Raw genomic sequence first — 54,424 nt, forward strand, 5'->3', positions numbered from 1 at the left:
CGCAGGAGCCGGTCCACATCCTCGGGCGCGCGCACGCCGCCGCCGACCGTGAGCGGGATGAACACCTGCTCGGCGGTGCGTCGCACCACGTCGTACGTGGTCTCGCGATTCCCGGACGATGCCGTGACGTCGAGGAACGTGAGCTCGTCGGCGCCGCTGTCGCCGTAGAGTCGCGCGAGCTCGACGGGGTCTCCGGCGTCGCGCAGGTTCTCGAAGTTCACGCCCTTGACCACGCGACCCGCGTCGACGTCGAGGCAAGGGATCACGCGCACTGACACGGTCATTCGGACTCCTGCGGGGTGAAGGCGTCGAGGATGTCGACGACGAGGACGACGGGGCCGGCGTCGGGATACGCGTACGTGGCCGGGGCGAGGATGAGCAGCTGCGAGCCGACGGTCTGGTCGAGCAGCCCCTCCTCGATCGCGGTGATCGAGTCGCCCGAGCCGACCTCGACCTCGAGCGGCGCGATCTCGTCGGGCCAGGAAGAGTCGAGCTCCTCGCCGTCCCAGTCCACCATGGTGAAGTTGACCTTCACGAAGTCGCCGTCACGCACCTGCGTCCCGGTGCCCTGGATGGTCGTGACCACCTGCAGGTCCGTCGGCTCATCGAGGTCCTTCGGGATCTTGACCGTGGGCGTGCCGTCGGAGGCGAGGGTGACCTTGGGCAGGTCGTCGCCGATGTCGACCTTGGTGCCGACCGCGCGGGTCGGCAGCACGTCGACGACGATCGCGATCGGGGGCTCCCCGTCCGGGTTGTCCTCGGGCGCGGGCGAGACATGGAGGATGCGGGCGCCCACGCGCACGCCGAGGAGGGCGTTGTAGAGGTCATCCCCGAGGAGCTCGGGAGCGAGCAGATACGACTGCGCGAAGCCGTCGTAGGTGTCGATGACCTCGGTGCCGTCCTCGAGCGAGACCCCGTACATGTCGAGCAGGAGCGGCTGCCCTGCCTCGAGGTGGTCCCCGTCGCCGTCCCACACGACCGAGGTCTCGGCGGTGTCCCACGCGAGCCCCTGCCGGAAGTCGATCGTGGGCGACTTGTCCGTCTCGTCGATGCCGACGGTCAGCGCCTCGATCGAGCCGCTCGGCGAGGCCGACGCGGACGTGTCCGGCGGACCGCTGACGCAGCCGGTGAGGACAAGCGACCCGGCCAGCGCGAGGGCAGCGAGGCGACGCATCAATTCACTCCTGGGGGTTGGACGGCCTGACAAGTGTACGGGCGAGGCGTCAGGAGACGACCGTCCCGAGCAGCATGTCGACGCGCTCGTCCTCGTACCGGAACGGATCCTTGAGCAGGACCGTCCTGCTCTCCTGCCCGGTGAACTTGAGGTGGACCCAGTCCACCGTGAAGTCGCGGCCCGAGGCGAGCGCCTCGCGCACGAACCTGCCTCGCAGATGCGCCCGCGTGGTGGTCGGCGCGACCGTCTTCGCGCGCTCGATCGCCTCGTCCGACACGATCGTGCGGATCAGCCCGTCGCGTTCCATGCGGTTCGCGAGCCCGCGGGTGGGCGACACGTCGTGGAACGCGAGCTCGAGCCGCGCGAGACGCGGGTCGTCGAGCGCGCAGCCCAGCCGGTCCTGATAGCGCTTCACGAGCTTCAGCTTGATGGCCCAGTCGAGCTCGGTGTCGATGCCCGAGTAGTCCTGCGTGCGCACCGCGTCGATCCCGCGCTGCCACAGGTCGAGGATGCGCTCGACCTCCTCGGTGCGCTCGATCAGCCCGTCCACGTGGGACACGACGGAGTCGAGGAACGACTGCTGGATCTCCACGGCCGTGAGGCGGCGGCCGTCGGCGAGCTCCACGGTCGCGGTGCCGCTGAGGTCGTGCGCGATGTCGCGGATGGCCTGCATCTCCTTGGCGAGCGCGAGCTCCGGCATCGGCACGCGGGCCTCGAGCAGGCGCAGCACGAGGTCGGTCGAGCCGATCTTGAGCAGCGTCGTGGGCTGAGCCATCGTCGAGTCGCCGACGATCACGTGCATGCGGCGGTACAGCTCGGCGTTGGCGTGCGGCTCGTCACGCGTGTTGATCATGGGACGCGACCGCGTGGTCGCGGAGCTCATGCCCTCCCACATGTGGTCCGCGCGCGGCGAGAAGCTGAAGTGCGCGCCCTCGGGGGTGCGGGTGATGCAGCCCGCGCCGGTGACGATCTGGCGGGTGACGAGGAACGGCAGCAGCCCACGGGCGAAGCCGGCGAAGTCGGCGCGGCGACGCAGGAGGTAGTTCTCGTGGCAGCCGTAGCTGTTGCCCGCCGAGTCGGTGTTGTTCTTGTAGAGGTGGATCTCGCCCTCGACCCCGGCCTCGCGCAGCCGCTGCTCGCCTTCGGCGACCAGGTCCTGGACGATGCGTTCCCCCGCCTTGTCGAGCGCGATCAGGTCCTCGATCGTGTCGCATTCGGCGGTCGCGTACTCGGGGTGCGCGCCCACGTCGATGTAGAGGCGTGAGCCGTTGGTGAGGAACACGTTGGAGGAGCGCCCCCACTGCACGACGGAGTGGAACAGGTGGCCGGCGACCTCCTCGGGCGTCACCGGTCGCGAGCCGGGGGCGACGACGTGCAGCCCGAACTCGGTCTCGAGCCCGAAGATCCGTCGGGAGTCCTCGACCTCGAGCGGCGGGGGTACCTCGGCGATCTGCATCGCGCGCGGGCGGGCGAGCCGACCGCGGGGCGGCCTACTCGCCGCCCTTCTGGACGAACGAGCGCACGAACTGCTCGGCGTTGGTCTGCAGCGAGCCGTCGATCTCCTCGAGCAGGTCGTCGAGCGCGTCGGTGGACGCCATCGTGGCGGGTGCCGGCGCGGGCTCGGGCGCGTCGTCCTCGTAGGGCTGACCGGAAGCGTTGACCTGAGGCATGCCGCCAGTCTATCCGTCGAGCAGGGAGTCCAGCAGTGCGTTGGTGGCCTCATGCGGGTCGTCCAGGTGGACCACCTCGAGGTTCCCGTGCCTGGTGTCCCTGTCGATCACGACCGTGGACCAGCCCGCGGCGTCGACGATCTCCCCGAGCCCGACGACCGCGGCTCCGCGCAGTCGCGCCCGGGTGTCGGACGGCGCCTGCGCGACCGCCTGCGCGACCTCGGCATCGGTGGTCAGCCGCTCGACCGCGCCGGCCTGCGCGAGCCGCCACGCGAGCCCGTCACCAAGCCTCGACCATTGGAGGTCCATGGCCGCGAGCCGCGCGTCGTCCCACGCCATCGGGACGCCCTGAGCGGCCTCGTGCTTCGCGCGCAGCCGCCCCATGAGCTGGAGCTTGGCGACCCACTCGACCTCGCGCGCGGCCTCCATGACGTCGCGGCCCAGGCGATCGAGGACGCCCTCCCAGCGCGCGACGATCTCGGCATCGGCCGCATCGTCCGCGTAGCTGCGCGCGATCTCGAGGAGCGCTCGCTGGATCTCGAGCGCGGTCGCCCTCTCACCCGAGCGCAGCGTCAGGCGCGCCGACAGCGACAGGTCGCGGGAGACGGTGCGCACATCCTCGACAGGCGTCGCGAGCTCGAGCTCCTCGAGCCTCTCGTCGCCGGCCTCGATCGCGGCGAGCACGAGGGACGTCGTGCCGAGCTTGAGCAGGTTCGGGACCTCGAGGCAGTTCGCGTCGCCGATGATGAGGTGGAGGCGACGCCAGCGACCCCGGGTCGCGTGCGGCTCGTCGCGCGAGTTCACGATGGGCCGCCTGAGCGTCGTCTCGAGAGCGACCTCGGTCTCCATGTAGTCGGCGCGCTGGGACATCTGGAAGCCCGCGGCGTCGCCGAAGGCGCCGAGCCCGACGCGCCCGGCGCCCGTGTAGACCTGGCGCGTCACGAGGTGCGGCGTCAGCGCGACCGCGAGCGCGTCGAAGTCGACGTCGCGCGGGATCAGGTAGTTCTCGTGGGTGCCGTAGCTCGCGCCCTTGCCGTCGACGTTGTTCTTGTACAGCGAGACGCGCTCTCCCTCGATCTCCTCGTAGCGCCTCGTGGCGGCCAGGACGATCGCGTCGCCTGCCGCGTCCCACCGCACCGCGTCGCGCGCCGTGCGGACCTCGGGGCCCGAGTACTCGGGGTGCGCGTGGTCCACGTAGAAGCGCGCGCCGTTCGGGAGCACGGCGTTGAGGTGCGCGGGGTCCTCCCACGAGCCGCGCCGACGGCGCAGGGTCACGCCGCGCGCGGCCTCGTCGTACTCGGGTGAGTCCGTGAGGAGGTCACCTGTCGCGTAGCGCCGCTCCCTGCGCATGCCGCGCTGATCCTGGAGCGGGTCCTCTCCCCCGTAGTCCCATCGCGCGGTGAGGCCGCCGAGGGCGTCCCTGCACGCGCTGACGAGCCTCGATGACAGCAGGATCGGGTTCGCGCCGGGGCGATCGGGGTCGGTGATGCCGTACTCGGTCTCCAGTCCGACGATGCGCACGTCAGCCGAGCTCCCGCGCCGCGACCGCGCGGGCCTCCACGATCTCCTGGTCGGCCGCGGCCTCGAGATGCGAGGTGGCGATGCCCTTCTCCCCTCCCGAGATGACCGCCTTGATCGCGGACGTCTTCGCGCGGTCGACGATGTTGCGCACCATCGCGCCGGAGGCGTGCTGGTCGATGTCGCCGTGGCTGAACAGACGCGTCACCGCGGCGGCGATCATGTCCTGAAGCGTCGCGTGCACGTCCCCGCCGTGCGCCTCGAGCTCGCCGGGAGCGAGCGGCAGCGCGTCGGTGAGGTACTTGGAGAAGATGTCGGCCGCGGAGCGCTCGTCGGGGCGCGAGATCGAGATCTTCACGTCGAGACGTCCGGGGCGCAGGATCGCGGGGTCGATCATGTCCTCGCGGTTGGAGGCGCCGATCACGATGACGTTGCTGAGCGCCTCGACGCCGTCGAGCTCGGTGAGGAGCTGCGGCACGATCGTCGTCTCCATGTCCGAGCTCACGCCCGAGCCACGGGCGCGGAACAGCGCGTCCATCTCGTCGAAGAAGACGACGACGGGGGCGCCCGAGTGCGCCTTCGCGCGCGCCCGCTCGAAGATCGTGCGGATGTACCGCTCGGTCTCGCCCACGTACTTGTTGAGAAGCTCGGGGCCCTTGACGGACAGGAAGTAGCTGCGGTCGGCGCCCACCGCGTCGGCGAGCGAGTGCGCGACGGCCTTGGCGATGAGCGTCTTGCCGCATCCCGGAGGGCCGTAGAGCAGCATGCCGCGCGGCGGCTGCAGGTGGTGCTCGCGGTAGAGCTCGGGGTGGACGATCGGGAGCTCGATCGCGTCGCGGATGCGCTCGATCTGCCCGGTGAGGCCGCCGATCGACGCGTAGTCGACGTCGGGGACCTCCTCGAGCAGCAGCGCCTCGACGCCCGTGCGCTCGACGCGCTCGGACGCGAAGCCGGTGCGCGGGTCGATGATCACGGTGTCGCCCTCGTGGACGCGCGCCCTGGCGTCGCCGCCGATCAGGACCGCGACGCGCTCGTCCTCGCCGCGCTGGACCACGAGGATGCGCTCGTCGTCGATGACCTCGCGGACGATCGCCGCCTGGCCCGTGCGCTCGGGCTCGGCCTTGCCCACGACGACGCTCATGCCGTTGAGGAGCACCTCGTCACCCGCGACGAGGGTCAGGTCCGCGCTCGGCAGGACCGCGACGCGCATGCGTCGTCCCTGCGACACGATGTCGGCGTGGCCGTCCACCCACTGGACGAAGGTCGCGAACGTCTGCGGGGGCATCGAGGCCTCCGCGAGCTTCTCGCGCATCTCCCCGAGCTGCTCGCGGGCGAGCTCGAGCAGCCGCTGGAGCTCGGCGTTGCGGCGCTCGAGCGCCGCCATGCGGTCCTGCGCGTCCACGACCATCAGTCCTCCTCGGCTGTGTCGACCGGGGCGGCCACAGCATCGTCCATGGCTCCGTCGGCGTCGGTCGGCGCCGCCTTCACCGCGTCACGCCGCACCTTGCGGATCTTCTTGTCCGACACGGCGCGCTCGCCGAGGTCCTCGGGCGTCCACTCCTCGTCGACCGGGTACGAGCCCTTCGCGGGACGGCGGTGGCGCAGGGGCGCCTCGACGCCGGGCGCCATGCGGCGCGCGGTCAGGAGGAAACCCGTGTGCCCGATCATCCTGTGGTCCGGTCGCACCGACAGCCCCTCGAGGTGCCACGTGCGCACGAGCGTCTCCCACGCCTGCGGCTCGGTGTAGCCGCCGTGCTCGCGCAGGTCCTCGGCGAGCCGGGACAGCTGGGTCGTGGTCGCGACGTAGGCGAGGAACAGGCCGCCGGGGGCGAGCGCCTCGGCCGCGGCCTCGATGTTCTCCCACGGGGCGAGCATGTCCAGGATGATGCGGTCCACGGTGCCGGGCTCGGTCACCTCGGCGATGCGGTCGGCGAAGTCGCCGATCTCGAGCCGCCACGCCGGGTGGGGTGCGCCGAAGAAGGACTCGACGTTGGCGCGCGCGATGTCCGCGAAGTCCTCGCGGCGCTCGATCGAGGTGAGGGAGCCCTGGTCCCCGACAGCCCGCAGGAGGGACATCGTGAGGGCGCCCGAGCCGACGCCCGCCTCGACGACGCGCGCGCCAGGGTAGATGTCCGCGTACTGGATGATCTGGCCGGCGTCCTTCGGGTAGACGACTGCGGCGCCGCGGGGCATCGACAGGACGAAGTCGCTCAGCAGGGGGCGCAGCGCGAGATACGCGGTGCCCGCGCTCGTCGACACGACCGTCCCCTCGGGCTGGCCGATCAGCTCGTCGTGCTGGAAGTGGCCGCGGTGGGTGTGGAACACCTTGCCGGCGCCCAGCACGATCGTGTGGTGCCGTCCCTTGGGGTCGGTGAGCTGCACGCGGTCGCCGTCGCGCAGCGGTCCACGGCGCTGGGGCGCGCCGACGGGCTCGGTGGTGTCAGGGGTCATGCCGCCAATCCTAGGCGGCGCTACCGGAGCGCGTTCATGGCGTCGAGGAGCCTGAGCACGCCGACCGGCTCCCCTTCACGCAGGACGACCCACGCGTCGGTCCTCCCCCACCATTCGCGCAGGCGCTCGACGAGGCGCTCGGCATCGTCCGTCAGCTCCACCGACGCCCCACGCGGCAGCGGCATCGCGACAGCGTCGAGGCCGGTCGAGGCGCGCCGCTCCGCGGGGACGCTGCGCGCGATCTCCACGCCGAACCTGCCGGCGGGGGCGCCATCCGCGGCGAGGACCACGACCTCGGTCGCGCCGTAGGAGTCCGCGGTCGCGAGCGCGTCGGCCACCGTCACGTCGTACGGCACGGGGGCTGCGGGCGACATGAGCGTGGCCGCGGTGACGCCGACGCGCCTGCCGACCGTCTGCGACTGCTTGAGGGCCGCCGAGGCCGCGGGCCACAGGATGCTGAACAGCAGCATCGCCCACACGAGCGTGAACAGGTCGGGCTGGCTGCCCTGGAGCAGCGGCGTGCCGATCGCCCACACGACCATGCCGATCGCGACGATGCGCCCGCCCCATGCGGCCACGAGCATGCCGGTATGCCGCTTGCCGGTCATCGCCCACACGAGCGCCTCGAGAACGCGTCCGCCGTCCATCGGGATGCCGGGCAGCGCGTTGAACGCTGCGAGCAGGAGGTTCGCGTATCCCGCCCAGGCCAGGAGCTGGCCGGGCAGGCCGGTCAGGAGGCCCAGCCCGCTCGCGCCGATCACCGCGAGGCCGAGGACGAGGTTCGCGGCGGGACCCGCAAGGGCGGTCAGACCCGCGACGGCCGGCGTGAGGTTCCTCGCGTCGAACGACGTGTGCCCGCCCCACAGCGTGAGCACGATCTCGTCGACGCGCCTGCCGAAGGCGCGGGCCGCGAGCGCGTGCGATGCCTCGTGCAGGAACACGGACACGAACAGGATCACCGCGAGCGACAGCCCCAGGATGAAGGTCCGGCTCGAGAGCTCGCCCGATCCGGAGGCGAACACGAACGCGAGGATCACGAGCATGACGAGCGTCGACGGCTGCATCACGATCCTGGCACCGACGAGGGTGCCGAGGGTGAATCCCTTGGTGGGGCGAGGCTGCGGGGACATGGGACCACCGTAGGCGGTCGCGGGGTCGTGGGGATCCAGCGTCCGATGTCGGAGGCCGCGCGTAGGGTGTGCGCATGGCTCGACGACCCGCCCTCTCCCCCTCCCGCGCGAGCGACTTCCGGCAGTGCCCGCTGATGTTCCGGCTGCGCACGATCGACAGGATCCCCGAGCCGCCGTCGGCCGCGGCGACGCTCGGGACCCTGGTGCACTCGGTGCTCGAGGACCTGTTCGACCTCAAGGCGCCGGAGCGCACGGAGGAGGCGGCGGTCGCCGCGATCGCGCCCGGCTGGGAGCGGATGCTCGCCAAGAACCCGGACCTCGCGTCCCTGCATGAGGACGATGCGGCGCTCGCGTCATGGCTCGAGGACGCGCGCACGCGGGTGCGCACCTACTTCACGATGGAGAACCCCACGCGGCTCGAGCCCTCGGGCCGCGAGGAGTTCGTCGAGCTGCAGCTCCCGGACGGTCCCCTGCTGCGCGGCATCATCGACCGCGTGGAGACCGCGCCCGACGGCTCGATCCGGCTGTCCGACTACAAGACCGGCAAGACCCCGCACGCGCGCTTCGGGAACAAGGAGCGCTTCCAGATGAAGTTCTACGCGCTGCTCGTGGAGCGGCTCAAGGGCACCCGGCCCACGCTCCTGCAGCTGCTGTTCCTCAAGGACGGCGGGACGCTCATGCTCCGCCCGACCGCGGAGGACATCGCGAACGTCGAGGCGGAGATCCGCGACCTGTGGAACGAGATCGCCGCGTGCGCGCGCACCGCGGAGTTCAGGGCGACGCCCAGCAAGCTGTGCGACTGGTGCAGCTTCCAGTCGCTGTGCCCCCAGTTCGGAGGCACCCCGCCCGCGCTCGCGCCCGACCGGGCGATGGAGGCGCTGGGAGTCTCCTAGGCTCGCGACGAGGCCGAGCGCAGCCGGCTGGATGTCTCCGCGAGCGCCGTCGCCGCGGAGCTGACCTGACGGACGCCCTCCGACGTGCGCAGCGATGCGGCGCCGATCTGCTCGAGCGAGCCCGCGATCATGCGGCTGCTGTCGGCGATCCGCTCGGTGCTCGTGGCCATCTCCGCGGTGGTCGCGGTCTGCTCCTCGACCGCGCCCGCGATCGTCGCCTGGAAGTCCGAGATGTTGCGGATGATCTCGCCGATGCGGGTGATCTCCTCCGAGGCCCGCTCGACCGTGGTCTGGATGCTGAGGACGCGCTCGGAGATCCCGCCCGTGGCTCGCGCGGTCTCCTGAGCCAGGTCCTTGACCTCGCCCGCGACCACCGCGAAGCCCGAGCCGGCCTCGCCCGCGCGCGCCGCCTCGATGGTCGCGTTGAGCGCGAGCAGGTTGGTCTGCTCCGCGATCGCCGTGATGACGTTGACCACCGCGCCGATCTCCTCGCTCGAGGACCCGAGCTCCTCCACCGTGCGGCTCGTCGCCTCGGACGCCTCGACGGCCTCCGCCGCCATCCGAGCGACCGACTGCGCGTTCTCCGCTATCTCACGGATCGAGGCACCCATCTGCGTCGTGGCCGACGCGATCGTGTCGATGCCGACGCTCACCTCGGCCGCCGCGCCGACGACCGACGCGGTCCGCTCGCTCGCCTCGTCCACGTCGTTCGTCATCCCGTGCGAGCTCGAGGCGAGCGACGTGGCGGCCCCGTCGAGCTCGTCCACCGCGGCGTTCACGTCACGCGACACCGCGGCCGCGCGATCGAGCGTCTCGTTGAGCGCGACGGCGAGCTGCTCGAGCTCGCCTGGCTGACCCCCCTGTGGCAGCCGCGTGTCGAGGTCGCCCGACGCGAGGAGCGCGGAAGCGGAGGCGATGCCGCGGATGATCGTGCGTCCGATCAGGTACGCGACGCCGGCGACCACCACCAGGATGCCGAGGCCCCAGGCCGCCAGCCCGAGCGCCGCGCTCCACGCGGCCTGGCGCACGTCGTCGACGTAGATGCCGGAGCCGACGATCCAGCCCCACTCGTCGATCCCCTGCACGTACGAGACCTTCGGCGCCGCCTCCTCGGAGTCCGGCTTGGGCCACATGTAGGACACGAAGCCCGCGCCCTCCGCCTGCACGACGTCGACGAACTCGACGAAGATCGCGGTGCCGTCCGCGTCGGTGATCCCGCTGAGGTCGGTGCCGTCAAGCTCGGGCTTGACCGGGTGGACGATCATCGTCGGCGTCTGGTCGTTGATCCAGAAGTACTCGGTGTCGGAGTAGCGCAGCGCGCTGATCGCGTCGATCGCGGCGGCCTGCGCCTCCTCCGTCGTCATGGTTCCGGCGTCGGCCTGGGCGACGTAGCCCTCGATGGTCTGCGCCGCGATCTCGACCACCTGGCGGGTCGCGGACTGCCGCTCTCCCATGAGCTGGGACTCGAGCGTCATGGAGCTCACCAGGATGAGGGCGCCGATGCCGACCATGGTCAGCCCGGCGATCGTCAGGATCCTGGCCTGGATCGACGTCGTGCGGAAAGCTCGGATCATCGTGGTCTCCTTCGAGATGGCGCGTCGCCACCCCATCGGACCGGGACCTAGGTCCTTGAGACGAATCCCACTAGTCGACGACTGCCTATCTTTTCAGGGACTTCTCAGTCATCGATGTCATCGAGCTCGTCGATCACGCGCCCCGCGGCGATCTCGCGGATCGTGCCGAGATCCACTCCCTCGAACGAGCGCACGCGGCTCACGCCCTCGATCCGCTCGACCGGGGTCAGGCGGCGCACCGCGAGGGTGCGGGCCCCCGACGCCACGGCGGACCGGACCCCCGCTCGCGAGTCCTCGATAGCGACGCATCGGTCGATCTCGACCCCGAGGCGGCTCGCCGCGAGCAGGTACGCCTCGGGATCCGGCTTCCCTCGCTCCACCTCGTCGCCCGAGACGACCACTTGGAAGGCCTCGGGTGCTCGCGCCTGGAAAGCGGCTGCGAGACGGGCGTAGGACATGGTCACGAGCGCGCACGGGATGCCTGCGGAGACGACCTCGGTCAGCAGGGCCCGCGCGTCCTCCTGCCACGGGACCCGCTCGGTCACGTCCGCCGCGACGGACGACAGGAGGAACTCGATGATCTCGACCTCGGGCAGGTCCACCCCCCGCGACGCGAGCACCGCGGCGGAGTACGGCAGCGCCTGCCCCACCAGCTCAAGGCCGTCCTCGTCGGTCCAGTCGACCCCGAAGCGGGTCGCGAGGGCCTTCTCGGCGGCGATCCAGTAGGGCTCGGAGTCGATGAGGGTGCCGTCCATGTCCCACAGGACGGCTGCCGGGTCGGACGCGTGTGGATTCACGGCCGTCAGTCTAGGCTGGCCGGATGAACGAGGAGACCGAGTCCCCGCACCTCCCCGAGGACGAATCCGTGATGATCGCGGCCTTCGAGGGCTGGAACGACGCAGGCACCGCCGCGTCGGCCGCCCTCGATCACATGGCGGAGACCTGGGGCGCGCGCGAGCACGCGATCCTGGACCCCGAGGAGTACCACGACTTCCAGGTCAGCCGACCCTCCATCACTCGTCTCGCGTCCGGCGACAGGGTGCTGTCGTGGCCGGGCACGGTGATCTCGCTCGCGCAGGGCGAGTGGCGCGGCGGCCGGGACATCGCCCTCGTGCGCGGCATCGAGCCGTCGATGCGCTGGCGCACGTTCGCCGAGGAGATCCTGGATCACGCCGAGGACCTCGAGGTGTCGACGCTCATCACGTGCGGCGCGCTGCTCGTGGACGTCCCCCACACGCGGCCCCTGCCCACGTTCGTCACGTCGGAGAGCGCCGAGGCCAGAGCGCTGTTCGACCTCGAGCGCTCCGACTACGAGGGCCCGACGGGCATCCTCGGCGTGCTCGGCCACGAGGCCGAGCTGCGCGGCATCACCGTGCTGTCGATGTGGGTGGGGATCCCCCACTACGTCGCGCATCCGCCGAGCCCCAAGGGGACCGTGGCGCTCCTGAGCCAGATCGAGCGGTTCCTCGGCGTGCCGATGGACCTGGGCGACCTCCCCTACGAGGCCGAGGCCTGGACGCGCGGAGCCAACGAGCTCATGGAGGACGACGAGGAGATCGCCCAGCACGTCGAGCGGCTCGAGTCGATGATGGACGAGGCGAGCCTGCCCGAGGCCTCGGGCGACGCGATCGCCGCCGAGTTCGAGCGCTTCCTGCGCCGCCGCGACGGCGGCACCGGGAAGTAGCGCGCGCCCTCTCCTGCGCCGCGTGCGCCCGACCGAGCCGGTCGGACCGCGCGGCTGCCGCATCGTCCCTCCACCGCATCGTCCAGCTGCGGCGTCGTGCCGCTACAGCGCCGGGACCGCTCCCGTGACCAGGAGTCCGACGATCGCCGCCGCGAAGATGAAGCGGTAGATCACGAACGGCATGAACGAGTGCGTCGTGATCAGCCTCAGGAACCAGACGATGACGATGTAGCCGACCACGAAGGCGACGAGCGTCGCGATCGCCGTGGCCACGAGTCCCGGCCCCGACGGATCGGTGATCCCCTCGAACTCGGTCGCGAGCTCGAACAGCCCGGAACCGAGGACTGCGGGGATCGCGAGCAGGAACGAGTAGCGGGCCGCTGCCTCACGCGTCAGGCCCAGGAACAGGCCGATCGAGATCGTGCCGCCCGAGCGGGACACGCCGGGCACGAGAGCCATCGCCTGCGCGAAGCCGAGCACGATCGCGTCCTTCGCGGTGAGCTCCTTGATCTCGCGACGCTTGGCGCCGACCTTGTCGGCCCACGCGAGCACGACCGCGAACACCGCGAGCACCGTCGCCGTGATCCACAGGTTCCTGAGGGCCGACTCGATCGAATCCTTGAACAGCACGCCGAGGATGACGATCGGGAAGGTGCCGATGATGACCCACCAGCCGAGCCTCGCGTCAGGGCTGTGCGCGCCGAATCGAGCCGCACGGTCCTTGCCATCGTGCCCGAACAGCGCGCCGAACCACGCGCGCAGGATGGTCGCGATGTCCTTGCGGAAGTACACGAGCACCGCGGCCTCCGTGCCGATCTGGATGATCGCCGTGAACGCCGCTCCGGGGTCCGCCCCGTGCGGAAGGAGCTCGCCGATCACGCGGATGTGCGCGCTCGAGGAGATCGGAAGGAACTCGGTCAGGCCCTGGATCAGGCCGAGAAGTACAGACTCCCACCACGTCATGGTCGCAAGGCTAACGCCCGCGCGTCGCATCCCGTGCACCCTTGTGGAGACCGGTAGCGTCGTCCGCATGCAGCGCAGGAAGGTCGGGTCGAGCGGTCTCGAGGTGTCGCGCCTCGGTCTGGGCACCATGACCTGGAGCCGCGACACCTCTCCCGAGGAGGCCGCTGATCAGCTCGATCTCTTCCTCGACGCGGGCGGCACGCTGCTCGACACGGCCGCGACGTACGCCGACGGAGGCTCGGAGGCCCTCATCGGATCCCTGCTGTCGGGATCGGTCTCGCGCGGCGAGGTTCAGATCTGCACGAAGGCCGGCATCCGGCGCACCCCCTCGGGCGGCATGATCGACGCGTCGCGCGACACGATGCTCGACACCCTCGACGCCTCGTTGGGCAGGCTCGGCACGGACCACGTGGACCTGTGGCTCGTCCACGCGTTCGACGCGGTCACGCCCTCGGACGAGACCCTGCACGCGCTCGAGATCGCCGTGAGCTCGGGACGGGCCCGCTACGTGGGCGTGTCGAACTATCCCGGCTGGGCGACGGCGCGCATCGCGACGCAGGCGACGGGGCGTCCGTCGATCACCGCGACTCAGATGGAGTACTCGCTGCTCCAGCGCGGGATCGAGCGCGAGGTCGTCCCTGCGGCGCGCAGCCTGGGACTCGGGGTGATGGCCTGGTCGCCGCTCGGTCGCGGCGTGCTCACCGGAAAGTACCGCGCGGCCGTCCCCGCCGACTCGCGCGCCGCCTCCGAGCATCTCGCGGGATTCGTCGAGCCGTACCTGGGCGACCGCGAGCGGATCGTGGTCGACGCCCTCGCCACCGCGTCGGATGGCCTCGGGCTGGCCGCTCAGCAGGTCGCGCTCGCCTGGGTCCTGTCGCGCGAGTGGATCGCGTCGGCCATCGTGGGAGCTCGCACCGCGCGGCAGCTCGAGACCACGCTCGACGCCGCTGACCTCCAGCTGCCTCCCGCGATCCGCGAGGCCCTCGACGAGGTCACCGCCCCCGAGCTGGGCTACCCGGAGCGCAGGTAGGGAGCGTACGATGACGGACTCGATGGTTCAGCTGAGCTCGAACTCCTCGATGTCGTCGTCGAGCTCGTCCTCGTCCTCGGCGGCGTGGGAGTCCAGCTCATCCGTGTCGTCGAGGACCACAGGCAACGACTCGCCGAACTCGTCGTCCAGCGCCGACTCGTATCCTTCGAAGGCCTCGGCCAGGGCGTCGTACGCGTCGTCGACGGCGACGTCATCGTCGCCCCGGCGGCCGGTGACCGCTGCCAGGTGCTCCTCGAATGCAGCCTCCAGGCGCCGCAGCGCCTCACGCGACTCGTTCATGGAACTGACGGTACCCGTGACTTCACCGAAATGGGAGGGATCATGAAGAACAGCAGGACCACTCGCGCCGACGGACACGTCGTCACGCCCGCGCGTCCGAAGGAATCCACGCGCTCCCACGTCGAGTGGAGGGTCGTCGACATCCCCCGTGACGTGACCCGGTCGGAGGCGCGCGCCATGCTCACCGAGCAGGCCGAGTACGGGAAGTGGGAGCTCGCGAGAAGCCAGCGGTTCATCGGTGGCGCGAGGCGCGTGTGGCTGCGCCGCCGGACCATGCGAGTCGAGCGCTACGACGCGGCCTGATCCGCCTCTCGGCGCCGTCTGCTGAGGCCGACCTCGCCGATCCACGTGAGCGCCGCGCCGAGCGCGAGCATGCCCAGCTGCATGGGCGGCAGCGCGAGCCCGATGATCCCGATCTGGAGCGTCATCCACAGCACGAGCGCGAGGCCCACCGCGATGACGGCAGGCCATGCGCGTGGGTCGCCGCGCAGCACGAGCGCCGTCGCGAGCAGCGGCGCGAGACCGAAGGCGATCAGCAGGACGATGCCGGGGAGCAGATAGTCGCCCGGCAGCCACGATGGCAGCATCGAGGCGTCCGTGCCCATCCGCGAGCCATCCGGCGCGGCGACATACGAGAAGCCACCGTAGAGCCCGCCGCCTCCGAGGAGCACCAGCAGCACGACCGCGGCGGCCCTCATGTCAGCAGTCCAGGAGGAACTGCTCGACGACGTCGGCGCCGACCTCGAGCGAGCGGATCGGGATCCGCTCGTCGATCGCGTGGAACAGGCTCGAGAAGTCGAGCCCGTCGGGCAGCATGAGGGGCGCGAAGCCGTAGCCGTTGATCCCGAGCTGCGCGAGATGCTTGTTGTCGGTGCCGCCCATCATCATGTACGGCAGCGCGATCGCCTCCGGGTCAGCGCTGCGCAGGGCCGCGATCATCTTGTCCACGACGGGGGTGTCGAAGGGCGCCTCGACCGCGGGCTGCTCGATGTACTGCTCGACCTTCACGTGGCTGCCCGCGAGCTCCTCGAGCTGCCGCAGCACCTGCTCCTGCTGTCCGGGCAGGTACCGCACGTCGATGTAGCCGGTCGCGACGTCGGGGATGACGTTGGACTTGTAGCCCGCGTCCAGCATCGTCGGGTTCGAGGTGTTGCGCAGCGACGCCTCGATCATGCGGCTCACGGGCCCCATCCCCGCGACGATCTGCGCGACACGCTCCTCGGTGGGCTCGTACTCGAGCCCGAGCAGCTCCGCTGCGCCCTTCAGGAGCGCCTCGGAGGTCGGGGTGATGTCGAGCGGCCACGTGTGCGCGCCGATGCGGCTCATCGCGCCCGACAGGTGGGCGACGGCATTGTCGTGATGCACGAGGCTGCCGTGACCCTGCACTCCGGTGCCGACGAGTCGGAGCCACGAGATGCCCTTCTCGGCGGTCTGGATCAGGTAGGTGCGTCGGCCGCCCACGGAGACGGAGAACCCGCCGACCTCGGAGATCGCCTCGGTCGCGCCGCGGAAGTCCTCGGGGTGATTCTCGACCATCCACTGCGCACCGACACGCCCGCCGTGCTCCTCGTCGGCGAAGAACGCGATGACGATGTCCCGAGCGGGCCTGCGACCCGACTCGATGATCCGCTTCACCGCCTCGAGGTACATCGCGGCGATGCCCTTCATGTCGACGGCGCCGCGGCCCCAGATCATCTCGTCATGGATCTCGGCAGCGAACGGCGGATAGGTCCACTCCTCCGGGAAGGCCGGGACGACGTCGAGGTGCCCGTGGAGGACCAGCGGCGGCCGCGAACGATCGGCGCCCTCCCACAGCGCCGTGACCGTCGTGCGCCCTGGCGCGGCCTCGCGGATCACGGGCTCGAGGCCCAGGTTCGACAGGAACGTCGCGACGTACTCGGTCGCGACCCGCTCCCCCGGTCCAGGCTCGTCACCATAGTTCGAGGTGTCGATGCGGATGAGGTCCTGCGTGAGCTGGATGAGCGACTCCTGGGTCATGCTCGTCAGCCTAGTGACCTCCGACGGTGGAAATGACGAAGGCCCCTCCGAGGAGGGGCCTTCCGATGGTGTCCGAGGGGGGACTTGAACCCCCACGCCCTTAAACGGGCACTAGCACCTCAAGCTAGCGCGTCTGCCAATTCCGCCACCCGGACGAGGTGGACCGAGGACCCTTCCGGGCGCCTCAGCGCGGATAGAAGAATAGCACGCATTCGCGGGGTCCGAACGCCACTTCGCCAACCTCACCGTTCCCGGACCCGCATCGCCCCTCGTTCCACGCGACCTTCCGGCCGTGCACGTGCGCCCGCGACTGCTCGCCGCGACGTCGCCCACGGTGTGAACGCGCACATCGCCGCGTCCCGTGGCAGGCTGACGATGACGCTCGAGCGGCCCACGGATCGCCGAATCACCACCTCGACGGGACCAAGGGCCCAGGTAGCACCACCTGTCACGCCCCTAGCGTCGAAGGCGAGGCATTACTCCAGTCAATGAGGACAGGAACACTGATGACGACGAACTTCTACCTCTCGCTCATCCCCGAAGCACTCATCGCTTCCATGCTCACGCCGGAGGAGTTCGGCCTCTACTACGCGATCGGCAACGCGAAGCGCTCGCGTGGCCAGGCGGTCTTCTTCTCGATCGACACGGACCGGCTCCCGGAGGGGGCCTTCGACCTCTCGACCGTCGCCGAGCGGTGCGTGCCCCACGGCGACGGCGCGCCGAAGCGGTCCGTGTACATCGCGATCTACCGCGTGCTCGAGCGCATCCCGCGCGAGGCGATCACGGCGCTTCACCTCGCGACGGACGACGGTCGGGTCCTCACTCTGGAGCCGACCGAGTACGCGCCCGGGGCGACCGGCTGGTCGCACCTGTACCAGGAGTTCTGCCCCGTGAGCCCGCGCGTCGTCTCGACCCTCGATCCCGCCGGCTTCACGAGGTTCATCACGGACCAGGAGCAGCCCGTGCACGTGCCCCGGATCGTCTTCGCGGAGCTCACCCTCGGCGCGCTCGCGCAGAACCCCGCCGCGGGCGCGGCCGACGACCTTCCCTACCCCAACGTCGGCCACCTGCGCGACTGCCTCATCGAGCTCGCCGACGGCGGCGGCAAGCCCACCAAGACGGTGCTGCGCCAGATGACGCAGGAGGTCCTGTTCCGCACCGTGAGCGGCGGCTTCTACGTCGGCGACTCGACAGGGATCACGACGTTCGCGCTTCCCACGCTCGACGCGCTCGAACGCGAGCACTACGCGTGGTGGCGGTCCGCCCAGTCCACCTTCGGCCAGTAGCCGATCCCGCCCAACCCTTCGAGAGGAACCCATGCCTGTCTGGTTCTGGCTGGTGCCCATCGCCTCGGTGATGGCGCTCGGCGCCGCCTACTACTTCTTCTCCGTCATGATGAAAGAGTCCGAGGGCACGGAGACGATGGCGCGGATCGCGCTGCACGTCCGCAACGGCGCCCTCGCCTACCTCAAGCAGCAGTACAAGATCGTCGGCATCGTCCTGGGGTCGTTGACCGTCCTCTTCTGCTTCCTGGCCTACGGCCTGCACGTGCAGAACCCCTGGGTGCCGTTCGCGTTCCTCACGGGCGGCCTCTTCTCCGGCCTCGCGGGCTTCATCGGCATGCGCACCGCGACGTACGCGTCCGCGCGCACCGCCAACGCCGCGAGGGAGTCGCTCAACAAGGGTCTGGGCGTCGCGTTCCGCTCGGGAGCCGTCATGGGCCTCACGGTGGTCGGCCTGGGCCTGCTCGACATCTCGATCTGGTTCTTCGTGCTCACGCAGTTCTACGACATCGACGAGGCACAGCACGTCGTGGTCATCACGACGACGATGCTGACGTTCGGCATGGGCGCGGCGGTGCAGTCGCTGTTCGCCCGCGTCGGCGGTGGGATCTTCACCAAGGCCGCCGACGTCGGCGCGGATCTGGTGGGCAAGATCGAGGCGGGCATCCCCGAGGACGACCCGCGCAACCCCGCGACGATCGCCGACAACGTGGGAGACAACGTCGGCGACGTGGCCGGCATGGGCGCCGACCTCTACGAGTCCTACGTGGGCGTGATCCTCGCGTCCGCGGCCCTGGGCGCGGCCGCCTACTACAGCTCCGGCACCGACGTGCAGATCCTCGCGGTGATCGCGCCCATGGTGATCGGCGCGATCGGCGCACTCTTGTCGATCGTCGGAGTGTTCTTCGTCCGCACCAAGGAGGGCGCGACGCAGAAGGACCTCCTCGGCTCGCTCGGACGCGGCGTCAACGGCGCCGCGGTGCTGATCGCCGTGCTGTCGCTCGGGGTGCTGTGGCTCATGGACATGCCGAACATGTGGGGCCTGTGGCTCGCGCTCATGATCGGCCTGCTCACCGGCATCGCGATCGGCCAGGCCGCCGAGTACTTCACCTCGGAGAGCTACAAGCCGACCAAGACCATCGCAGCCGCGAGCAAGACCGGTCCGGCGACCGTCATCATCGCCGGAGTCGGCTCGGGCATGCTGTCCGTCGCGGTGCCGGTGATCGCCGTGGTGCTCGGCACGACCCTCGCCTACTACTTCGGCTCAGGCTTCGTCTACTCCACCGACACCATGAACCTCGGCCTGTACGGGATCGGCATGGCGGCCGTGGGCATGCTGTCCACGCTCGGCATCACGCTCGCGACCGACGCGTACGGCCCCATCGCCGACAACGCGGGCGGCAACGCCGAGATGGCGGGTCTGCCTCCCGAGGTCCGCCAGCGCACCGACGCGCTCGACTCTCTCGGCAACACCACCGCCGCGACGGGCAAGGGCTTCGCGATCGGATCCGCGGCGCTCACCGGCATGGCGCTCCTCGCCTCCTACATCGAGGAGGTCAAGATCGGCATCTCGCACGTGCTCGAGCGCGGAAGCGATTTCGTCTTCCCCGACGGGACGACCCTGGCGGCCGGCGCGATCGACGAGCTCCAGTCGCTCGACCTCATGCAGATGATGACCTACTTCGAGGTGGTGCTCATCAACCCCAAGGTGATCGTCTCGATGTTCACGGGCGCGATGCTCGCCTTCGCGTTCTCCGGGATCACCATGAACGCGGTGGGACGCGCGGCCGGCCAGATGGTCGACGAGGTCCGCCGTCAGTTCCGCGAGATCCCGGGCATCATGAGCGGCGAGACCGACCCCGACTACGCCCGTTGCGTCCACATCTCCACCAAGGCCGCGCAGCGGGAGATGATGATGCCCGCGATCCTGGCCCTCGCGGCGCCCGTGATCGTCGGCCTCATCTTCGGCGTCCCCGGAGTGCTCGGGCTGCTCATCGGCGCGATGGTCGCCGGCTTCTCGCTGTCGATGTTCCAGGCCAACGCCGGTGGCGCATGGGACAACGCGAAGAAGTACATCGAGCAGGGCAATCACGGCGGCAAGGGATCCGAGGCCCACAAGGCGGCCGTCATCGGCGACACCGTCGGCGACCCCTTCAAGGACACCTCGGGCCCCGGCCTCAACATCCTCGTCAAGCTGATGTCGATGGAATCGATCGTCATCGCGGGCGTGACCGTGGCGGTGCACCTCGTCTGACGCCTCCCTCAGCGCCCCAGCGCAGACGTGCCGCTCGCGGCGAAGCCCGCACCTGAGAAGGTGCGGGCTTCGTGGCGTCCTGGGTGCGGCGGTCAGGTGAACAGGCTGACTCCTCCGGGCCCGACCAGCAGGGCCACGACGATGAGGATCACTCCCCACAGGATGTCCTTCTGGAAGATCCGGATGACTCCGGTGATGCCGATGATCACGGCGAGGATCCACAGGATGGTGGCCCACATGGTCGGTACCTCTCCCTCTCGATGAATGATTCGGTCACTCGGTGCAACCATTCACCAGCGTACGGACATTTCCGACATTCCTCGCAGGGAGAGCCCTCACAGCGGCAGTGCAGCCCCCTCGTGAGCGAGCAGCCAGCGCTTGCGGTCAAGGCCCCCCGCGTAGCCCGTGAGGCGTCCATCGGCACCCACGACGCGGTGGCACGGCACGAGCACTCCCACCGGATTCGCGCCGATCGCCGCGCCGATCGCGCGAACAGCGCGAGGTCTGCCCACAGCGACGGCGATGTCCGTGTACGTGCGCGTCACCCCTGCGGGGATCCGCACGAGCTCGTTCCACACGGCCCTCTGCAGCTCCGTCCCCTTCATGTCCAGCGGCGGCAGCGCCTCGATCGCGCCGTCGCCATGGAAGTAGCTCTCGACGGCCGCGACCGCCGCCGCGAGCATCGCGTCGGGGCCCGCGGCGGGCGAACCTGTGGCGGACGACGCGCCGGGGTCCGCCGCGGCTTCCCAGCGTGGCGCCGTGGCGGGCGCCTGACCGTCCCCGCCGACGGCTCGCACGTCCTCGGCAGCATCGTCTGAAGCACAGTCTGGAGCACCGTCGAACCGCGCGAGCGCGAGCCCGCGCTCGGTCGCTCCGAGCGTCATCGGCCCCAGCGGGGTCACGATGGTCGCCATCGCCGCGAGGCCGGCCTCTCCCCCACGTCGTCTCATGTCATCCCGCCGATCCATGACCTCTCCCTTCGGCGTTCGCCGTCCATAGGTGCTGCGCCGCGTAGGCACGCCAGGGTCGCCAGCGCTCCGCCACGGGAGTCACGTCCCTCGCCGCAGCTCCCAGCTCCTTCCGGAGCACCAGGTCGGTCCCGGGGAACGCGTCGGGGTCTCCGTAGCCCCGCAGCATCACGTAGTCCGCCGTCCACGGGCCGATGCCGGGGATGGCGAGCAGGCGCTGCCTCACCTGGTGTCGGTCCGCGCCGGGAGACACGTCCAGATGCCCGTCCGCTACGGCTCTCGCCACGGCACTCAGCGCACGCCAGCGCGACGCTGGCATGAGGCCCACCTCCGGGTCGACATCCGCGAGGACCTCGGGCGTCGGCATCAGCAGAGACGGTGCCCCGCCTGCGAGCGAGATGCGCCGGCCCCACCGCTCCGCGATCGCCGCGAGGGAGCGCCGCGCCCCGGACACGGAGACCTGCTGTCCGACGATCGCGCGCGCCATGGCCTCGAAGCGGTCGACGGACCCGGGCACGCGCAGGCCGGGAGCCACCGCGAGGTGGCCGGCGAGACGATCGTCCCGAACGAGCGCCTCTCGCACCGCGATGGGATCCGCATCGAGGTCGAGCAGCGCCCTGCAGCGGGACACGGCGGCACCGAGGTCGCGCGGGTCGGCGAGGTCCAGGCCCACCCGCACGCCGTCCTCGACCGGCACGAGCCGCGCGCGGGCGGGGCCGTGATGCAGGGTGAGCGTCCGCACATGCGCGGAGCCCGGTTCGACCGTCTCGACGCCGTCGATCGCCCGCGCGGCGAGGAAGGCGAGGACCCGCTCGCCATCGAACGGGGCGCGCGTCGCGAGCCTGAGCTCGAGGCGCATCGTCCCGCCATCGCCTGAGGCCTCGGTACCGACGGATCCCCCGGTCGCGGCGCTCGCCTCCACCGTGGGAGCGGCGTCCACGGCCCGCGTCGAGGTCGAGCGAGCTCGCCGCCCCCGGGCCTCGGAGGGCGTCATCCCCCACGCGCCTCGGGCCGCGTCGTTGAACTGGCGCACCGAGCCGAAGCCGGCGGTGAGCGCGACCTGCGTGAGGGGCAGGTCGGTGTGCTCGAGCAGGGCTCTCGCACTATGAAGGCGATGCGCGTTCGCGAGTGCAAGGGGCGGCGCGCCGAGCTCATCGACGAGGATCCGCTGAAGCTGACGCCTCGAGTAGCCGAGCCTCGCGGAGAGCCCGTCGACGCCCTCGCGGTCGACGACCCCGTCATCGATCAGCCGCATCGCGCGTGCGGCGACGTCGCCGGTCACGTCCCAGTCGGGTGAGCCTGGCACAGCCTCGGGCCGGCATCGTCGGCACGAGCGGAAACCCGCCGACTGCGCCGCGGCGGCGGTCCGGTAGAAGCGCACGTTCTGCCGCGCAGGGGTGCGCGCGGGGCAGGACGGTCGACAGTAGATGCCGGTCGTCAGGACAGCCGTGAAGAACTGGCCGTCGTAGCGCGCGTCACGCCCGCGGATCACCGCGTAGCGCGTGTCGTCATCCCACATGACACAGAAGCATGACTCATCTCGGACGTGGTTGCTGGCGGTTTTCGGACATGGCAGCGGGCCGTGGGAGTCCGGTCATCGGAAGTCCCTGCTGGTGGTCGGGATCGTGAGGCTCAGCGGGGCGAGGTGCTCGGCGACGAGGTTCGTGGCGCCGTCGGCGCGTTCGATGCGGCCCCGGATCACGAGGGCCGGGGATCGGCGGGCGACGGCCTGGAACCGTCTCCACAGCCCGGCGGAGCAGATGACGTTGAGGAACCCGGTCTCGTCCTCGAGGGACAGGAAGGTGACGCCCTTCGCCGTGCCGGGACGCTGACGGTGGGTGACGACCCCCGCGGTCGCGACGCGTCGATCCGCCTCGTGCACGAGGACGTCGCTCACGCGCAGGACGCCCTGGCGGTCGAGCCCCTCGCGCACGAACACCGTCGGGTACGAGTCGGCGGACACCCCGGAGGCCCACACGTCCGCGACCGCCTCCTCGACCGCCGACATCCCCGGGAGCTGGGGCGCGTCGACGCCGGGGACGACGTCGGGCAGCGTCCCCGGCCCCTCCTTCGCGAGGATCCCGGCGGCCCAGAGCCCCTCTCGCCTGGTCACGCCGAGTGACTCGAGCGCCCCGGCGGTGGCGAGCGCCTCCCACTGGGCCGTGGTCAGGCCCTTCTCCGGGGCAAGCCCCGCCCGCCCCGACACACCGCCCGGTCGCACCCGCACCCTCCTCGCCATGTCTCCGAGCGACGTGAACGGGGCCTCCTCGCGCGCTGCGACGATCGCGTCGGCGGCGTCCGCTCCCAGGCCGCGGATCGCGCGCAGCCCCATGCGTACCGCGAGGGTGCGATCGATGCGGGTGAGCCGCGACATGTCCTCCCGGACCTCTCCCGGAGGGACGAAGGGCACCGCCAGCCTCTCGACCGTCGCAAGCGGCTCGGACCTCGCGACGCACGGACGCAGCACCGACTGGCCGTGGCGGCGAGCGTCGGCGGCGAGCGACTGAGGCGAGTAGAAGCCCATCGGCTGGGCTGCGAGCAGGCCCGCATAGAAGGCCGCGGGCTTGTGCACCTTGAGCCAGCTCGACGCGTACACGAGATAGGCGAACGAGTACGAGTGCGACTCGGGGAAGCCGAAGTCGGAGAACGCCTTGAGCTTGTCGAAGATCTGCTGGGAGACGTCGGCGGTGATGCCGCGTTCATGGGCGCCCACCATGAAGCGGGCACGCAGCGCCTCCATCCGCTCGGGTGAGCGCTTGGAGCCCATGGCACGGCGCAGCTGGTCGGCGAGCGCGCCGTCGAAGCCGGCGCAGTCCATCGCCATCTGCATGAGCTGCTCCTGGAACAGCGGCACCCCGAGCGTCTTGCCGAGCGACTTCTCGAGGAGCGGGTGCAGGTAGGTGACCTCCTCCCTGCCGCGCGCGCGGTTGATGTAGGGATGGACGGAGCCTCCCTGAATGGGGCCGGGACGGATGAGGGCGACCTCGATGACGATGTCGTAGAAGCGGCGCGGCCGGAGCCGCGGCAGGGTCGCCATCTGGGCGCGCGACTCCACCTGGAACACCCCGACCGTGTCAGCGGCGCACAGCAGGTCGTAGACGGCCGGGTCCTCCTGGGGCAGCGAGTGGAGCGAGAGGTCCTCGCGCTCGACGTCCTGGACGTAACGGAACGCGTACTTGAGCGCGGAGAGCATGCCGAGGCCGAGCAGGTCGAACTTCACGAGCCCCGCGTCCGCGCAGTCGTCCTTGTCCCATTGCAGCACCGTGCGCCCCGGCATCCGTGCCCATTCGACGGGGCACACGTCGATGACGGGACGGTCGCACAGCACCATGCCGCCGGGATGGATCCCGAGGTGCCGAGGGAGGCGCAGCATCCGTTCCGCGAGGTCGACGACCTGGCCGGGGATGTGCTCGAGGGGCTGGACTGGCGGGGGCTCCGGCCACATCGCGTCGCGCTGCCGTGCGGCCCAGGCCTCCTCGGCCTTGCGGTCGGTGCGCAGCGTGGACCAGCGATCGATCGAGGTGGACCACGCGTCCTGCTGGCCTGCGTCGAAGCCGAGCGCTCGGGCCGCGTCCCGCACGGCCGAGCGCGGTCGGTACTGGATGACGTTGGCGACCATCGCGGCGTTGATGCGACCGAAGCGCCGGAAGACGTACTGGATGACCTCCTCGCGCCGGTCCGACTCGATGTCGACGTCGATGTCGGGGGGCCCGTCGCGCTCGGGCGCGAGGAAGCGCTCGAACAGCAGCCCGTGCGTGACGGCGTCGACCGCGGTGACGCCGAGCGCGTAGCAGACCGCCGAGTTCGCGGCGGACCCCCGCCCCTGACAGAGGATGTCCGTGCGGCGGCAGAAGCTCACGATGTCGTGGACGATGAGGAAGTAGCCGGGGAAGTCGAGCGCCTCGATCACCGCGAGCTCATGCTCGATCTGCTTCCACGCGCCGGGGATCCGCTCGGCGTCGGGAGGGCCGTATCTCTCGCGCGCCCCGCGGTAGGTCAGCTCGCGCAGCCAGGACGCCTCGGTGTGCCCCTCGGGGACCGGGTAGGGAGGAAGGTTCGGGGCCACGAGCTGGAGGTCGAAGGCGCATTCGACCCCGAGCCTCGCGGCTGTGGCGACCGCCTGGGGGTGCCGCCGGTGGCGATGCAGCATCTCCCCCGGAGACCGTAAGTGCTGGCCCGCTCCGCCGGGAAGCCAGCCGTCCATGTCGTCGAGCGCCGATCGCGCTCGCACGGCCGCGAGCGCGGAGGCCAGGTCCGCGTCTCGAGGGGCCGCGTAGTGCGCGTTGGTCGTCGCCACGAGCGGCAGGCCCGAGTCGAAGGCCAGGTCGGCGAGCGCGTCGTTCACCTCCGAGTCGTAGGGCTGGCCCGTGTCGGTGATCTCGATCGCCACGTTGTCGCGGCCGAACAGCGCCGCGAGCCTGTCGATCTCGACGCGAGCGGCGGCGAAGCCTTCCCTGGTCACTCCGACTCCCTGCGCGTCGAGGCCGACGCCGGGGACGCCGATGCCCGCGAGCGCGCGGCGGACGGCGCCTTTGCGGCATCCGGTGAGGACGAGCAGGTCGCCGCCGCCGTCGGAGGCGAGCTGCTCGAGCGTATAGCGCGCGGTGCCCTTCTCCCCGGTGGCGAGGTGGGCCATGCCGATCGCGTGCGAGAGGCTCGCGTAGCCGCGCGCACCACGCGCGAGCACGAGCAGGTGGGAGCCTCGCGGGTCGGGCCTGTCGGTGGGCGCGTCGAGCACGGGCGCCCCGCCGGGACCGTCGGGCACGGCGAGATGCAGCTCCGATCCGAAGATCGCGGGCAGCCCGATCGCGCGGGCGGCGTTCGCGAAGCGGACCGCGCCGTAGAGGCCGTCGTGGTCGGTGATCGCCATCGCCGACAGCCCGAGCCGTCCCGCCTCGGCCGCCATCTCCTCGGGCTGGCTCGCGCCGTCGAGGAAGCTGAAGGCCGAATGCGCGTGCAGCTCGGCGTACTCGGGGTCAGCCATGGATCCACCCGATCGCAGAGGTCTCAGTAAGGGAAGGTTCAGTCATAGAGCGCCTCGAGCCTCCACGAACCTGAGGCGAAGGCGACGAGCACCGCCAGCCCGGGCTCGCCGTCCGACGTTCGCAGCGCGAGCTGCATGTACGCCCGACGGTCCGCGTCGGGCGCCCACCAGCGCTCGGCCACGGGCCAGGGCCCGGCCCACGCCTCGACGGGACGCGCCTTCTCCCACACGATGCCGCCGTCGCCGCCCACGTGGCCGGATGAGGGGTGCCGGTGAGCCGCCCTGGCTCGTGCGTCGCGCGGGTCCGCGGGCAGCCGCACCCATGTGGGCGGGGCTGTCACCGCGAGCCTGCGATCGATGACGACGGGACTGCCTCCGGCGTCGAGGACCTGGACGGGCGCGGGGACGGGCAGGACCGTCGCGGGCGCCGGGTCGGGGATCCGTCCTGGCCAGGGATGCTCGACGCGGCGGGGAGGCTCACCCTCCTGCCCCCAGGCGAGCGCATGGACCCGGTCCCGAGGAGAGCGCCCGCCCTGCTCTGCCACGGCGAGCACGCCGTCGATGCCGAGCAGTCCCTGAATCCTCTCGAGAGCGCGGAGCGCCCTCGCATCGTTCCCGGACGATCCTCCCCACAGGTAGGACTGCTCGTCTCCGAGGGCGACCACGTCCTCCGCGATGAGCGCCAGGGAGACCAGCGGAGCGGGCTCGGGGCCATCACCCGTCCCGGACAGCCATCCCTCGAGCTGCCAGCGGACCCTGTCCGTCATGTGGGCGGCGAAGGCCCCCGACCGCGTGGCGACGTCCGTGCGCCACACGCGCTCCAGGGTGTCGCCCTTGACCGTGCGCGCGGCGATGCGCACCTTGCCGCATCGCATCCCGGCGGCCAGCAGGGCTGCGTCGAGCCGCTGCGCCGCGTCGCGGGCGGCCCAGGCGAGCTGCTCGACCCGCTCGGCGGGGTCCTCGAAGTCCTGCTCGACGGCGATGTCCTCCTCCGAGCGTCTCAGCACCGGAGGCGCGACGTCCTGGCCGAGCGCCATGCGCTGCGCCCAGGCACCGAACGGCCCGAAGCGCGCCAGCACGTCCCCCGCGGGGAGCGCGGCGAGCTGGCCGAGGGTGTGGAGGCCCAGCCTCGACAGCACCCCGACGAGCGCCTCCGCCTCGGCCAGCCGCTCCCTCCCCATCGCCGCATAGGCGAGAGAGTCCACGGGCAGCGGGGCGAGGAAGTCCGCCGACTCCCCCGGCGGCACCATGACGGAGGCCCTGGCCGCCATCACCGCGGCGAGCAGACCGTCGGCGGCCCCCACCTGGGACTCTCCCCCTGACTGAGCGACCGCATCGACGAGCGCCTCCGCGAGCGCCGCCTCGGAGCCATGGAAGCGCGCGGCACCGTCGGAGGGGATCATCAGCAGTCCTGGGCGTGAGATCTCGACACCCGCGACGACCTGCTCGGCCGCTGCCGCCACAGGCTCGAACTCCCGAGCGTCCCGCCCCTCATCGTGACCGAGGATCTCGAGCTCGGGGCAGACCCGCTGAGCGGCCCGCTTGCGCATGCCTCGCCGCACCCCTGCGGCCCGTGCCGCGGCCGAGACCGCGACGAGCCCCTTTCCGTGCAGCACCGCCGCGGGAGCCTCGATCCCCAGCCCTGCCTCCGCCGCCGCGGCGACCACGGGCCAGTCGGGCACCCACAGCACGGCGCGACGCACCGTCGCCACGGGCCCTGCGGCCCGGGGCGCCCTGGCCTCGGCGCTCACGCGACCTCCTCGCGCGCATCGGCGCCAGCAGCGCCCACGGCCCTCGAGACCGTCATGGCCCGGTCCGCGTCCAGCGCGATCCGCACCCGCCTGGCCGGCCCCAGGCGTCGTCCCGTCACCACGACTGTCGCCTCGCGTCCCCGCAGGCGCCCATCGCCGGCGCCGAGCCCCGTCCAGCGCACTCTCTCGACGTCGAGAGATATCTCCGCTCCCGCCCAGGGGCCGGCTGACAGCAGCAGCGCGCCCTGCTCCCGCGCACGCGAGGTCAACCGCCTGCGATCCGACTCCGACAGCGCGAGCCGCTCACCCGCCATCACGACATCGACGCCCTCGAGGCACAGTGCGACGACTGCCGCGGCCTGAACCCCGGGCTCCGGCACGAGCGCGAGCCTGGACAGCTCGATGCCACGCCTGCGCGCGGCCACGACCCCCACCGTCGGCATCCCGACCGCGGCCGCCCATGCGCCGCGCTGGGAGGCCTGACCCGCGAGCGCCAGGAGCAGCGACGTGGAGCCGCCGACGCTCACCACCCTGCCGCGAGGAAGCCCCTCCGGCAGCAGCGCGCGCCACGCATCGTCCACCGGCCACGCCCGATCCGAGTCGTCGCGCGCGACGCCGACCCGTGCCTCGACCTCCTTGAGGGCGGCGCGGGCCGCGGCGAGACGATCCCCACGAGCCTGTTCGAACATACGTTCGATTCTGCCATGGGCCACCGACATCCGAGAAGGCCGGGTGACCCCCTTCACACGACTCGCGCACGAGCCAGGAAGGATGCAAGGCGGATGGTCAGCGCGCGCGCAGCTCCCACATCGCCACGGCGGACGCCGCCGCGACGTTGAGCGAGTCCACTCCCCCGGCCATCGGGATCGTCACCACCGCGTCGACGCTCCTGAGCGCCGCCCGGGACAGCCCGTCCCCTTCCGCGCCCATGAGGATCGCGACCCGCTCATGACCGAGCGCCGAGAACTCGTCCAGCGTCACCGCATCGTCCGCGAGCGCGAGCCCCGCGACCACGAAGCCGGCGTCCCGCAGGACCTGAAGATCGCCCGGCCACTCCTCGGCGCGCGTCCACGGCACCTGGAAGACCGTGCCCATCGACACCTTGACCGAGCGCCGGTACAGCGGATCGGCGCACGTGGGCGCGACGACGACGGCGTCGGCGCCTATCCCCGCCGCCGAACGGAAGATCGCACCGACGTTCGTGTGGTCGACGATCCCCTCGAGCACGACGACCCGGCGCGCGTCGGCGACCAGCTCGGAGACGGACGGGAGCACGGGACGATGCATGGCCGCCAGCGCGCCCCTGTGCACCTGGAAGCCGGTCACCGACTCGAGCACCTCCTCAGGCGCGACGTACACCGGCGCATCGACGCCGGCCACGGCGAGAGCCTCGACCACGCCGGGCAGCCACCGCTCGCTCACGAGCACCGATCTCGGCTCGTGACCCGCGGCGAGCGCGCGCGAGATCACCTTGGCACCCTCGGCCATGTACAGGCCGCGCTCGGGCTCGAGGCTGCGGCGCAGGGCGACGTCGGTGAGGCCGCGGTAGTCGGCGAGACGGTCGTCGGAGGCGGAGTCGACGGCGATGACGGGCATGCGTCCATCATCTCAGCCAGCACTAGGGACGATGCGCCGCCAGGCGTAATCTGGAGGTGAGGGTCCGCGAGGGCCCGAGCTGAGAGGACGCGATCATGATCGCGCAGCGGGATCGGTTCGACGAATGGGTCGAGGCGGGGCTGCTGGAGGCAACCGCCGCCGAGGCGCTGAGGCGCTACGAGAACGATCACGGTCACGCAGAGCTCGCCCCGAAGGACCAGTCCCCGACCGCCACACCCGCACCGCCCCCCGCACCACAGGAGGGCAGGGGCCGTGCGCTCGCTCTGGTCGGCGAGATCCTCGGCTACCTCGGCGCGGTGCTCGCGATCACGGCGATCAGCTTCCTGGTGAGCCAGACCTGGTCCTCGATCCCCACGCCAGGGCGGATAGCGCTGGTCGCACTCCTCACGGCGGTCGTCGGCACCGCCGGATTCATGGCCACGCACTCGGCGCAGGACGCGGCGCAGCGGCTCGCGTCGGCGCTGCTGCTCGCGACGGTCGTGAGCTCGGGGTGGCTCGCGTGGGTGCTCGTGGACGCCGCCGGGCTGAAGGACGAGATCGCGGCGCTGTGGACGTTCCTCGTCGCGGCCGCCGTCGCGGCCACGATCTACGCGATGCGGCGCCGGGCGCTCGCGCAGCTCGCCCTCCTGGCGGCGACCCTCGGCGTCGCGGTCGCAGCGATCGAGGTGCTCGACGTGACCGAGGGACTGGTGCCCGGCCTCGTGATCGGCTCGGTCGGCGCCGCCTGGGCGGGTCTCGCGATCGCCAAGGTCATCACTCCCGCCGTGCCCGCGCTCATCGCGGGAGGCCTCGTCACGGTGTCCGGCATCAGCACCGTGGCATTCGACGAGGACTGGCGCTGGCTGGTGCTGGCGACCGGGGTCGCCGTCGCTGTCGCGATGCTCATGCTCGCCGTCCTGAGGCGCGAGCTCATCACCCTCATGGTCCCCGGCGGCATCGGGCTGCTCATGTTCGTGCCGCAGCTGATGGAGCACCTCGTCGGCAACGCCGTGGCCACGTGGACCGCGGTGCTCGTCACGGGCATCGTCCTGATCGTCGTCTCGATCAGGATGCTGCGGGAGCCGCGGCCCGACTGAAGCGGGCCGCCCCGCACATGGCCGGGCCCCGGGGAGCGGTTGCTCCCCGGGGCCCGGTTCGATGCGCGGCTACTGCCCCTTCTCGACGTTCGGGTCGAACGGGCGGCCCGACTCGGAACCTGCCTTGTCTGCCTCGGCGGACACGCCCTCGGCCTGTCGGCGCGCCTCCTCGAGCGCGGCCTTGGGGTCCGCGAGCGCCGAGGTGATGCGGGACTTGCGACGCTCGGAGCCCGCGGCGCGCTCGAGCGGCTCGAGGTCCTCCTCGACGCCGAAGCCCGCGGAGATCGCCTTGAGCGCTCCCGTGAACTCGGTGGGCACGAACCACATCTGGTTGTTGGTGCCCTTCGCGATCTCGGGGAGCATCTGCAGGTACTGGTACGACAGCAGCTTCGAGTCGGCGTCGCCTTCGTGGATGGCGTCGAACACCTGGAGGATCGCGCGCGCCTCTCCCTCGGCCTTGAGGATGCGCGACTGCGCCTCACCCTCGGCCTTGAGGATCGCCGACTGCTTCTCGCCCTCGGCGGTCAGGATCTGCGACTGCTTCACGCCCTCGGCCGTGAGGATCGCGGCGCGGCGGTCACGCTCGGCGCGCATCTGCTTCTCCATCGAGTCCTTGACGGACATCGGCGGCTCGATCGCCTTGAGCTCCACGCGGTTGACGCGGATGCCCCACTTGCCGGTCGCCTCGTCGAGGACGCCGCGCAGCTGGCCGTTGATCTGGTCGCGGCTGGTCAGCGTCTGCTCGAGGTCCATCGTTCCGATGACGTTACGGATCGTGGTGACGGTGAGCTGCTGCATGCCGACGATGTAGTTGGCGATCTCGTAGACGGCGTCGCGCGAGTTCGTCACCTGGAAGTAGATGACGGTGTCGATCTCGACCACGAGGTTGTCCGAGGTGATCACGGACTGCGGCGGGAAGGACACGACCTGCTCGCGCATGTCGACCTTCTGACGCACCTTGTCGATGAACGGCACCAGGATGTGCATGCCGGCCTCGAGCGTGCGTGAGTAGCGACCGAGCCGCTCGACGACGCGCGTCTCGGCCTGCGGCACGATCTGGAGCGTCCTGATGATCGTCGAGATGACGAAGATGACGAAGACGATGAGGGCGATGAGCCCCACGACCGCTCCGACGTTGAGGTCTCCCATGAGCTCTATCCCTCCTTCGGGGCGGCGCCCTTGGCCGCCTCCAGCGCGACGATGGCCGTCGCGCCCTTGATCTCGAGGACGACGACGTCGACGTCCTCCGCGATCGCCGGCGCACCCTCCGAGGTGCGTGCCGACCAGACCTCGCCCGCGAGCTTCACGCGACCGGCACGGTGCGTGATCTCATCGAGCGTGTGCGCCTCCTTGCCGACGAGTCGCGCCGTGTTGGTCTCGACCACGGCGGCGCCCTTCTTGCGCAGCGAGCGCAGCAGGAACGGGCGCACCGCGAGCAGCAGGACGCTCGACACCACCGCGAAGGTGAGGATGCTCCCCCACAGCGGGGCGCCGAGCAGCGCGGCGACGCCGCCCGCCAGGGCTCCGCCCGCGAACATCAGCAGCGTCAGGTCGAGCGTCGCGAGCTCGGCGAGTCCCAGCGCGAGAGCCGCGATGAACCACCACATGGAATCCATGTTCCACCTCCTTCCGGCACGCTAGCAGGAGGGAATGTGGCGTTCCATCGGTCCCGGGGATGATCGGCGACGCCACGAGACCAGGGCCCCTCATCCCCGGGACGGATCACGCGATCCTAGGGATGAGAGGCCCTGGTCAGGAAGGGTTCGTACAGCTCAGGAGATCTCCGCGAGGGCCGCGACGCGCTCGGCCTCGCGAGCCTCCTTGTGCCCGCGCCACGCGCGGCGGATGGCCCAGGCCCAGAGGACGACGATCCCGCCGTAGACGGCCCAGGACCAGGAGCCGACCTCGACAGGGAGGGCGTGCAGCAGGGTGCGGGAGTTGGTGAGGATGATCATTCCTCCGACGGCCGCGCCGAGCATGCGGGGCGGGACGATGCGGACGAGCCAGGCGGCGATCGGCGCGGCGATCAGGCCGCCGATGAGCAGGCCCACGACCCAGACGGCGTCGATGCCGGCGGTGCCGAGGCCGATGATGAAGCCGAGCGAGGCTGCGATCGAGACGAGGAACTCCGCGGTGTCGATCGAGCCGATGACCTTGCGGGGCTCCATCCTGCCGGTCGACAGCAGCGCGGGGGTGCCGACGGGACCCCAGCCGCCGCCACCCGTGGCGTCGACGAAGCCCGCGACGAGTCCGAGCGGCGCGAGGAAGCGACGACGCAGGGGCTTCGCGGCGGCGTCGGCCTTGGGCTCGACGACGGTGAAGCGCGTCAGCACGTAGAAGCCGAGGCCGAGCAGCAGGACCGCCATGAGAGGCGCGGCGGCCTCCGTGGACAGGCCCGAGAGCAGCGTCGCTCCGATGAAGGCGCCGATCGCGCCGGGGACGCCGACGCGGCCGACGACCTTCCAGTCGACGTTGCCGAAGCGCCAGTGGGACACGCCCGAGGCGAGCGTCGTGCCGACCTCTGCGAGGTGCACGGTGGCCGAGGCCGCGGCGGGGGCGAGCCCCATCGCGAGCATCAGCGTGGTCGACGTGACCCCGTAGGCCATGCCGAGACTGCCGTCGACGAGCTGGGCTCCGAAACCGACCAGGGCCAGCATGATCAGCGCGCGCATATGCGACTCCTTTCGACGCCGGCCGCGGATGCGGCTCAAGGGCGCGTCAGAAGCACACTAACCCACTTTCCTAGTAGGAAAAAATACATACCAAGAAAGTAGGGTTATATCAGGGGTTCTCCCAGGCGGATTCGTCCTCGATGAGCCCCGTGATCGATGCGGGCAGCGCGCCACGGGCGAGGTCGGCGACCGTCACGCTCTCGAGCACGCTGCGCACGCTCGCGCGCAGCGCCACCCACACCTTGAGCAGATCATCGGCGGCGCCGTCGTACGACAGCTCCGACGGGCGCTCCCCTCGGACGAACACGAGCGGCCCGTCGACAGCGCGCACGATCTCCGCCAGGGAGATCTCCGCTGCGGGCCGCGCGAGACGATAGCCGCCGCCGAGCCCTCGCTGGGACACCACGACGCCCTCGCGTCGCAGGATGGTGAGGATGCCCTCGAGGAACTTGCGCGGCATCGCCTGCGCCTCCGCGAGAGCCTCCGTCGTCAGGGAGCCCTCCGCAGCGGCGAGCTCCGCCGCCGCCCTGATCGCGTAGTCCGCGCGTGCTGAGACCCTCATGCGCCGCTCTCAGGAGCCGCGTCGAGCGGTCCAGCGCCCCGCGGACTCCTGAACCTCGACCGGCATGCCGTAGGTGAACGACAGGTTGTCGGCGGTGAGCACCTCGCCCAGCGGTCCGGCGGCGACGACCTCGCCGTCCTTGAGGAGCAGTGCGTGGGTGAAGTCCACGGGGATCTCCTCGACGTGGTGCGTGACCATGATCATCGCGGGCGAACGACGGTCGCCCGCGAGCTCGGTGAGCGCGCCGAGCAGCTCCTCCCGCCCGCCGAGGTCGAGTCCCGCCGCGGGCTCGTCGAGCAGCAGCAGCTCGGGGTCCGCCATGAGCGCTCGGGCGATCTGGACGCGCTTGCGCTCGCCCTCGGACAGCGTCCAGAACTGGCGGTCCTTGTAGCCGCTCATGCCGAAGGCCTCGAGAAGCAGGGACGCGCGCTCGCGATCGAACTCCTCGTACTCCTCGTGCCACCGACCGGTGACGCCGTACGCCGCGGTCATGACGACGTCCTCGACGCGCTCGCCAGGCGGGATGGTGTCGGCGAGCGCGGCGCTCGCGAGCCCCACGCGAATCCTGAGCTCGGTGACGTCGACCTCGCCGAGGCGCTCACCGAGCACGTCGACGGTGCCGTCCGTGGGGTGCATCCGCGCGGACGCCAGGGTGATGAGCGTGGTCTTGCCCGCACCGTTCGGCCCGAGCAGGACCCACCGGTCGGCGGAGTCGACGGTCCAGTCCACTCCGCGCAGGATCATGTTGTCGTCGCGGCGCAGGGTCACGCCGCTCATCTCGAGGACGGTGGTCATGAGGGCGAGCCTATCCGAGGACGGAGTCGTACAGCGCGAGCGTCCGGTCGCCGATCGCCTCCCATGAGAAGCTCTCCGCGGCGCGCCTGCGGCCGGCGGCGCCGAACGCCGCCGCACGGTCCGCGTCGGACACCATGTCCGTGAGCGCGGCGGCCAGATCCGCGGCGAAGCCAGCCGGATCGAGCGGAGTGCCGGTGCCGTCCTGGACCTGCTCGATCTGGACGAGCGAGCCGGTCTCGCCGGGCACCACGACCTCGGGGATGCCTCCGGTCGCGGTCGCGACCACCGGCAGCCCGACCGCCATGGCCTCGAGGTTCACGATGCCGAGCGGCTCGTACACGCTCGGGCACACGAACGCGGTGCACGCGTCGAGCACGGCGACGAGCTCGGGGCGCGGGAGCATCTGCTCGATCCACACGACCCCGTCGCGCTCCTGCTGAAGCCTCTCGACCGCGCCCGACACCTCGGCCGCGATCTCCTTGGTGTCCGGCGCGCCCGCGCACAGCACCACCTGGATGTCCTTGGGAAGCTGCTCGACTGCCTTGAGGAAGTACGGAAGGCCCTTCTGACGCGTGATCCGGCCGACGAAGACGATCGCGGGGCGCGTCGGATCGATCCCGTAGCGGGCGACCACCGCGTCGGCCGCGGCGCGGGCCTCATCCGTGCTCGGCGCCGCCCAGCTGTCGACGTCGATGCCGTTGTGGATCACGTGAACCTTGGCCGGGTCCACGTCGGGGTAGCAGCGAAGCACGTCGGCACGCATGCCGGCGCTCACCGCGATGATCGCGTCGGCAGCCTCGTACGCCGTCTTCTCGATCCAGCTCGAGACCCGGTAGCCGCCACCGAGCTGCTCGGCCTTCCACGGGCGCAGCGGCTCGAGCGAGTGCGCGGAGAGGATGTGCGGGATGCCGTGGAGGGTCTTGGCGAGGTGACCCGCCATGTTCGCGTACCACGTGTGGGAGTGCACCAGGTCGGCGCCCTCGCAGTCCTTCGCCATCGACAGGTTGTGCGCGAGCACGTCGAGCGACGCGTCGCCGACGCCTCCGCCGAGGGCCGTGTACCCGGTGACCCCCGCCTCGTCACGGGGCCCGTCGAAGGCCCTCACCCGCACGTCGATCCTGCTGCGCAGCACCGCCGCGAGCTCGTTGACATGGACGCCCGCGCCACCGTAGACGAAGGGCGGGTACTCGCGCGTGAGGAGGTCTGCTCGCATGAGGCCCACGCTATCGCGTCGATTCTCGGCGCGCGCCCTACACGCGGTGTCTCGGTGCCGCTACGCTGGCCATATGTCAGCGCCGAAAGTTCTCGCCATCGTCCTTGCCGGAGGTGAGGGCAAGCGACTGATGCCCCTCACCGCCTCCCGAGCGAAGCCGTCCGTGCCGTTCGGCGGCACCTACCGGCTCATCGACTTCGCCCTGTCGAACCTGGTCAACTCCAGGTATCTGCACGTGGTGGTGCTGACGCAGTACAAGTCCCACTCCCTCGACCGCCACATCGCCCGCACCTGGCGCATGTCGCCGCTCCTGGGCAACTACGTGGCGCCGGTGCCCGCGCAGCAGCGCCGCGGGCCGCATTGGTACCTCGGCTCGGCCGACGCGATCTATCAGACGGTCAACATCATCGAGGACGAGCGCCCCGACATCGTCGTGATCGTCGGCGCCGACCACGTGTACCGCATGGACTTCTCCCAGATGGTCGACGCGCACGTCGCGTCGGGCGCCGAGTTCTCCGTCGCTGGCATCCGCCAGCCCATCGCGATGGCCGACCAGTTCGGCATCATCGACGTGGACAAGGAGCGCCCTGACCGCGTCAAGGCGTTCCTGGAGAAGCCCAAGGAGATCGACGGTCTCGCTGACGCGCCCGACCAGATCCTCGCCTCGATGGGCAACTACGTCGCCAACGCCGACGCGCTGCTCGAGGCGCTCATCGCGGACGCGGAGGACCCGGGCTCCAAGCACGACATGGGCGGCGACATCGTCCCGTTCTTCGTGAACAAGGGCACGTGCGGCTTCTACGACTTCGTCGACAACGACGTCCCCGGCTCGACCGATCGCGACCGCGACTACTGGCGCGACGTCGGAACCCTCGACTCGTACTACGACGCGCACATGGACCTCATCGCCGTCCAGCCGGTGTTCAACGTCTACAACGACAAGTGGCCGCTCCACCAGGGCCTCATCACGCACCCGCCGGCCAAGTTCATCCACTCCGAGGAGGGCCGCCTGGGCCACGCCGCGGACTCGATCGTCTCCCCCGGCGTGATCGTGTCCGGTGCCACGGTCACGGGCTCGGTGCTCTCCCCCGGCGTCCGCCTGCACTCGTGGTCCACCGTGTCCGACTCGGTGCTGCTCGACGACGTGATCATCAACCGCCACGCCCAGGTGCACCGCGCGATCCTCGACAAGAACGTCGTGATCGAGGAGGGTGCGCGCGTCGGGATCGACCGCGAGTCCGACGTCGCGCGAGGCTTCACCGTGACCGAGTCCGGCATCACCGTCGTCTCGAAGAACACGGTCGTCACCGCATGACCCGACTCTGCGTGATGGACGTCGACTCGACGCTCATCACCGCGGAGGTCATCGAGCTCATCGCGGAGCGCGCGGGCACGCGCGCCGAGGTGGCGGCGGTGACCGAGTCCGCGATGCGCGGCGAGATCGACTTCGCCGAGTCGCTGCGTCAACGCGTTGCGACGCTCGCGGGGGTCCCTGACACCGTGTTCGCCGACGTCATCGCCGAGGTCGAGTTCACTCCGGGCGCCCCCGAGCTCGTCGCAGGGCTGCAGGCCGCCGGCTGGGAGGTCGCGCTCGTGTCGGGAGGCTTCGTCGAGGTCGTCGCGACCCTCGCGTCGCGGCTCGGCATCACGCGCTTCCGTGCGAACTCGCTCGGGGTGGCCGATGGCCGCCTCACCGGACGCACTCAGGGGCCCGTGATCGACCGGGCCGCCAAGGCGGCGACGCTGACCGAGTTCGCGGCCGAGCTCGGCTGCCCGCTCGGGGATGCGGTCGCGATCGGCGACGGCGCCAACGATCTCGACATGATGGGCGTCGCGGGCCTCGGCATCGCGTGGCACGCGAAGCCGATCGTGCAGGAGAAGGCCGACGTCGCGATCAACGGCCCGCGCCTGGACGAGGCGCTGAGCATCCTGCTGGGCTGACCTGCGGCCTCGACGCGCCGGCTGTGGCACGTCCGCGGGCACGCGGTCCTCCGCGGTGTGTCAGTCCCCGAGCACCTCGCGAAGCTCCGCGGCCTGGCGGGTCCAGCGCGCTCGCATCTCCTCCGGCACGGAGTCACCTCCGATGCGCAGCGCGGTCTCGAGGGCATGAGCCACGTCGCGCGTGGCCGGGATCTCGGGAGTCGCAGGCTCACCGACTCGGCCGCCGGCACGATTCGTCGCGGACGACGAGCCCCAGAGACCCGTCGCCTCGTCCCACAGCAGCTCGCGATGCATGCGGTACTGCATGTCGGCCGGCGCGAAGTCGCCCGAGAGCGCCATGACGGGCAGCGCTACCATGATCGTGTCCACGGCGACGCGGTACGCGCCGCTCTCGGCGGGATCTCCGGCCAGCACCACGCCCGAGTCAGCGCGCGGACCCCAGCGCAGGAGCCACCATCGCAACGCATCGAACTGCGCGGCGGCCGTGCTCTCCCCCGCCGCCGTCATACGTCGCGGCCGGACAGCACCGCGGTGAGACGCGCCGTGCGCGCGTCAAGCTCGCTCCACGTGCAGTCGAACTCGAGGATCGCGGCCGTCGCCGTCGGAAGACCGTGGGCGACGCGCTGCAGCGCGGTCTTGTCCGATCCCTGGCCGGACAGGAAGGCCGCCGCCGCGGACGACGTGGGCTCGTGGCCCACGACGGTCACGACTTCCTCCCCGTCGAGCGCGGTGAGCTCCTTGAGGAGACCGGGCACATGCGTCTCGTAGAGCGCGTCGACCGTACGTGACTCGCAGCCCGACAGCGCGGCGGCCATGAGCTTCCACGTCTGCTGGGTGCGGCTCGCGGGAGATACGAGCGCGAGAGTCGGCGTGAGCGACGCCTCGGCGAGCACCTCACCGAGGCGTGTCGAGGCCTTGCGGCCGATGATCGCGAGGGCGCGGTCCATGTCGCTCAGGCCGGGCGCGGGGGCCTCGGCCTTCGCGTGACGGGCGAGGATCAGCGTAGGCACGGCACTACTGTCCCATGGCGTGCACTCCGCCGTCCACGTGGATCATCTCCCCGGTGGTCGCCGGGAACCAGTCGGACAGCAGGGCCGTCACCGCCTTCGCGGTGGGCTCGGGGTCGCTCGAGTCCCATCCGAGCGGCGCGCGGCCGTCCCAGTTCGACTCCATCTGGTCGAAGCCGGGGATGTGCTTGGCGGCGGTCGTCTTGATCGGCCCCGCGGACACGAGGTTGCAGCGGATGCCCTGCGCTCCGAGGTCGCGCGCGACGTACCGGGACACCGACTCGAAGGCGGCCTTCGCGACACCCATCCAGTCGTAGACGGGCCACGCGTAGCGCCCGTCGAACGTGAGGCCGACGATCGAGCCGCCGTCGGGCATGAGGGGTGCGGTCGCCGCGGCGAGCGCCTTGAGCGAGTACGCCGAGATGTGGACGGCCGTCGAGACGTCCTCCCACTGCCCCGACATGAAGTTGCCACCCATGACGGTCTGAGGAGCGAAGCCGATCGAGTGGACGACGCCGTCGAGGTGCGGGACATGCTCGCGCACACGGTCCGCGAGCGCCGCGACGTGCTCCTCGTTCGTGACGTCGAGCTCGACGACCTGCGCCTCCACCGGCAGTCGTCGTCCCATCGCCTGGGTGATCTTGAGCGAGCGGCCGACGCCGGACAGCACCACCGTCGCGCCCTGCTCCTGGCACAGGCGCGCGACGTGGAAGGCGATCGAGCCCTCCGTCAGCACTCCCGTGACCAGGATGTTCTTTCCGTCGAGCATGCCCATGTCGTTCTCCTTGCGTTGTGAGGAAGCCTAGTTGTCAGTGCCGCGCGCAGCGGCGGTGGACCGAGATCAGTGCCCCATGCCGAGGCCGCCGTCGACAGGCAGGACCGCTCCCGAGACGTAGCCCGCGGCGTCGGACGCGAGGAAGACCGCTGCGGCGGCGACGTCCTCGGTCACGCCGAAGCGCTTGGCGGGGATGGTCGCCTCGTACTGCTTCTTGGCGTCCTCGGGCAGCTCGTCGGTCATGTCGGTCGTGATGAAGCCGGGCGCGATGACGTTCGCGGTGATGCCGCGAGCGCCGACCTCGCGCGTGATCGACCTGGCCATGCCGACGAGCGCGGCCTTGGACGACGAGTAGTTCACCTGGCCGGGGTTGCCCATCAGCCCCACGACCGACCCGATGAGGACGATGCGTCCGAACCGCTCGCGCATCATCGAGTTCACGGCGCGACGCACGCACCGGAACGTGCCGGTGAGGTTCACGTCGAGCACGGACTGGAAGTCCTCGTCGCTCATGCGCATCAGCAGCCCGTCGCGCGTGATGCCCGCGTTGGCCACGAGGACGCGCACGCGGCCGTGCTTCGCCTCGAGCTCGTCGAAGGCGGCGTTGACCGCGTCGGTGTCGGTCACGTCGGCGATCGCGCCGGTCACCCCTGCGGGCAGATCCCCGCCCCGGTAGATCGTGCTCACGGTGTCGCCGTTCGCCACGAAGGCCTCCGCGAGCGCGCGGCCGATGCCGCGGTTCGCTCCTGTCACCACCACGTGTCGTGTCATGCATCCCACGGTAGTGGAGCGTCGGGCGCAGGGACGATGTGGGGGTTCGTGCGCGTCGGGGGTCCCGGATTGTCGGGCTCGGACAGGCCACGGGGACGATGCGTGGGGTAGGCGAGGGACGATGCTTGGGCTGGGAGCGGGACGATGCGCGCCGCCGCGCGGTGGCGCGTGGGACACCTGGGTCGGGAATAGCATCGGGGGGTGCCCGCGCCCGTCCCCTCTCCACGCTGGCTCGCCGTCGCGCGCGAGATCGGCTGGGGCCGGCTCGCGCTCACGGCCCTGATCGTCCTGGTGATGTCAGCGCTGTGCGTCGTCGCGGGTCGCTGGCAGTACGGGCGGTACGTCACGAAGGCCGACGCGATCGAGGCCTACGACGCGGCCCAGGCGCACGACGTCGCCGACGTCGAGGAGGTCGCGGGATCGGGCGATGAGCTCGCCGACGGCGCCGAGTGGCGCGCGGTCACGGTCACGGGCGTGATCGACCCCGACAGCGTGGTCGCTCTGCGCAACCGTCCCGTCGACTCGACGGCCGCCTACCAGTACCTCGCCTGGATGTCCCTCGACGACGGCACCGCGGTGCTCGTCAACCTCGGCTGGGCACCCGTGCCCTCGGAGGACGAGACCGAGGCCGCGCTCGCCGACGCGCTCCCCCAGGGAGAGGTGACGCTCACCGGCACGCTGCGGAGGTTCGAGGAGGACGACGGGAAGCGCGATGCCGGGGCGACCCGCATCGTCCCCGCCCAGGTGGACGACCCCGGCACCGACAGCATCGTCCCTGGCTACGTGATCGCGTCCGACGGGTGCGCGGGCCTGTGTGGTGACGACGGCCCCCTCGACGAGGTGCCGCTGCCCACGCTGTCGCTCGGGCCTCACCTCAGCTACGCGTGGCAGTGGTGGGCCTTCTCGCTGCTCGTGCCCGTGGGCGCGTGGCTGCTCACCAAGCGCGATCTCGAGCTGAAGCGCGACCCGTCGGGTGCGCGACCGGCGCCCGCGAAGCCGAGGCGAAGGCGCCACCCCTCCGACGAGGAGATCGAGGACGCCCTGTAGCGGCGCCCCTCGCGGCTACGCGAGCGAGATGAGGTCGCGGTAGGTCTCGTTGTAGAGGTCCTCGATCGCATCGGGCAGCAGCAGCACACGGTCCGGCTCGAGCGCCTCGACCGCACCCTCGTCGTGCGTGACGAGGATGACGGCGCCCTCGTAGGTGCGCAGAGCGTTCAGGATCTCGGCGCGCGACGCCGGATCCAGGTTGTTCGTCGGCTCGTCGAGCAGCAGCACGTTGGCCTGGCTCACGACGAGCGTCGCAAGCGACAGACGCGTCTTCTCGCCACCCGACAGCACGCGCGTGGGCTTGTCGGCGTCGTCGCCGGAGAACAGGAAGGAGCCGAGGACCTTGCGCACCTCGGTCTCCCCGAGGTCGGGCGCCGCGTGAGCCATGTTCTCGCCCACGGTCGCATCCATGTCGAGCATGTCGTGCTCCTGCGCGTAGTAGCCGAGCTTGAGGCCGTGACCGGGCTGCACCTCGCCCGTGTCCGAGTCCTCGACGCCGGACAGCAGGCGCAGGAGCGTCGTCTTGCCGGCGCCGTTGAGGCCCAGGACCACGACGCGCGAGCCGCGGTCGATCGCGAGGTTCACGTCGGTGAAGACCTCGAGCGAGCCGTACGTCTTGCTCAGGCCCTCGGCGCGCAGCGGCGTCTTGCCGCATGCCGCAGGGGTCGGGAAGCGCAGCGCGGCGACCTTGTCCTGCTGACGCACGCCCTCGGTCTCGCCGAGCAGCTTCTCCGCACGCTTGATCATCTGCTGCGCGGCGACGGCCTTGGTGGCCTTCGCGCGCATCTTGTCCGCCTGCTGGAGGAGCGCGGCGGCCTTCTTCTCCGCGTTGTCGCGCTCGCGGTGACGGCGGCGCTCGTCGGCCTCGCGCTGGCGCAGGTAGAGGTCCCACCGCATCGCGTACTGGTCGAGCTCGCCCCGGTTGGCGTCCAGGTGGAACACCTTCGTGACGGTCTGGCGGAGCAGCTCCACGTCGTGCGAGATCACGATGAGGCCGCCCTGGAAGGTCGACAGGAAGCCGCGCAGCCACACGATCGAGTCGGCGTCCAGGTGGTTCGTGGGCTCGTCGAGCAGCAGGGTGTCGGCGCCCTGGAAGAGGATGCGGGACAGCTCCACCCGACGGCGCTGGCCACCGGACAGGGTCCCGATCGGCTGGCTCAGCACGCGCGCGTCGAGGCCGAGGTTCGCGGCGATCTGCGAGGCCTCCGACTCGGCCGCGTAGCCGCCGGCCGCGCGGAAGCGCTCCTCAAGCCGCGGATAGGCGTTCATCGCCTTCTCCTGCACCTGAGGATCCTCGCTCGCCATGCCCTCCTCGGCGTCGCGCATCTTGCGCATGAGCCCCGCGAGGTCGCGCGCCGCGAGGATGCGGTCCATCGCGATCTGCTCAAGGTCTCCCGTGCGCGGGTCCTGCGGCAGATACCCCAGCGTGCCCTTCTGGATGGCCTTGCCCGTCGTGGGCAGGCCCTCCCCCGCGAGGATCTTCGTCAGCGTGGTCTTGCCCGCGCCGTTGCGTCCCACGAGCCCGACGCGATCGCCCGGCCCCACCTGGAAGGAGGCGGGGTGCAGCAGCACGCGGGCGCCGATGCGCATCTCGAGGTCCTGGGCGACGATCACGGGGTGGGAGCTCCTAGTCGGTGGCGGGAGAGGCGACGCGTTGTGCGAATCCTCCAAGGATCCGCGCCCCTCGCGCGAACCCGGTGCTCGCCCCACGCGTGAACGATAAGGTGAGCCGCCAACCATTATCCCCGGGAGTCACGATGGCACTGCACAAGCACTTCACCGGCCCGAACGTGGCCCTCGTCTCGGTCTTCGCCGCGCTCGTCGCGGCCTCGACGCTCGTGCCCGCGGTCTCGCTCGCGGGCGGGGTACCGATCACCCTGCAGACGTTCGCGGTGATCCTCGCCGGCGCCGTGCTCGGACCATGGCGCGGCGCGTCGGCAGTGCTCCTCTACCTCGTGGCAGGGACCGCTGGCGCCCCGATCTTCGCCGGACACGTCGGCGGCCTGAGCGCCTGGGCCGGCCCGACCGCGGGCTTCCTCGCGGCCTTCGTGCCCGCGGCCTTCGTCACCGGTTGGATCGCGCGCGCCGCCCGACGCAGCGGACGCCTCAACCTGGTGTGGCTCCTCATCGCGTGCGGCGCGGGCTCGCTGCTCGTGATCACCCTCATCGGATGGACCTGGTTCGCGCTGCGCCTCGGCTACGACCTGCCCGCGACCGTCGTCGTCGCGCTGCCCTTCGTGCCTGGCGACCTCATCAAGGTGGCCGCGGCGGCCACCGTCGCCTGGTCGGTGCACCGCGCCTACCCCGGTCTGCTTCCTGTCACCAGGCGTCGCGAGGCGGCTCGGACCGACGTTCCGACCGCCTAGTCTGTTCGCATGATCGTTTTCGAGGACGCGACAGTCGTCGCGCCGGACTCGGGCGTCACCATCCTCGAGTCGACCACGCTGACGCTGCGCGAGCAGCACATCTCCGTCATCGGCGCGAACGGCTCGGGCAAGTCGACCCTGGCACGGCTCATCAACGGACTGGTCATGCCGACCGAGGGCACGGTGACCGTCGACGGCAAGGACACCGTCAAGGACGGGCGCGAGGTCCGCCGCATGGTCGGCTTCCTCTTCACGGACCCGTCCGCGCAGCTCATCATGCCCACCGCCGCGGAGGACGTGATGCTCTCGCTGCGCCGGACGGTCAAGGGCAAGGATGCGCGCATGCGAGCCGCGCTCGAGGCTCTCGACTCGCTCGGGCTCGCCGACCGCGCCGACGTCGCGGTGAGCGCCCTGTCAGGCGGCCAGCGACAGCTGCTCGCGCTCGCGGGCGTGCTCGCCGTCGCGCCGTCGATCATCGTCGCCGACGAGCCCACGACGCTTCTCGACCTCAAGTGGCGAGGCCACGTCGGCGCGCTGCTGCGATCCCTCCCGGTCCAGCTCATCGAGGTCACGCACGACCTCGACAGCGCGATGCGCGCGGAGCGCACCATCGTCGTCGACTCGGGCAAGGTCGCCTTCGACGGCGCGCCCGGCGACGCGGTGCAGTTCTATCGCGACCTCATCTTCGGCCGCCCCGAGCAGGCTCAGCGCGCATGAACCCCACGCTCGGCGCCTACCGGCCGCTGCGCACCCCGCTGCACCAGGCCCCCGCCTGGTTCAAGGTGGCCCTGCTCGCGGCGGTCTCGATCCTCATGGTGTTCGTCCAGGACATGGCGACGGGGATCGCCTTCGCCGGCGCCTCGCTCGCGCTGTACCTGTCCACGCTGCCGCCGTGGCGCCCCGCCCTCCGAGCGATCCTGTGGACGTTCCTGTTCGCGACCATGGCGGCCGGCTACCAGCTGTGGCGAGGTGAGTGGCAGCTCGGCGTCGACATCGCCACCGACCTGCTCGCGGTGGTGTTCCTCGCGCTCGCGGTGTCGAGCTCGACTCCGATGTCGGAGATGCTCGACCTCATGTCGGGGATGCTGCGGCCCCTGCACAAGATCCTCCCGCACGAGACGATCGGCCTGATGTTCTCGCTCCTCATCCGCCTCATCCCCGAGATGGCGCGGATCCTCGGCGAGTCGCGTCAGGCCGCGATGGCGCGCGGAGTCGAGCGTTCGCCGCGCGCGGTGCTCGTGCCGGCCGCGACGCGCACCGTCGGCTTCGCGGTGGACCTCGGCCAGGCGCTCCACGCCCGAGGGATCGCGGACGAGGCCGTCGAGGACCACAGCGCGGAGATCGCCGAGGAGAAGCAGCGGTCGCGCCGCGCGCGCCGCTCCGAGCTCGCTCGGAAGGCGCGTCGCCGCCGCGCACGTTAGCGTGATTACCAGGGCGTCGCGTACGGGACGACGCTGAGGCGCGCCGCGCGAGCGGTGCCGGGGGTCCTGGATGACGACGCACAGCAAGCCCATGCGCACCATGCCGATGCCGGTGCTCGCGTCGATGGTCGTCGGCTCGATGGTCGGCGCCGGGGTCTTCTCGCTCCCGTCGTCCTTCGCGGACTCGGCGGGCGGGCTCGCCGCGATGATCTCGTGGGCCGTGGCGGGCTTCGGGATGCTCATGCTCGCCTTCGTCTTCCAGCGTCTGGCGGTGGCGCGACCCGATCTTGACTCCGGCATCGTCGCGTACGCGCGTGCGGGCTTCGGCAGCTATGTGGGCTTCTTCTCCGCCTTCGGCTACTGGGCGTCGGCGTGCATCGCGAACGTCACGTACTGGGTGCTGATCGCCTCGACCCTGGGGACCGTGCTCCCCGTCTTCGGAGAGGGCGACACGTGGGCAGCCTTCGTCCTCGGCACGATCGGCCTGTGGGCCTTCCACATCGTCGTCGCGCGCGGGGTGTCGCAGGCGGCCGGGCTCAATGCCCTCACGACTGTCGCCAAGATGATCCCGCTCGCCCTGTTCATCGTCGTCGTCGCCTTCGGCGGCTTCTCGTGGGACGTGTTCCTGGACAACCTGTCGGGCACGGGTTCCGAGATCGGATCCGTCGCGGAGCAGGTGCGCTCGACGATGCTCGTGACGGTGTTCGTGTTCCTCGGCGTCGAGGGCGCGAGCGTGTACTCGCGGTACGCGCGCCGGCGCGAGGACATCGGCCGCGCGACCGTGCTCGGGTTCCTGTCGGTGCTCGCACTGTTCGTCGTCGTGACGATGCTGGCGTACGGCGTGATGCCGCGCGAGGAGCTCGCAGGCCTCAGGCAGCCGTCGGTCTCCGGCGTGCTCGAGTCGATCGTCGGACCGTGGGGCGCGTGGCTGATCGGGATCGGGCTGCTCATCTCCGTGCTGGGCGCGTACCTCGCGTGGCTCCTGCTCGCCGCCGAGGTCCTGTTCGAGGCCGCCACCCAGGATGACGCGCCCCGGTTCCTGACGCTCGTGAACTCGCGCGGGGTGCCGATCAGCGCTCTCACGGCGACGGCCGTCGCGACCCAGGTATTCCTCGTGGTGACGCACTTCTCGGCGAGCGCCTTCGACTTCTCCCTCGAGCTCACGAGCGCGCTCGCGCTCATCCCCTATCTGCTCACGGCTGGCTTCGGCCTCAAGGAGGCGCTCGGTCCGCGGCGCTGGTCGGGCGCCGTCGCGGTGGCCTCGATGGCGCTCGTCTACACGGTGTTCCTCATCTACGCGTCGGGCCTCAAGTACGTCCTGCTCGCGCTGCTCGTCTACGCGCCCGCGACGGTCCTCTACGTGTGGGCGCGCAAGGAGCGGGGGCTGCGCGTGTTCACCCGCGGCGAGGTCACGGTGTGCGCGGTGTCGGTCCTCGGCGCGGCGGCGGCGATCGTGGCGCTCGCGACGGGAACGGTCACGCTCTGAGCACGAGTGCCCTCACACCATCGAGCGTGCCTGGGGGAACGACAAGGGGCGCCCACTGGGAGACCGCGGAGCGCTGAGAACGACAATGAGCGCCCACCAGGATGCTCCGCGCTGAAGCGACGCAGAAAGGTGGGTGCTCACTGTCGGTCTCGGGCCCGCGCTGCGCCGCAGTGGGCGCTCATTGTCATTCGTCGATCATGCCTGCGAGCGTCGTCGTGGTGCGCCAGTTGCGGATCGTCATGTCCTTGTACAGCGGCGTGCTCATGACGGCGTTGAGCTTGGAGCGGGTGCGCTGCGCGCTGAGGCGTCGGAAGTAGACCACGCCCCGCCCCGGCCAGAGCGCGTCGACGCCGTCCCGAAGCGAGAACGCCGCCACCGCATCGTCCATGGCGATGCCAGGACGAAGGAAGGCGACGTCGGAATGGTAGACGTCCGGCTCGGAGCCGAACCCGACAGGCGCAGCGTCCACGGCCGCGCGCAGCGTCGCCGCATCCAGGGTGACGGAGACGGTGTCGACGTCGAAGGACGCGCGCAGCACGCCTCCCACCACCGCCCCGACGTTGTCAGCCGACCGCCCGGGAGCGGACACGAGGACGTTCCCCGACTGGATGTAGGTGCGCACGCCGCCCAGCCCGGCCTCCGTCAGCGCGGAACGCAGGGCCGCCATGGGCACCTTGTTCCTCCCGCCGACGTTGATGCCGCGGATCAGGACGACGTGCGTCGCACCCATCGGGCTCCCCGGAGGAGAGGCCAGATCAGACGTTGAAGCCGAGCGCGCGAAGCTGCTCGCGGCCGTCGTCCGTGATCTTGTCCGGACCCCACGGCGGCATCCACACCCAGTTGATGCGGAAGCCGTCGACGAGGCCCGCGAGCACCTGCGAGGCCTGGTCCTCAAGCACGTCGGTCAGCGGGCACGCCGCAGACGTCAGGGTCATGTCGATGACCGCGTGACGGTTCTCGTCGATGTGCACGCCGTACACGAGCCCGAGGTCCACGACATTGATGCCGAGCTCGGGGTCGATCACGTCGCGCAGAGCCTCCTCGACGTCCGCGACGTTCGCGGGAATGGTCTCAGCCATGCGTCTCTCCTTCCACGCCTGCCGCCTGTGCGTGCGCGATCGCGTCGCGCAGCGCCATCCAGCCGAGCAGGGCGCACTTGATACGGGCAGGATACTTGCCGACTCCGACAAAGGCGCCGGCGTCGCCGAGCATGTCGTCGCGGTCGTCTCCGAGGTCCTCGCCGCGGTTGCCCATGAGGGCGCGGAACGCCTCGTAGACCTCCTCGGACTCCTCGATGCTGTGGCCCTCCACGAGCTCGGTCAGCGCCGAGATCGAGGCCTGCGAGATGGAGCAGCCCTGCCCCTCCCAGCGGACCGAGGACACCGTGTCGCCGTCGAGCCCGACGCGCAGCGTCACCTCGTCGCCGCAGGTCGTGTTGACCTGGTGCGACTCTCCGACGGCGGGGAGGTCGAGCTGGACCAGCCCGGCCCCGTGGCGGGACTTGGCGTGGTCCATGATGACCTGCTGATACATCTGCTCAAGGCTGCTCATGCGGGAACTCCGAAGAACTCTCGGACCGAGGCGAGCCCCGCGAGGAACCTCTCGGCGTCCTCCTCGGTCGTGTAGACGTGGGCGCTGGCGCGGGTCGACCCGGTGACGCCGAAGCGCTTGTGGAGCGGCTGCGCGCAGTGGTGCCCCACGCGCACCGCGACGCCGAGGTCGTCGAGCACCTGGCCGACGTCGTGGGTGTGAACGCCATCGACGGCCACCGTCGCGATGCCGAGGACGTCGTGCGCGTCGCCGACCGGGCCGAGCAGCCGCACCCCCGGAATCTCGGAGACGCCCTCACGGATGATCCGCGCGATGCGCCGCTCATGCTCGGCGACGTCCTCCATCCCGAGCGCCATCAGGTACTCGGCCGCGGCACCCATGCCGACCGCCTGCGTGACGGGCTGTGTGCCGGCCTCGAATCGCGTCGGCGCGGGGTGCCACGTCGTCTCCTCGAGGGTGACGGTCATGATCGCTCCCCCGCCGAAGACCGACGGCGGGAGCACGTCCAGCAGAGACTTGCGGCCCCACAGGGCGCCGATCCCGGTCGGACCGAGCATCTTGTGGCCGGAGAACGCGGCGAAGTCCACGCCGAGCGCCTGCACGTCGACCGGGATGTGCGGTACCGACTGGCACGCGTCGAGCACGGTGAGCGCCCCGACCTCGCGCGCCCTGGCGACGAACGCGGCGACGTCCGAGACCACTCCGGTGACGTTGCTCGCGTGCGTGAAGGCGACGACCTTGGTGGTCTCGTCGATCACGGAGCCGAGCTGCTCGAGGCGGTGACGACCGAGGTCGTCGACCTCGATCCATCGCAGCGTCGCGCCCGTGCGTGCCGCGAGCTGCTGCCACGGGATGAGATTCGCGTGGTGCTCGGCCTGGGTGACGACGATCGAGTCGCCCGGACCCACGCGGAACAGGGACGATGCGGCACCGCCCTGGCCGGCCGACGCGTTGCCGATGCCGTTGGCGACGAGGTTGAGCGCCGCCGTCGCGTTGGAGGTCCAGACGATCTCCTCGGGCGACGCGGCGTTCACGAGTCGCGCGACAGAGCCACGCGCGCCCTCGAAGGCCTCGGTGGCCTCCTCGGCCAGCAGGTGCGCGCCGCGCGCGACCGCCCCGTTGTGCAGGCGATCGAACTCGTCCATCGCATTGAGCACGGCGTGCGGTCGCTGGGCGGTCGCACCGGAGTCCAGGTACGCGAGCGACTTCCCGTTCCTGACCGAGCGGGCCAGGAGCGGGAAGTCGTCACGCAGGTCGGGAAGCATCGCTTACGCGTCCACCAGGAAGCGGTCGTAGCCCTCGGCCTCGAGGCGCTCGGCGAGCTCGGGGCCGCCCTCCTCGGCGACGCGACCGTTCACGAAGACGTGCACGTAGTCGGGCTTGATGTAGTTGAGGATGCGCGTGTAGTGCGTGATCAGCATGACGCCCAGGCCAGTGTTCTCCTTGACGCGGTTCACGCCCTCGGAGACGATGCGCAGCGCGTCGACGTCGAGGCCGGAGTCGGTCTCGTCGAGGATCGCGACCTTCGGCTCGAGGAGCTCCATCTGGAGGATCTCGTGGCGCTTCTTCTCGCCACCGGAGAAGCCCTCGTTCACGCCGCGCTCGCCGAACGACGAGTCCATGCGCAGGTTGTCCATCGACACCTTGACGTCCTTGACCCACTGGCGCAGCTTGGGTGCCTCGCCCGAGACCGCGGTCTTGGCGGTGCGCAGGAAGTTCGACACGGACACGCCGGGGACCTCGACCGGGTACTGCATCGCGAGGAACAGGCCCGCCTTGGCACGCTCGTCCACCGACATCGCGAGGACGTCCTCACCGTCGAGGGTGACGGTGCCCTCGGTGATCGTGTACTTGGGGTGGCCGGCGATCGAGTAGGCCAGCGTGGACTTGCCCGAGCCGTTGGGGCCCATGATCGCGTGGGTCTCGCCCGACTTGATGGTCAGGTCGACGCCCTTGAGGATCTGCTTGGTGCCGTCGGGGGTCTCCACGGAGGCGTGGAGGTTCTTGATCTCGAGAGTGCTCATTGCATGTTCTCCTAGGTGGAAAGTCTGAAGAGGTCTGGTTGTCTTAGGAAGACTTCGGGTTGTCGATGTCGACGAGCACCTGCTCGCCGTCGATGCGGACGGGATACGCCTTGACGGGCGAGATCGCGGGCAGCTCGGTCGCCTGGCCGGTGCGGAAGTCGAAGCGGCCGCCGTGCGCCCAGCACTCGATCTCGCAGCCCTCGACGTCACCCTCGGACAGCGACACCGCACCATGGGTGCACACATCGTCGATCGCGTAGAACTCGCCGTCGTCGGCGCGGACGATCGCGAACGGCCTGTCCGAGCCGTCCGCGAGGGTCAGCTCGGCCAGCAGGGCCGTGCCGGGCTCGACGTCCGTCACGGCGCAGGCGACCTGCTCGCTCACGCGTCCTCCTCGATGTGCTCCAGCTCGAGCTCGATCTCCTTCATGAGGCCGGCCTCGACCTCGGGGATACCGATCTCGCGCACGAGGTCGGCGAAGAAGCCGCGGACCACGAGCTTGCGCGCCTGGTCCTCGGAGATGCCGCGCGAGCGCAGGTAGAACATCTGCTCGTCGTCGAAGCGGCCGGTCGCGGACGCGTGGCCGGCGCCCTCGATCTCGCCGGTCTCGATCTCGAGGTTCGGGACCGAGTCGGCGCGGGCGCCGTCGGTGAGGACGAGGTTGCGGTTGAGCTCGTACGTGTCGGTGCCCTCGGCCGCGGCGCGGATCAGCACGTCGCCGATCCACACGGTGCGGGCCGTCTTGCCGGCGAGCGCGCCCTTGTAGGTCACGCGCGAGGTGCACTTCGGCACGGCGTGGTCGACGAAGAGCTGGTGCTCCTGGTGCTGACCAGAGTCGGCGAAGTACAGGCCGAACAGATCCACCGAGGCGCCCTCGCCCGCGAAGGCCGCGGACGTGTTGAGGCGCACGGCCCTGCCGCCGAGGGTGACGACCGAGCCGCGCAGGCGCGAGTCGCGACCCAGGCGGGCGACGACCTCTCCGGCGTGCACCGCATCGTCCTCCCACTGCTGGAGCAGCACGAGGTTGAGGCCCGCGTTGTCGCCCAGGTCCACCGAGACGAACTCGGAGTAGGTGGCCGAGCCCTTGCGAGTGAGGACGACGGTCGCCTCGGCGCCCGGGCCGATCTCCACGAGGATGTGGCCGCGGACGTCCTCGCCGGCGCCGGTCATCGTGATCGCGATGGGCTCATCGACGACCGTGTTGGCGTCGACGCGCAGCAGCGTGGCGCCGCCCGACCGGGCGACGGCCACGGCCGACGCGCGGTCGCCGGGGGCGCGCACCGAGCGTGCCTTGGCCTCGTCCGCGGGGACGGAGACGAGCTCGACACCCGAGGGCAGCTCGGGGGCGTCCCAGGTCAGCGAACCGCCGCCGGTCTCGACCGAGAACACGGGCTTCAGGTCGGACAGCGCAGAGAAGCGCCATTCCTCGATGCGGTTGTTCGGGACCTCGAAGACCTCGGGGTCGAACGACGTGGGGCGGTCGGCGCGCGAGGCGTCGGGGACCACCTGGCCGTGGCTGTGCGCGGCGTCGGCGGTGGCGCGGGTGTGATCGGTGACGGTCAACCGACGGATCCTTCCATCTGGAGCTCGATGAGGCGGTTGAGCTCGAGGGCGTACTCCATGGGCAGCTCGCGCGCGATGGGCTCGACGAACCCGCGCACGATCATGGCCATGGCCTCGGTCTCCTCCATGCCTCGGGACATGAGGTAGAACAGCTGGTCCTCGCTGACACGCGAGACCGTGGCCTCGTGACCCATGTGCACGTCGTCCTCACGGACGTCGACATAGGGGTAGGTGTCGGAGCGGGAGATCTGGTCCACGAGCAGCGCGTCGCACAGCACGTTGGACTTGGAGCCCTTCGCGCCCTCGAGCACCTGCACGAGACCGCGGTAGGACGTGCGGCCGCCGCCGCGGGCGACCGACTTGGAGATGATGGACGACGAGGTGTTCGGGGCGGCGTGCACCATCTTGGCGCCCGCGTCCTGGTGCTGGCCCTCGCCGGCGAAGGCGATGGACAGCGTCTCGCCCTTGGCGTGCTCGCCGAGCATGAAGATCGCCGGGTACTTCATGGTGACCTTCGAGCCGATGTTGCCGTCGACCCACTCCATGGTGGCGCCCTCGGCGGCCGTCGCGCGCTTGGTGACGAGGTTGTACACGTTGTTCGACCAGTTCTGGATGGTCGTGTACCGCACGCGGGCGTTCTTCTTCACGATGATCTCGACCACCGCGGAGTGCAGCGAGTCCGACTTGTAGATCGGCGCGGTGCAGCCCTCGACGTAGTGCACGTACGAGCCCTCGTCCGCGATGATCAGCGTGCGCTCGAACTGGCCCATGTTCTCCGTGTTGATGCGGAAGTAGGCCTGGAGCGGGATCTCGACGTGGACGCCCGGCGGGACGTAGACGAACGAGCCACCCGACCACACCGCGGTGTTGAGCGCGGCGAACTTGTTGTCGCCCGACGGGATCACGGTGCCGAAGTACTGCTCGAAGAGCTCGGGGTGCTCCTTGAGAGCGGTGTCGGTGTCGAGGAAGATGACGCCCTGCTGCTCGAGGTCCTCGCGGATCTGGTGGTAGACGACCTCGGACTCGTACTGCGCGGCGACGCCCGCGACGAGGCGCTGCTTCTCCGCCTCCGGGATGCCGAGCTTGTCGTAGGTCGCCTTGATGTCCTCGGGCAGGTCCTCCCAGCTGGTGGCCTGCTTCTCGGTCGAGCGCACGAAGTACTTGATGTTGTCGAAGTCGATGCCCGTGAGGTCGGAGCCCCAGTTCGGCATGGGCTTCTTCCCGAACAACTTCAGCGCCTTGAGGCGCGTGTTCAGCATCCACTCGGGCTCGTTCTTCAGCGCCGAGATCTCGCGCACGACGTCCTCGTTGAGGCCACGCTTCGCGAGCGCGCCTGCGGCGTCGGAGTCGTGCCAGCCGTACTCGTAGCCGCCGATCGAGGCGATGATCTCCTCATCGCTCTGCGCCGGGGCGTTGTCGGTGGGGGTGCTCATAGTCAACCTTCCTTGGGGGTCGCCGGGGCGACGGGGATGGTGGTGGTGCAGACGTGCGCGCCACCCGCGAGGGTGGACAGACGCTGCACGTGGACGTTCAGAAGTCTCGAGATGACGCGGGTCTCGGCGTCGCACCATTCGGGCGCCTCCTCCGCGATCTCCTGCACAGGGCAGTGGCCCTGGCACAGCTGGAGGGTGTACCCGCCGGGCCCCGGGCGGACGGAGGGCGCGTAGCCCTGGGTGCCGAGCGCCTCGGCCACGATGGCGACGCGCTCCTCGAGCGACGCCTGCTCGGGGATGAGCGGGGCGATCGCCGCTTCGAGCTCCCCGACCTGCTGCTCCACGAACTCCTCGAGCGAGCCCGCGCCGCGCAGGAAGCGGACCGCCTCGACGGCGACGGACGAGGTCGCGGAGGTGAGCGCGTGCTGGCCCTGCGCCGTCGCGACGAAGGAGCGCGCGGGACGGCCGCGCCCGCGGTCGACCTGGATCGGGCGTTCGTGGTCGGCGATCAGGCCGTCCTCCTCGAGCGCCGAGAGGTGGCGCCGCACGCCCGCGGCGGTGAGCTCGAGCTCCTCGGCGAGCACCGCTGCGGTGATCGGGCCGTCCGACACGATGAGGCTCAGCACTTGGTCGCGCGTCGAGTCTGCGTGCATGGACGTCAAGCCTCTTCTCTCGTGGGGAGCGGGCAGTCGACGCCCGCGGAGCAATTACGAACCATTTTGGATCATTAAAAAGAAGGGCGCAAGCAAGGCACGCCTTACTTCGCGCAGAGCGCATCGGGACGATGCGCCGCGACAGTCCTTCTCGTCATCGAGAACGCTCGTGGCCCGCGCGGTGTTCCCCGCCGCGACTCGTCCGTTACTCGCCCAGGAAGAAGCCGTTCACCAGCGAGACGAACTCGTCAGGGTGCTCCAGGTGCACGACGTGATCGGAGTCCACGCTGACGTAGGTGCCGTCCTGGAGGTAGGACATCGCGAGGTCCGCGTCGTCCTGGTCCATGGCCCCGTCGAGGAGTCCCTCGTCGTTGTAGGACCAGTTCGCGTGGATGAGCAGCACGGGGCACTCGACGGCCGCGAGCGCGTCCGCGTGGTCGAAGCCCTCGTTCCAGGTGCCCTCGTAGAAGGCGGCGCCGAAGCGCGGGTCGTACTCCTCGAGCCCCTGGAAGAGGAGCTTCACCGTCTCGTTGGGGATGATGCCGATCTCGGTGGGCTCGCCGGGATTGGCGGCGCGGTACGCCGCGACAAGCCCCTTGATGGCGTCGGCGGAGCCCGGCGCGACGTACTTGTTGAAAAAGCCCTTGTTGGCGTCGAGCCAGAAGTTCAGGAAGTCGTCGGTCTCCCCCTCCTGCGCCGCCGCCTCGGAGCTCGCGAACGCCTTGATCGCGACGGTCTCCTTGATGCGCGGATACTCGGAGGCGAACAGCGGCGGGTCCTCGAGCACGATCGACTTGACCATGTCGGGGCGGTTGGCGGCGAGCCA

56 protein-coding genes and 1 tRNA gene (2 of these 57 cut by a window edge) are annotated in these 54,424 nt (G+C 70.6%); 14 read left to right on the forward strand and 43 right to left on the reverse strand.

Going from position 1 to position 54,424, the window contains the following annotated elements:
- The 8 genes in view from hisF to AOP78_RS06640 are tightly spaced (at most 49 nt apart) and all read right to left on the reverse strand, a layout consistent with a single transcriptional unit that may run on beyond the window.
- Positions 1–284, reverse strand: partial view of an imidazole glycerol phosphate synthase subunit HisF gene (gene hisF / locus AOP78_RS06605; protein WP_062202430.1) — the 5' end (the start) only. It extends 487 nt beyond the left edge of the window; only the first 284 of its 771 coding nucleotides appear in the window; its start codon is at positions 282–284; the stop codon falls past the left edge of the window.
- The gene (locus tag AOP78_RS06610) at positions 281–1,174 is read right to left on the reverse strand and encodes an FKBP-type peptidyl-prolyl cis-trans isomerase (protein ID WP_062202432.1); all 894 of its coding nucleotides are present in this window, start codon (positions 1,172–1,174) and stop codon (positions 281–283) included. The genes hisF and AOP78_RS06610 overlap by 4 nt, the downstream gene beginning before the upstream one ends.
- A 49-nt stretch (positions 1,175–1,223) precedes the next feature.
- Positions 1,224–2,630 carry a Pup--protein ligase gene (pafA, locus tag AOP78_RS06615; RefSeq protein ID WP_062202434.1) on the reverse strand — a complete coding sequence of 469 codons (1,407 nt, stop codon included), beginning with the start codon at positions 2,628–2,630 and terminating at the stop codon, positions 1,224–1,226.
- 34 nt (positions 2,631–2,664) lie between these two features.
- Positions 2,665–2,844, reverse strand: a complete 180-nt coding sequence (locus AOP78_RS06620) for a ubiquitin-like protein Pup (RefSeq protein ID WP_062202436.1) — start codon at positions 2,842–2,844, stop codon at positions 2,665–2,667.
- Positions 2,845–2,853: 9 nt separating this feature from the next.
- Complete coding sequence (dop, locus tag AOP78_RS06625; RefSeq protein ID WP_062202438.1) at positions 2,854–4,365, reverse strand: depupylase/deamidase Dop; 1,512 nt, start codon at positions 4,363–4,365, stop codon at positions 2,854–2,856.
- Between the two features lies 1 nt (position 4,366).
- Positions 4,367–5,770, reverse strand: coding sequence for a proteasome ATPase (gene arc, locus AOP78_RS06630; RefSeq protein WP_062202440.1), 1,404 nt, complete (start codon positions 5,768–5,770; stop codon positions 4,367–4,369).
- Entirely contained in the window at positions 5,770–6,813 is a 1,044-nt protein-coding gene (locus AOP78_RS06635; protein WP_062202442.1) for a tRNA (adenine-N1)-methyltransferase, read from the reverse strand. The genes arc and AOP78_RS06635 overlap by 1 nt, the downstream gene beginning before the upstream one ends.
- A gap of 20 nt (positions 6,814–6,833) precedes the next feature.
- Positions 6,834–7,943: a site-2 protease family protein gene (locus AOP78_RS06640; RefSeq protein WP_062202444.1), complete on the reverse strand. Its 1,110-nt coding sequence runs from the start codon at positions 7,941–7,943 to the stop codon at positions 6,834–6,836.
- A 74-nt stretch (positions 7,944–8,017) separates the two neighbouring features.
- On the opposite strand from AOP78_RS06640, the gene AOP78_RS06645 reads away from it, so the two are divergent.
- Entirely contained in the window at positions 8,018–8,836 is an 819-nt protein-coding gene (locus AOP78_RS06645; protein ID WP_062202446.1) for a RecB family exonuclease, read from the forward strand.
- Here the strand turns inward: AOP78_RS06645 and AOP78_RS06650 are convergent.
- Positions 8,833–10,410 carry a methyl-accepting chemotaxis protein gene (locus AOP78_RS06650; RefSeq protein WP_062202622.1) on the reverse strand — a complete coding sequence of 526 codons (1,578 nt, stop codon included), beginning with the start codon at positions 10,408–10,410 and terminating at the stop codon, positions 8,833–8,835. The two genes, AOP78_RS06645 and AOP78_RS06650, sit on opposite strands and share 4 nt — an antisense overlap.
- A 104-nt stretch (positions 10,411–10,514) precedes the next feature.
- Entirely contained in the window at positions 10,515–11,207 is a 693-nt protein-coding gene (locus AOP78_RS06655; protein WP_236685310.1) for an HAD family hydrolase, read from the reverse strand.
- Positions 11,208–11,230: 23 nt separating this feature from the next.
- On the opposite strand from AOP78_RS06655, the gene AOP78_RS06660 reads away from it, so the two are divergent.
- On the forward strand, positions 11,231–12,094 hold the full coding sequence (locus AOP78_RS06660; RefSeq protein WP_062202450.1) for a PAC2 family protein: 864 nt from the start codon (positions 11,231–11,233) through the stop codon (positions 12,092–12,094).
- A 102-nt stretch (positions 12,095–12,196) separates the two neighbouring features.
- On the opposite strand, the gene AOP78_RS06665 is transcribed toward AOP78_RS06660, so the two are convergent.
- Positions 12,197–13,057, reverse strand: a complete 861-nt coding sequence (locus AOP78_RS06665) for an undecaprenyl-diphosphate phosphatase (RefSeq protein WP_062202452.1) — start codon at positions 13,055–13,057, stop codon at positions 12,197–12,199.
- Positions 13,058–13,124: 67 nt separating this feature from the next.
- On the opposite strand from AOP78_RS06665, the gene AOP78_RS06670 reads away from it, so the two are divergent.
- Positions 13,125–14,087, forward strand: a complete 963-nt coding sequence (locus tag AOP78_RS06670) for an aldo/keto reductase (protein WP_062202454.1) — start codon at positions 13,125–13,127, stop codon at positions 14,085–14,087.
- Positions 14,088–14,114: 27 nt separating this feature from the next.
- On the opposite strand, the gene AOP78_RS06675 is transcribed toward AOP78_RS06670, so the two are convergent.
- On the reverse strand, positions 14,115–14,387 hold the full coding sequence (locus AOP78_RS06675) for a hypothetical protein (RefSeq protein ID WP_062202456.1): 273 nt from the start codon (positions 14,385–14,387) through the stop codon (positions 14,115–14,117).
- Positions 14,388–14,429: 42 nt separating this feature from the next.
- Between AOP78_RS06675 and AOP78_RS06680 the strand changes: the two genes are divergently transcribed.
- Positions 14,430–14,690 carry a DUF5703 family protein gene (locus AOP78_RS06680; RefSeq protein ID WP_152659432.1) on the forward strand — a complete coding sequence of 87 codons (261 nt, stop codon included), beginning with the start codon at positions 14,430–14,432 and terminating at the stop codon, positions 14,688–14,690.
- On the opposite strand, the gene AOP78_RS06685 is transcribed toward AOP78_RS06680, so the two are convergent.
- The 3 genes from AOP78_RS06685 to AOP78_RS06695 form a co-directional block, all read right to left on the reverse strand.
- Positions 14,675–15,085, reverse strand: coding sequence for a hypothetical protein (locus tag AOP78_RS06685; protein ID WP_062202460.1), 411 nt, complete (start codon positions 15,083–15,085; stop codon positions 14,675–14,677). The genes AOP78_RS06680 and AOP78_RS06685 overlap by 16 nt on opposite strands.
- 1 nt (position 15,086) lies before the next feature.
- Positions 15,087–16,385: a M20/M25/M40 family metallo-hydrolase gene (locus tag AOP78_RS06690; RefSeq protein ID WP_062202462.1), complete on the reverse strand. Its 1,299-nt coding sequence runs from the start codon at positions 16,383–16,385 to the stop codon at positions 15,087–15,089.
- A gap of 66 nt (positions 16,386–16,451) precedes the next feature.
- Positions 16,452–16,540, reverse strand: a tRNA-Leu gene (locus AOP78_RS06695).
- A 351-nt stretch (positions 16,541–16,891) separates the two neighbouring features.
- On the opposite strand from AOP78_RS06695, the gene AOP78_RS06700 reads away from it, so the two are divergent.
- Positions 16,892–17,671, forward strand: a complete 780-nt coding sequence (locus AOP78_RS06700; RefSeq protein ID WP_062202464.1) for a hypothetical protein — start codon at positions 16,892–16,894, stop codon at positions 17,669–17,671.
- A 31-nt stretch (positions 17,672–17,702) separates the two neighbouring features.
- Complete coding sequence (locus AOP78_RS06705; RefSeq protein WP_062202465.1) at positions 17,703–19,922, forward strand: sodium-translocating pyrophosphatase; 2,220 nt, start codon at positions 17,703–17,705, stop codon at positions 19,920–19,922.
- 92 nt (positions 19,923–20,014) lie between these two features.
- On the opposite strand, the gene AOP78_RS15365 is transcribed toward AOP78_RS06705, so the two are convergent.
- The 7 genes from AOP78_RS15365 to AOP78_RS06735 form a co-directional block, all read right to left on the reverse strand.
- Positions 20,015–20,161, reverse strand: coding sequence for a GPGG-motif small membrane protein (locus tag AOP78_RS15365; RefSeq protein WP_169748448.1), 147 nt, complete (start codon positions 20,159–20,161; stop codon positions 20,015–20,017).
- A 96-nt stretch (positions 20,162–20,257) separates the two neighbouring features.
- Positions 20,258–20,872, reverse strand: coding sequence for a methylated-DNA--[protein]-cysteine S-methyltransferase (locus AOP78_RS15470; protein WP_062202467.1), 615 nt, complete (start codon positions 20,870–20,872; stop codon positions 20,258–20,260).
- Position 20,873: 1 nt separating this feature from the next.
- Positions 20,874–22,409: an Ada metal-binding domain-containing protein gene (locus AOP78_RS06715; protein WP_062202468.1), complete on the reverse strand. Its 1,536-nt coding sequence runs from the start codon at positions 22,407–22,409 to the stop codon at positions 20,874–20,876.
- Positions 22,410–22,484: 75 nt separating this feature from the next.
- The gene (locus tag AOP78_RS06720; RefSeq protein WP_062202470.1) at positions 22,485–25,874 is read right to left on the reverse strand and encodes an error-prone DNA polymerase; all 3,390 of its coding nucleotides are present in this window, start codon (positions 25,872–25,874) and stop codon (positions 22,485–22,487) included.
- 38 nt (positions 25,875–25,912) lie between these two features.
- Positions 25,913–27,625: a DNA polymerase Y family protein gene (locus tag AOP78_RS06725; RefSeq protein ID WP_236685311.1), complete on the reverse strand. Its 1,713-nt coding sequence runs from the start codon at positions 27,623–27,625 to the stop codon at positions 25,913–25,915.
- Positions 27,622–28,314 (reverse strand): DnaE2-dependent mutagenesis accessory factor ImuA', encoded by a 693-nt coding sequence (imuA', locus tag AOP78_RS06730; RefSeq protein ID WP_062202473.1) that lies wholly within the window; start codon positions 28,312–28,314, stop codon positions 27,622–27,624. Before imuA' ends, AOP78_RS06725 begins: the two co-directional genes overlap by 4 nt.
- Positions 28,315–28,411: 97 nt before the next feature.
- On the reverse strand, positions 28,412–29,221 hold the full coding sequence (locus tag AOP78_RS06735; RefSeq protein WP_062202475.1) for a TrmH family RNA methyltransferase: 810 nt from the start codon (positions 29,219–29,221) through the stop codon (positions 28,412–28,414).
- Between the two features lie 95 nt (positions 29,222–29,316).
- Between AOP78_RS06735 and AOP78_RS06740 the strand changes: the two genes are divergently transcribed.
- On the forward strand, positions 29,317–30,318 hold the full coding sequence (locus AOP78_RS06740) for a DUF2157 domain-containing protein (protein WP_062202477.1): 1,002 nt from the start codon (positions 29,317–29,319) through the stop codon (positions 30,316–30,318).
- Positions 30,319–30,387: 69 nt separating this feature from the next.
- Here the strand turns inward: AOP78_RS06740 and AOP78_RS06745 are convergent, their stop codons facing one another.
- The 6 genes from AOP78_RS06745 to glgA form a co-directional block, all read right to left on the reverse strand.
- The gene (locus AOP78_RS06745; RefSeq protein WP_083979878.1) at positions 30,388–31,467 is read right to left on the reverse strand and encodes an SPFH domain-containing protein; all 1,080 of its coding nucleotides are present in this window, start codon (positions 31,465–31,467) and stop codon (positions 30,388–30,390) included.
- Between the two features lie 5 nt (positions 31,468–31,472).
- Entirely contained in the window at positions 31,473–31,934 is a 462-nt protein-coding gene (locus AOP78_RS06750; protein ID WP_062202481.1) for an NfeD family protein, read from the reverse strand.
- Positions 31,935–32,090: 156 nt separating this feature from the next.
- Positions 32,091–32,990: a sulfite exporter TauE/SafE family protein gene (locus tag AOP78_RS06755; protein WP_062202483.1), complete on the reverse strand. Its 900-nt coding sequence runs from the start codon at positions 32,988–32,990 to the stop codon at positions 32,091–32,093.
- 109 nt (positions 32,991–33,099) lie between these two features.
- Positions 33,100–33,552 (reverse strand): RrF2 family transcriptional regulator, encoded by a 453-nt coding sequence (locus AOP78_RS06760; RefSeq protein ID WP_062202485.1) that lies wholly within the window; start codon positions 33,550–33,552, stop codon positions 33,100–33,102.
- A 9-nt stretch (positions 33,553–33,561) separates the two neighbouring features.
- On the reverse strand, positions 33,562–34,347 hold the full coding sequence (locus AOP78_RS06765) for an ABC transporter ATP-binding protein (protein ID WP_062202487.1): 786 nt from the start codon (positions 34,345–34,347) through the stop codon (positions 33,562–33,564).
- Between the two features lie 10 nt (positions 34,348–34,357).
- Positions 34,358–35,560, reverse strand: a complete 1,203-nt coding sequence (glgA, locus tag AOP78_RS06770) for a glycogen synthase (RefSeq protein WP_062202627.1) — start codon at positions 35,558–35,560, stop codon at positions 34,358–34,360.
- Between the two features lie 73 nt (positions 35,561–35,633).
- On the opposite strand from glgA, the gene AOP78_RS06775 reads away from it, so the two are divergent.
- Both AOP78_RS06775 and serB read left to right on the forward strand, forming a co-directional pair.
- Entirely contained in the window at positions 35,634–36,875 is a 1,242-nt protein-coding gene (locus AOP78_RS06775; protein ID WP_062202489.1) for a glucose-1-phosphate adenylyltransferase, read from the forward strand.
- On the forward strand, positions 36,872–37,501 hold the full coding sequence (serB, locus tag AOP78_RS06780; RefSeq protein ID WP_062202491.1) for a phosphoserine phosphatase SerB: 630 nt from the start codon (positions 36,872–36,874) through the stop codon (positions 37,499–37,501). The genes AOP78_RS06775 and serB overlap by 4 nt, the downstream gene beginning before the upstream one ends.
- A gap of 60 nt (positions 37,502–37,561) precedes the next feature.
- Here the strand turns inward: serB and AOP78_RS06785 are convergent, their stop codons facing one another.
- The 4 genes from AOP78_RS06785 to fabG all read right to left on the reverse strand — a co-directional run bounded on the left by AOP78_RS06785 (position 37,562) and on the right by fabG (position 40,054).
- Positions 37,562–38,008 carry a hypothetical protein gene (locus AOP78_RS06785; protein WP_062202493.1) on the reverse strand — a complete coding sequence of 149 codons (447 nt, stop codon included), beginning with the start codon at positions 38,006–38,008 and terminating at the stop codon, positions 37,562–37,564.
- A complete protein-coding gene (locus AOP78_RS06790) occupies positions 38,005–38,511 on the reverse strand; it encodes a SixA phosphatase family protein (RefSeq protein ID WP_062202495.1) in 507 nt (168 codons plus the stop codon). Before AOP78_RS06790 ends, AOP78_RS06785 begins: the two co-directional genes overlap by 4 nt.
- A 4-nt stretch (positions 38,512–38,515) precedes the next feature.
- Complete coding sequence (fabI, locus tag AOP78_RS06795; protein WP_062202497.1) at positions 38,516–39,283, reverse strand: enoyl-ACP reductase FabI; 768 nt, start codon at positions 39,281–39,283, stop codon at positions 38,516–38,518.
- Positions 39,284–39,349: 66 nt separating this feature from the next.
- Positions 39,350–40,054 carry a 3-oxoacyl-ACP reductase FabG gene (gene fabG, locus AOP78_RS06800; protein ID WP_062202498.1) on the reverse strand — a complete coding sequence of 235 codons (705 nt, stop codon included), beginning with the start codon at positions 40,052–40,054 and terminating at the stop codon, positions 39,350–39,352.
- 201 nt (positions 40,055–40,255) lie between these two features.
- Here fabG and AOP78_RS06805 point away from each other — a divergent pair, with 201 nt between their 5' ends.
- The gene (locus AOP78_RS06805; protein WP_062202500.1) at positions 40,256–41,101 is read left to right on the forward strand and encodes an SURF1 family protein; all 846 of its coding nucleotides are present in this window, start codon (positions 40,256–40,258) and stop codon (positions 41,099–41,101) included.
- A gap of 15 nt (positions 41,102–41,116) precedes the next feature.
- Here AOP78_RS06805 and AOP78_RS06810 read toward each other — a convergent pair whose 3' ends face one another.
- The gene (locus AOP78_RS06810; RefSeq protein WP_201774759.1) at positions 41,117–42,691 is read right to left on the reverse strand and encodes an ABC-F family ATP-binding cassette domain-containing protein; all 1,575 of its coding nucleotides are present in this window, start codon (positions 42,689–42,691) and stop codon (positions 41,117–41,119) included.
- Positions 42,692–42,858: 167 nt separating this feature from the next.
- On the opposite strand from AOP78_RS06810, the gene AOP78_RS06815 reads away from it, so the two are divergent.
- The 4 genes from AOP78_RS06815 to AOP78_RS06830 all read left to right on the forward strand — a co-directional run bounded on the left by AOP78_RS06815 (position 42,859) and on the right by AOP78_RS06830 (position 46,374).
- Entirely contained in the window at positions 42,859–43,467 is a 609-nt protein-coding gene (locus tag AOP78_RS06815; RefSeq protein WP_062202504.1) for a biotin transporter BioY, read from the forward strand.
- A 9-nt stretch (positions 43,468–43,476) separates the two neighbouring features.
- Positions 43,477–44,184, forward strand: coding sequence for an energy-coupling factor ABC transporter ATP-binding protein (locus AOP78_RS06820; RefSeq protein ID WP_062202506.1), 708 nt, complete (start codon positions 43,477–43,479; stop codon positions 44,182–44,184).
- The gene (locus AOP78_RS06825; RefSeq protein WP_062202508.1) at positions 44,181–44,888 is read left to right on the forward strand and encodes an energy-coupling factor transporter transmembrane component T family protein; all 708 of its coding nucleotides are present in this window, start codon (positions 44,181–44,183) and stop codon (positions 44,886–44,888) included. The genes AOP78_RS06820 and AOP78_RS06825 overlap by 4 nt, the downstream gene beginning before the upstream one ends.
- 70 nt (positions 44,889–44,958) lie before the next feature.
- Positions 44,959–46,374 carry a basic amino acid/polyamine antiporter gene (locus AOP78_RS06830; protein WP_062202510.1) on the forward strand — a complete coding sequence of 472 codons (1,416 nt, stop codon included), beginning with the start codon at positions 44,959–44,961 and terminating at the stop codon, positions 46,372–46,374.
- A 184-nt stretch (positions 46,375–46,558) separates the two neighbouring features.
- On the opposite strand, the gene AOP78_RS06835 is transcribed toward AOP78_RS06830, so the two are convergent.
- The 10 genes from AOP78_RS06835 to AOP78_RS06880 all read right to left on the reverse strand — a co-directional run.
- Entirely contained in the window at positions 46,559–47,104 is a 546-nt protein-coding gene (locus AOP78_RS06835) for a DUF1697 domain-containing protein (RefSeq protein WP_062202512.1), read from the reverse strand.
- Between the two features lie 25 nt (positions 47,105–47,129).
- A complete protein-coding gene (locus AOP78_RS06840) occupies positions 47,130–47,453 on the reverse strand; it encodes a metal-sulfur cluster assembly factor (RefSeq protein ID WP_062202514.1) in 324 nt (107 codons plus the stop codon).
- The gene (gene sufU, locus AOP78_RS06845; protein ID WP_062202516.1) at positions 47,446–47,925 is read right to left on the reverse strand and encodes a Fe-S cluster assembly sulfur transfer protein SufU; all 480 of its coding nucleotides are present in this window, start codon (positions 47,923–47,925) and stop codon (positions 47,446–47,448) included. The genes AOP78_RS06840 and sufU overlap by 8 nt, the downstream gene beginning before the upstream one ends.
- Positions 47,922–49,190 carry an aminotransferase class V-fold PLP-dependent enzyme gene (locus tag AOP78_RS06850; protein WP_062202518.1) on the reverse strand — a complete coding sequence of 423 codons (1,269 nt, stop codon included), beginning with the start codon at positions 49,188–49,190 and terminating at the stop codon, positions 47,922–47,924. Before AOP78_RS06850 ends, sufU begins: the two co-directional genes overlap by 4 nt.
- Positions 49,191–49,193: 3 nt before the next feature.
- Positions 49,194–49,949, reverse strand: coding sequence for a Fe-S cluster assembly ATPase SufC (gene sufC / locus AOP78_RS06855; protein ID WP_062202520.1), 756 nt, complete (start codon positions 49,947–49,949; stop codon positions 49,194–49,196).
- A gap of 43 nt (positions 49,950–49,992) precedes the next feature.
- The gene (locus AOP78_RS06860; protein ID WP_062202522.1) at positions 49,993–50,334 is read right to left on the reverse strand and encodes a non-heme iron oxygenase ferredoxin subunit; all 342 of its coding nucleotides are present in this window, start codon (positions 50,332–50,334) and stop codon (positions 49,993–49,995) included.
- Positions 50,331–51,512 (reverse strand): Fe-S cluster assembly protein SufD, encoded by a 1,182-nt coding sequence (sufD, locus tag AOP78_RS06865; protein WP_062202525.1) that lies wholly within the window; start codon positions 51,510–51,512, stop codon positions 50,331–50,333. The genes AOP78_RS06860 and sufD overlap by 4 nt, the downstream gene beginning before the upstream one ends.
- Positions 51,509–52,945, reverse strand: coding sequence for a Fe-S cluster assembly protein SufB (gene sufB, locus AOP78_RS06870; RefSeq protein ID WP_062202526.1), 1,437 nt, complete (start codon positions 52,943–52,945; stop codon positions 51,509–51,511). The genes sufD and sufB overlap by 4 nt, the downstream gene beginning before the upstream one ends.
- Before the next feature lie 2 nt (positions 52,946–52,947).
- Complete coding sequence (locus tag AOP78_RS06875; RefSeq protein WP_062202528.1) at positions 52,948–53,598, reverse strand: helix-turn-helix transcriptional regulator; 651 nt, start codon at positions 53,596–53,598, stop codon at positions 52,948–52,950.
- Between the two features lie 205 nt (positions 53,599–53,803).
- Positions 53,804–54,424 carry the 3' portion of an alpha/beta fold hydrolase gene (locus AOP78_RS06880; protein ID WP_083979879.1) on the reverse strand. It continues 498 nt past the right edge of the window, so the window shows 621 of its 1,119 coding nt (coding positions 499–1,119); its start codon lies off the right edge, out of view; its stop codon occupies positions 53,804–53,806.

Source organism: Demequina salsinemoris (genome assembly GCF_000974805.1).
GTDB lineage: Bacteria > Actinomycetota > Actinomycetes > Actinomycetales > Demequinaceae > Demequina > Demequina salsinemoris.

Excerpts from the sequence above, each read along its gene's own strand:
- AOP78_RS06610 (WP_062202432.1), bottom strand. The coding sequence starts at position 1,174 with ATGCGTCGCCTCGCTGCCCTCGCGCTGGCCGGGTCGCTTGTCCTCACC.
- pafA (WP_062202434.1), bottom strand. The coding sequence starts at position 2,630 with ATGCAGATCGCCGAGGTACCCCCGCCGCTCGAGGTCGAGGACTCCCGA.
- AOP78_RS06620 (WP_062202436.1), bottom strand. The coding sequence starts at position 2,844 with ATGCCTCAGGTCAACGCTTCCGGTCAGCCCTACGAGGACGACGCGCCC.
- arc (WP_062202440.1), bottom strand. The coding sequence starts at position 5,770 with ATGGTCGTGGACGCGCAGGACCGCATGGCGGCGCTCGAGCGCCGCAAC.
- AOP78_RS06635 (WP_062202442.1), bottom strand. The coding sequence starts at position 6,813 with ATGACCCCTGACACCACCGAGCCCGTCGGCGCGCCCCAGCGCCGTGGA.
- AOP78_RS06640 (WP_062202444.1), bottom strand. The coding sequence starts at position 7,943 with ATGTCCCCGCAGCCTCGCCCCACCAAGGGATTCACCCTCGGCACCCTC.
- AOP78_RS06645 (WP_062202446.1), top strand. The coding sequence starts at position 8,018 with ATGGCTCGACGACCCGCCCTCTCCCCCTCCCGCGCGAGCGACTTCCGG.
- AOP78_RS06650 (WP_062202622.1), bottom strand. The coding sequence starts at position 10,410 with ATGATCCGAGCTTTCCGCACGACGTCGATCCAGGCCAGGATCCTGACG.
- AOP78_RS06660 (WP_062202450.1), top strand. The coding sequence starts at position 11,231 with ATGAACGAGGAGACCGAGTCCCCGCACCTCCCCGAGGACGAATCCGTG.
- AOP78_RS06665 (WP_062202452.1), bottom strand. The coding sequence starts at position 13,057 with ATGACGTGGTGGGAGTCTGTACTTCTCGGCCTGATCCAGGGCCTGACC.
- AOP78_RS06670 (WP_062202454.1), top strand. The coding sequence starts at position 13,125 with ATGCAGCGCAGGAAGGTCGGGTCGAGCGGTCTCGAGGTGTCGCGCCTC.
- AOP78_RS06675 (WP_062202456.1), bottom strand. The coding sequence starts at position 14,387 with ATGAACGAGTCGCGTGAGGCGCTGCGGCGCCTGGAGGCTGCATTCGAG.
- AOP78_RS06680 (WP_152659432.1), top strand. The coding sequence starts at position 14,430 with ATGAAGAACAGCAGGACCACTCGCGCCGACGGACACGTCGTCACGCCC.
- AOP78_RS06685 (WP_062202460.1), bottom strand. The coding sequence starts at position 15,085 with ATGAGGGCCGCCGCGGTCGTGCTGCTGGTGCTCCTCGGAGGCGGCGGG.
- AOP78_RS06690 (WP_062202462.1), bottom strand. The coding sequence starts at position 16,385 with ATGACCCAGGAGTCGCTCATCCAGCTCACGCAGGACCTCATCCGCATC.
- AOP78_RS06700 (WP_062202464.1), top strand. The coding sequence starts at position 16,892 with ATGACGACGAACTTCTACCTCTCGCTCATCCCCGAAGCACTCATCGCT.
- AOP78_RS06705 (WP_062202465.1), top strand. The coding sequence starts at position 17,703 with ATGCCTGTCTGGTTCTGGCTGGTGCCCATCGCCTCGGTGATGGCGCTC.
- AOP78_RS15365 (WP_169748448.1), bottom strand. The coding sequence starts at position 20,161 with ATGTGGGCCACCATCCTGTGGATCCTCGCCGTGATCATCGGCATCACC.
- AOP78_RS15470 (WP_062202467.1), bottom strand. The coding sequence starts at position 20,872 with ATGAGACGACGTGGGGGAGAGGCCGGCCTCGCGGCGATGGCGACCATC.
- AOP78_RS06715 (WP_062202468.1), bottom strand. The coding sequence starts at position 22,409 with ATGTGGGATGACGACACGCGCTACGCGGTGATCCGCGGGCGTGACGCG.
- AOP78_RS06720 (WP_062202470.1), bottom strand. The coding sequence starts at position 25,874 with ATGGCTGACCCCGAGTACGCCGAGCTGCACGCGCATTCGGCCTTCAGC.
- imuA' (WP_062202473.1), bottom strand. The coding sequence starts at position 28,314 with ATGTTCGAACAGGCTCGTGGGGATCGTCTCGCCGCGGCCCGCGCCGCC.
- AOP78_RS06735 (WP_062202475.1), bottom strand. The coding sequence starts at position 29,221 with ATGCCCGTCATCGCCGTCGACTCCGCCTCCGACGACCGTCTCGCCGAC.
- AOP78_RS06740 (WP_062202477.1), top strand. The coding sequence starts at position 29,317 with ATGATCGCGCAGCGGGATCGGTTCGACGAATGGGTCGAGGCGGGGCTG.
- AOP78_RS06745 (WP_083979878.1), bottom strand. The coding sequence starts at position 31,467 with ATGGGAGACCTCAACGTCGGAGCGGTCGTGGGGCTCATCGCCCTCATC.
- AOP78_RS06750 (WP_062202481.1), bottom strand. The coding sequence starts at position 31,934 with ATGGATTCCATGTGGTGGTTCATCGCGGCTCTCGCGCTGGGACTCGCC.
- AOP78_RS06755 (WP_062202483.1), bottom strand. The coding sequence starts at position 32,990 with ATGCGCGCGCTGATCATGCTGGCCCTGGTCGGTTTCGGAGCCCAGCTC.
- AOP78_RS06760 (WP_062202485.1), bottom strand. The coding sequence starts at position 33,552 with ATGAGGGTCTCAGCACGCGCGGACTACGCGATCAGGGCGGCGGCGGAG.
- AOP78_RS06765 (WP_062202487.1), bottom strand. The coding sequence starts at position 34,347 with ATGACCACCGTCCTCGAGATGAGCGGCGTGACCCTGCGCCGCGACGAC.
- glgA (WP_062202627.1), bottom strand. The coding sequence starts at position 35,560 with ATGCGAGCAGACCTCCTCACGCGCGAGTACCCGCCCTTCGTCTACGGT.
- AOP78_RS06775 (WP_062202489.1), top strand. The coding sequence starts at position 35,634 with ATGTCAGCGCCGAAAGTTCTCGCCATCGTCCTTGCCGGAGGTGAGGGC.
- serB (WP_062202491.1), top strand. The coding sequence starts at position 36,872 with ATGACCCGACTCTGCGTGATGGACGTCGACTCGACGCTCATCACCGCG.
- AOP78_RS06785 (WP_062202493.1), bottom strand. The coding sequence starts at position 38,008 with ATGACGGCGGCGGGGGAGAGCACGGCCGCCGCGCAGTTCGATGCGTTG.
- fabI (WP_062202497.1), bottom strand. The coding sequence starts at position 39,283 with ATGGGCATGCTCGACGGAAAGAACATCCTGGTCACGGGAGTGCTGACG.
- fabG (WP_062202498.1), bottom strand. The coding sequence starts at position 40,054 with ATGACACGACACGTGGTGGTGACAGGAGCGAACCGCGGCATCGGCCGC.
- AOP78_RS06810 (WP_201774759.1), bottom strand. The coding sequence starts at position 42,691 with ATGCGCATCGGCGCCCGCGTGCTGCTGCACCCCGCCTCCTTCCAGGTG.
- AOP78_RS06815 (WP_062202504.1), top strand. The coding sequence starts at position 42,859 with ATGGCACTGCACAAGCACTTCACCGGCCCGAACGTGGCCCTCGTCTCG.
- AOP78_RS06820 (WP_062202506.1), top strand. The coding sequence starts at position 43,477 with ATGATCGTTTTCGAGGACGCGACAGTCGTCGCGCCGGACTCGGGCGTC.
- AOP78_RS06825 (WP_062202508.1), top strand. The coding sequence starts at position 44,181 with ATGAACCCCACGCTCGGCGCCTACCGGCCGCTGCGCACCCCGCTGCAC.
- AOP78_RS06830 (WP_062202510.1), top strand. The coding sequence starts at position 44,959 with ATGACGACGCACAGCAAGCCCATGCGCACCATGCCGATGCCGGTGCTC.
- AOP78_RS06835 (WP_062202512.1), bottom strand. The coding sequence starts at position 47,104 with ATGGGTGCGACGCACGTCGTCCTGATCCGCGGCATCAACGTCGGCGGG.
- AOP78_RS06840 (WP_062202514.1), bottom strand. The coding sequence starts at position 47,453 with ATGGCTGAGACCATTCCCGCGAACGTCGCGGACGTCGAGGAGGCTCTG.
- sufU (WP_062202516.1), bottom strand. The coding sequence starts at position 47,925 with ATGAGCAGCCTTGAGCAGATGTATCAGCAGGTCATCATGGACCACGCC.
- AOP78_RS06850 (WP_062202518.1), bottom strand. The coding sequence starts at position 49,190 with ATGCTTCCCGACCTGCGTGACGACTTCCCGCTCCTGGCCCGCTCGGTC.
- sufC (WP_062202520.1), bottom strand. The coding sequence starts at position 49,949 with ATGAGCACTCTCGAGATCAAGAACCTCCACGCCTCCGTGGAGACCCCC.
- sufB (WP_062202526.1), bottom strand. The coding sequence starts at position 52,945 with ATGAGCACCCCCACCGACAACGCCCCGGCGCAGAGCGATGAGGAGATC.
- AOP78_RS06875 (WP_062202528.1), bottom strand. The coding sequence starts at position 53,598 with ATGCACGCAGACTCGACGCGCGACCAAGTGCTGAGCCTCATCGTGTCG.